This window comes from Candidatus Fukatsuia anoeciicola (assembly GCF_964059965.1).
In the GTDB taxonomy this organism is placed as follows: Bacteria; Pseudomonadota; Gammaproteobacteria; order Enterobacterales; family Enterobacteriaceae; genus Fukatsuia; species Fukatsuia anoeciicola.
Genome location: NZ_OZ060923.1, coordinates 692058 through 749728, shown reverse-complemented (window position 1 = coordinate 749728; position 57671 = coordinate 692058). Strand labels below are relative to the sequence as shown.

Sequence of the window (57671 nt, the reverse complement as noted above, 5' to 3'; positions counted from 1 at the left end):
AGCACTTATTATTGAGGCAATTTCTTCAGGAGCCCTACCTAAGCCAGACCATTTAAACGGGATAATAGCGATGGGTCGAGCTAAATTAACACCATGGGTAATTTCAATACGCACCTCTGCATGTAAAATGGTTACCCAAAACATTAAAAATCCGAGTATTACTCGAGATATTTGTTTCATTTTATATCCATTTCTAAAAAAATTTATATTGTAACAAGTTTGAATAATTAGTTAAATTATTACAATACATTAAATATTTTATTTAAAATGTAGAGAAATAATGTAATATAAAAATAATCTAATTAAAATTTTATGTATATTTATTACATCTATTACGGTTTAAATACAAGTATAGCATTCTTAAATACCTGGTAAATATTATCATTTGGTAATTTAGGTATTTTAGCTTGTTTAGCAGCTGCTATTGCCGCTTGACATAAGGCAAAATCGCCTCCTTCAGTAGTTATGTTAATTAACATAGCTTCTGGAGATAATTGAATTCTCAGATCACATTTATGCCCATGATAAAGATTTGCATCGTAAAATTTACTTTGAATAGCTGCGGTAATTTGTTCTAAATATTTATTAATTTCAGATTTTAAAACGTTATTGTTTCTGTTTTTATCTTGGTTAATCGTTACTATACTATCTTGAAGTATGTTTCTTTCTGCTGCTAAATTTTCTAATAGATTGTTTACTTCTATTGCTTTTATTCTCTCAGTAATAGCTTTTTTTTTGGCCTCAGATAAAATAGTAACTTTTTTAGTCTTAGTTATTATTTTTTGTTTTACTTTATTTTCTATTTTTTGCACTTCAGCCTGTTTTTTTACTATAGTAGTTACTTTTTTTACTGTTGCCATTGCTTTTTCTTTAACTATCGTAGTTACTTTCGGTATTTTTTTAGTTTCTACTTTCTCCTGAGAATCCTTTAGCTGTTTTTGTTTTATTTGCATTTTTTTTGTTGTCATTATAGTTATTTTTTGTTGCTCAGAAAGCTGTTTTTGACGCTCTTTAGTCACTTGTTTTTTATTTTTTTGTGTTTGTAGACGCTCTTTTTCTAAAGCTTTTAAACTCTGCTGTCCTATTATCTGTTTTTGTTTTATATTCTCAATTTGTTTCTCAGTTATTTTTTTATATTGTTGTATATGTTTGCTTTTAATATGTTGTTGTTTTTGGTGCTGATACTGTTGTGTAATAACACTAGGGTTAACCATTACTACGTCGATAACAGCGCTATTTGTATTAGAGGTACTAATATTGGTATTTTGTATAAAGGACCCCCAAATTAACAAGGTAATCAATAATAGGTGTAAAATAACCGAAATAATTATAGCTAGCTTCAGTTTATAATTTTGTTTAGTTCCTTTTGTCACATTTGATTTCCAGAAACAATATTTTAACAATAAACTTTTTATAAAGTTACAGTAAGTGTTGTAGATTTAAGATCTTATGCGTAGTAATTACATGGTATATAGAATATATAAAGATTACTAATACTAAGTAATAAAAAACTTACAACATAGTAGTAGATTTATAAAAATTCACGAAGTTATATCGTTTGTGTCATTAAACCTACAGCAGTAATGCCAGCCTGATGTAATATATTCAATACCTTAATAATCTCTTCATAAGGCACTTTTTTTGCACCACCAATTAAAAAGATAATTTTTGGATTAGCTTGTAAATGCGCTTGTGCCTCGGCAATAATTTGTTGTTTTGATAGTTGTTCTATGCGTTTATAGTTAATGACTAAGGTATATTGGTTTATTCCAGAAACTTCAATGATGATTGGTAGATTATCTTTATTAGATACTATTTTTGAATCTATTGTATTAGGTAAATTAACTTTAACACTTTGCATAATAATAGGAGCTGTCGCCATAAAAATTAGTAATAAGACCAATAAGACATCAAGTAAGGGAACAATATTAATTTCATAATTAAGCTTACGATTTTTACGGTTTAATGCTAGTCTCATATCCTTTACACCTTACTTACTAGAATCTACCAGGAATTCATTGTATAGTACGTGTAAAAACCTGGCGATACAGAATAGTAATAAATTCTCCCATAAAATTATCGTAATTCTGCTCAATTTTATTCATACATTGATTAAGGCTATTATATGCCATAATCGCAGGAATTGCTACAAATAAGCCAATAGATGTTGTAATCAAAGCCTCGGCAATACCAGGTGCAACCATCTGTAATGTTACTTGTTTTGCGGTGCCTAAAGTGATAAAAGTATGCATAATACCCCATACTGTACCAAACAAACCAATATATGGACTGATAGAGCCAATATTTCCAAGAAGTGAAATATGTGATTCTAAAGATTCTAATTCGCGATTCATTACAATACGCATTGCTCTTGATGAGCCATTAATAACTGCTTCTGGTGCTTGACTATTAGTACAATTTAAACAAGTAAATTCTTTAAAACCAAAATAAAAAATTTGTTCTAAACCGCTGATACTATCATTGCGTACTTGACTTTCCTGATATTGAATAGATAATTTACAATCCGACCAGAATTTATCTTCAAAAGCTTTAGCGTTATAGTAGGCAGTATTTAGAAGATACGTTTTTTGAAAAATAATCGTCCATGAAATAATAGAAAATATAATTAATATCAATATAATAAATTGTACTAAGAGGCCTGATTTCAAGAATAGATCTAAAATATTCATATTAATCATTGTATAATTCCATAATAATAATCTTAAGAAATCAAAAACTAACCATAACACGATACTTAAAAGTTTTAAACTTAGGAATAATTTTTCTAAAAAATAATTTTATTGCATGGATTTTATGATTTGATTTAAATGAGGTTATAAGAAAACAGAGAGATGATGTTATATTATTGTTTTTTTGTAAATTACTTTAACTTAAGTTTATGTATATTAGATATAATAGGTACTATATAAATTTATTATTTTATTAGTTACTAATTAATGCTAGTATCTTATTATTTATTTCATAATTATCTTATATGCTCTCTACTATAGATTAGCCTTATAGTTATTAGTTTTAATCATATTTATGCATACTTTATTAATTCTATTTTATTTTTATGTTAAAGTAAGAATAATATAAAGATATAGATTATTAATCTGTAAAAGATTTATATAAAAATATAAATAATTTATATTAATAAGTTTTATAAATAAAAATTTTTTAAAAAATTAGATATGTAATAATAATACTAAAAAATTACATATATACTAATAATAGGAATAAAGATTAATATTACTAGATTATTTTCTTAAAATTAGTAAGTTTGATGAATGTATTATATAGTATATAAATAACATTAGTATTAATATTTTATGATATAATATAGAAAATATAGTAATACCTATCTGTATAGTAATATAAGTAAGAATTAAAAAGATAATATAAGTACTAAGTATTTTATGTAAAATATAACATTAATAGAAAAATAGTAGCACATTTACATTAAACATGGATGATATTTATAAAATAAAATACTATTAAAATTTAGTAACTAAGCATTATAATATGTAATTTTAGTAGTATCTTATATTATTAATATAGTTAAACTTACCATTAAAACAAGTAAAATAAAAAATTAAGTAATTAGAAAAGTTATTACTATAGAATAAATATAGATAATAATCTATGTAAAATATCTTTTTTAAAGAATGTTAAAAATGACACTAAATGCTATAACTAGTATAAAACTACCAATAATATCTATATTCTACAGGTTATAACAATAATAATTATTTAATTTAACATTAATAGTCGTAATTAATTAGGAGAAGAATAACATAAATAATACTAATATAGTTATAATGTAAAAATCTAAAAGTGCAGTGATGCATATCATTAGTTAAATAGCAAATAATATATTAATGATAGTGTTGTTATTAACTAAACTTAGTTGCTTACCTAATATATAACAATAGTATTAATTAAAATAAGATGTTAAATCTTACTTTAACTTAATAATGTATTTAAAATTTCTATGCTAATATTTTAGTTATCAATAACCGTAAACCTATTCATGTTAAAATAATCAGTAATCACTAGATAAAATATAGTTCTTCATAATTGTATATAAATGATTCTCTTTACTAGACCTAATTATATTTTATTTAATATCTATTTAAAATTATAAAAACCTACTCTTAGTTACTTAGTTTGATACTAGTAAATTTTAATATTAAATGTATTTACATAATTAATAATAAAGTTTAATTTTAATAAATTAGCATCCTAGATAATATTCGAATTTTATTACTCTATTAGTAATAATATAATTTATTACTTACAGGGTAATAACCATATTTAGAAATAAATCACCTACTTCTATTAGTGAACTACATAATTATGATATAAAGTTATATTTCATATAATCTTTCATTTATCTAGCAACATTTAATAGCATAAAAACAGTTTATTATAAATAATATCAATAAGTTAAAAACACTATAATATATAATATAAAATAGAGAAATAGTATAAATAAAATAAATTTTATTGCTAACTAAATTATTCTTTAATTATTTAAATAATACTAAAGTATGCTATTTTAGCAATAAATCATAGCTTAAGTTTTATTTTTATTAAATGTTATATATACTGTATAATAAATATTATTAGAATATAATTATTCGAGTAATTGATAAATCTAGATATTATTATAAATATATTTTTATATTAAGACACTAATTTATATAATCTAATTTTTTCTGATTATGAATAATGCAAGAGACTTATTTTAATACCTCACTTTAATAGTTATTAATTTTATTTTTTTGTATACACCTAGAGATAAGATTAAATCTTATAATAAACTTTACTACAATTAAAAACTTTTACTAAAGATACATAAAGGTTTAATTAAATAATTTTATTATATTAAGTATGAATATTATTAATACTACTATTCTATAAGTTAGAATAAAACTATTGAAATAAAAAATTATATTTACTAGAGTAAATATAAATAAGGTTATTATTAATATGTAAAGATAAAAATATAAAGTTAGTTTTAAGATCTATTTTAATATAGTTTTACAAAAACTTACTGTATTATGCAAGTTAAGTAATAACTATATAATATATAGTATATAAAAATTATAAATATCAGATAACATAAAATTTATAGTGTATATTTATAAATATATGGTAATTTTGTAATAAATCTAGCAAGTGAGATAATCAATATACTGCTCATCTTATCTTAATGAATAAGGTAAATCTTGTATTTTTAGCATACTACTACTATCACCTTGTACCCGTAATACAGTATCTTTAGTTAAATTATTATTTAACACTGCCTGGATCCAAAGAGTATTATCATTTAGTTGTAGTGCTGATAATATAATGCCAGTTTTACGCCAATATAATCCTAATTGCCACTCTAGATTTTCTCCAGCAACAGGAACCCGATTAGCATTACCAGCTAACCAATATAGTGTTCGTTTGTTAGTGCCGTGGTATTTTGTTCTAGCTACTATCTCTTGACCAATATAACAACCTTTAGTAAAACTAATACCGCCTAAAGCTTGAATATTTGTTTCTTGAGGTATAAATAATGCACTAGTTTCAGTATCAATTAATGGAAATCCAGCTTCTATATCTAATGCTAGCCATTGTTTGCTATTATTAAACTGCGTCATTGGATTGAATTTCATGATTAACTGTTCTTTTTGTATAGTATCAGTAACTAGCAAAAAACGTTCTATAGGTTGAGCAAAATATAATATTGTAGTCATACCTTGCTGAATAACCGGATAATCTACTGTTGGTAATTCAGAAAAAATATCTGTTAACGCTTCTCTAGCAGTAAGTCCGGCAACGCCTAATAATTCAGCATTATTATCTATATCTAAAATTACTTTAGAAAAAATTGCATATTTTTTTAATTCTATTAATTGATTATTTAATACACTACGACGCTCAATAAATACTAATTCTTCTCTTCGATGAAACAAGCGTAAGCTACTCCACATTTTTCCTTTAGCATTACAATGAGCAGCGATTATATGTTGTTTAGCTGCCATAGCTGCTACATCAACAGTTATTTGCCCTTGAAGATATTTCACTCTATCAGGACCTTTTACTGTTATTAAGCCCCAATCATCAAGTGAAATTAGTGTTAAAGGTAATTGAGAAGAAATTTGAGGTTTTTGTGGAGAAAATAGAATTTTGTATGTCATATTAGTATATCCTATAATTATAGTATTTTAAATAAGAGTAAACTTATTTTACAAGCTATTATTTAATAGATTTTCGTTAGTAACATAAATAATTTTGAGGTAATTAAGATATGAGTATTAATAATAAAACGCGTATCTATTGGGCATGTCGTCGTGGGATGCATGAACTAGATTTTTCTATTATGTCATTTTTTAAATATGAATATGATACGCTCGATAATAATGATAAATTTTTATTTATTCGTTTACTAAGTAATGATGATTTAGACCTAGTCAATTGGTTAATAAATTATAGAGAATCACCAGATCATGAATTACAAAGAATGATTAAACTAATTCAAATAAGAAATAAAACCCGTAGTTTTATAGCAATTTAAATTACGAATCTTAGGAAGTGACTAATTATTTTATTATTATTGTTTGCTACACTAAGATTAAAATAAAACTGTATAAATTAACCATAAAGTAATTAATAAAATATTTTTAATTATTACTTTAGTAAAAGTAATTATATTATATAGTACTTGCTATGTCTACCTTAGCAATATTTATTAAATATTAAGCAAGGTTAGATTTATTTAGTCTAAAATATTAGATTTATATTTCTGTGATAAAGTATATTATTGTTACTTGTATAATAGAGTTTTTCTTTGAAAACTAATGTATATGATAAAATTTTTTATAGATAAATTATTTTTATGTTATATAATGATAAATTATTATTATATTAATATTCAGTTATAAAATCTAATATTATAATATTTTAATATTAACTTAATTCATAGGGTGTAAATCTTTTAATTTTTATTACTAGTAATAAATTATATTGAATTCTATTTCTAATAGAAAAGGAATTATTTTTTTTATAACTTATTTAAATTACTAATTACAACATACTATTTATGATAAAAACTAAATAGTAATAAATATGAAAGTTTATAGTTAATATCTATTGATATAATAATAAAGATATCGTGTAATTATTAATTACTTTAAAGGTATCAATTTCTATTAGAAAGATGATAAGTAGTTGCTACTAAAACTATTAATCTAATTTAACACCAATACGTCTAGCTACTTCTTTATAAGACTCAATAATATTACCTAGATTTTGACGAAAACGATCTTTATCCATTTTTGTTAAATTATTTTTATCCCATAAACGGCAATTATCAAGTGAAAATTCATCTCCTAATACTATATTACCTTTAAATAAACCAAACTCTAATTTAAAATCTATAAGAATAAAACCAGCATTATCAAATAATCTGCTAAGAATATTATTTACTTGGTAACTAAGTTTTTGCATATTCTCTATATGCTTCTTACTTGCCCAACCAAAAGCTATACAATAGGATTCATTAATCATTGGATCATGCATAGCATCATTTTTTAAAAAAAGATCAAATAATGCAGGTTTTATTTCTAACCCCTCTTTAAGACCTAATCGTTTAACTAAAGAGCCCGCTGCTCGATTACGTATAACGCATTCTACTGAAATCATATCTAGTTTTTTAACTAATACTTCATTATCTGAAAGTAATTTTTCAATCTGTGTTGGAATTTTTTCTATTTCAAGTTTTTTCATGATAAAATAACTAAATTTATTATTGATTATGCCTTTATGAGTAAATTGCTTAATACGCTGACCATCCATTGCTGATGTGTCATTACGAAATTCTAGCACTAATAGATTGGAATTTTTAGTACTATAAACAGTTTTAGCTTTTCCACGATATAACTCAGCTAATTTTTGCATTATATTAATTCCAGTAGTATTATTATTTTTGATAGAAAGACCGTAATTTTTTTATTTTACGTTAATATTTATTATTTTATACTAGTATGATTAGATTTTATCTAAAGCACTATAGTTATTAAGTTACTTTACTGTTAGTTTAATATATTCTTTTTATAATCAATATATTATAAACTACTATAGTTACTAAAATCATTTATTTTATACTAATAATTATTTATTATTAGTATAAATATTTTTCATATCTAATTAATTTAATAATTACTTATATAACTAGATACTCGATAATTTATTAAAATCATACTTTGTGAAAGATTATGATCTCTAGCTTTTATTTTTTCTTAGTTCTGCTGGTAAGCAGATACTTAATTAGTATGTAGTATTATATAATAACGATAAGTAAATTATTATCTTAACTACTACTCTATATATAAGCTACTTATAAATTAGTAATCTAGTTATTTTTAGTATTAGTACATACTTTGTATGAACTTTGAATTAAAGTATTTAATACTATGATATTACGCTTAACTTTATCAGTTATTAGATTTATATCTTAATATAAAACAAGTATTTTACTATTAATGCTAATTTATGTCTCTGCTATTAAACATTTATCTAATAATGCCTAACTATTTATTTTTATTAGTTATATTTTATTTAATCTTAAATTAGTATTTAATTTACGTCTTTGCAGCTAGCTGTTAGTAGGTAATTATTTTTAATAATAGATTTATTTTATATCTATAAATAAAGATTTCATTAGTAATTTTTTAATAAAAATTTACTAGTATACACAATAAATTATATTCAAGAATTACTTAATAATACTAAAAGTTATACTAGTAGATAAATATCTAGTATTTTCTAATAGTATCTTGTCATAATCTTAGTGGGGTATTATAGGTAGTATTTTATAATGATTAAATTATTTTAGTGAGTACCTTTATTAGTTATTATATAGTTATATCTAAATAAAATTAATACTACTAGCCTAATATTTATAGTATTCATTAATTAAATACGTATTAATAGCATAACTAATAAAACAATGATACCTCTTTATGTTATGTTCTTTATTCAGAATATATTTATTTATGATATAGTATTTACAATATAGTTATTAAAATTTTCTTAAGAGTTACAGACTAATGAAGTATTACGAGATGATGAATAAATTTTAAGTAGCTCTGTGCTTTGTAATGCCTTTTTTATTATCTGCTGATTAATATTAGTTAGTGATATTAGAGGTAAACGTAAAGTATCAGTAGCTATTAAACCAAGATATTGACAAACCCATTTTACTGGAATAGGATTTGATTCAATAAATAAATATTTATGTAATAATCTTAAATGCTTATTTAAATTTCTAGCAGAAACAAAATCACCTTGTATAGCATATGTACAGAGATCTGCCATTTCACGAGCAGCAATATTTGCTGTTACTGATACTATTCCTTTACCTCCTAATTGCATAAAATCTAGGCCACTTCTATCATCACCACTTAGTAAAATAAATTGTTTACTGACTAATTCTTGTATCTGACTTACACGAGTCAAATTTCCTGTTGCCTCTTTTAGTGCTACAATATTTTTAATTTTAGCTAATCGAGCAACTGTCTGTGGTAATAAATCACACCCAGTACGTGAAGGTACATTATATAAAATTTGCGGTAGATCTGTGCTTTCAGCAATTTTTTTAAAATGCTGATATAAGCCTTCTTGTGTAGGACAATTATAATATGGCGTAATTGTTAGGCAACCAGCAATATCTTTATTTTGAAACTGTTTAGTCAGTGATATCGCATCTTCTGTTACGTTAGAACCAGTACCTGCTATTACAGGAATGCGACCCATAGCTAACTCTATTGTTTTTAACACAACGTTGATATGCTCGTTACGTTTAAGTGTTGCGCATTCTCCAGTTGTGCCCATAGAAATAATTGCCTTAGTACCACTAGCTATATGGTAATTAACTAATTTTTCTAGACTCTTATAATCAACATTACCATTTTCACTCATAGGTGTTATTAACGCAACCATACTTCCCGCAAACATTTACTATCTCCTTTATAGATAGAGCAGATTGTATAATCTAACTTAAACCTAATAAGTTAGTACAAGCATTGAAATTAGCTTGTTTACCTATGCTATATAAGAAAAACGATCTAAGAATTTATTTTAAAATTTATTGTACTCGCTATATTTTTTAGTCAAGTAATTTTTAAAAAATATATTAAAATACTTATTTATTATCTTTTATTCTGTACAAAAAAATTTTGTTTTCAGTGCATTTTATTATTTAAAAATAGCGAAAAATTTATAATAAGCTACAAAAATAAATCATTTAAAATAAATAACTATACTAAATATACTAATAAATAGTAAATATAAAAATATGATTCTTCATAACTTATTAATAAGTTACATTTTTTTATTATCTTGTTTGTTTATTTTAAATAGATTATTTTATATAGGATAATTAGTTGTATTTTTATGTACTAAATTGTGATAATAAAAGTATGTACTATAAAGATAAATATTATGTAAAGACTTATTATTATTATATTATATTTTTTATAATAGTCATAAAAAACTGTAGTTAGTTAGTATAATTAGTATGTTGCTAACAATATTTTCTTGCTATTTTCTAGCAAACTAATTTTTAAAATTCATTACTTTTTACAATTTAGGCAAATTAAATAATTATGATATTATTATGTATGAATTTACACACAGATTTAATACCTTAAAATTATAATAAATTATAATTAATAGCATATTTAAATTAATTAAGAATATAATAGGAAACTTTAATCTAATGTTTTAATTATACTAATCAACTTTTATAGAGCTCCTTCGTATAAATATAGTAATAAAATAAATCCTATAACATCTCTAAGATTTTTAGTCTTAAATATGTTACTTTAAGATTAACTTTCTTTAATTCTACACTATTATTGGTCACCTACTTAACTCCCTATTACCTATTAAAATATAACTGTATATTATTATACAATTATATAACTTAAAATAAAAATAACGAGTAACTAGCATAGAAATTAATGGTATCCTATATCATTTAATCTTAGGCTAAGGTTATACAGAAACTTATTTATTCTTTAGGTTTAATTCTTTGCTAATTTGTTTTGCCCAAGTTTTAACACGCTCCTCAGTTAGTTCTGGCTGACGATCTTCATCAATAGCAAGACCAATAAAATTTTTATCATTGGCTAAGCCTTTAGAAGCTTCAAAATAATAACCTTTAATTGGCCAATGACCAATAATAGTTGCTCTACGAGACACAACAATATCATGTATAATACCCATAGCATCACAGAAATATTCTGAGTAATCTTCTTGATCACCACAACCAAATAGTGCAACGAATTTTCTACTAAAATCAATTTCTTTTAATGTTGAGAAAAAATCATCCCAATCACATTGGGCTTCGCCGTAATACCAAGTTGGTATTCCAAGCAAAAGAATATTAAATTTTTCTAAATCTTCTTTGCAGCTTTTAGCAATATCGTATACTTGAGTAATTTCTTGATTAAGTTGTTTTCGTAGCATTTTTGCGATATTTTCAGTATTACCAGTATCACTACCAAAAAAAATACCTATCATTACCTATACCTTTTAGTTTATATTAAATTAGTAATATACTATATTTTAAATTATCTTATTTATCATAGTTATAAGATTTCCACTTTATTTCAATTTGTTGTTGAATACCAGCAGCATCAAGGGCATATACAGAGCGCATTTCGTCTTGCTCACCTTGAGAAATAAATTTATCAGGTAAACCAATATTTAGTATTGGTAATAACTTTTGTTTAGCTATTAATAACTCATTAACTCCACTGCCAGCACCTCCGCTAATAGCATTCTCCTCTAAAGTCACTAATAATTGATGGCTAGTAGCCATATCTAATAATAACTCTTCATCTAAAGGCTTAATGAATCGCATATCAACTAGAGTAGCATTTAATTTATCAGCTACTTGTTGCGCTTGAGGCAATAAAGCACCAAAATTAAGAATAACAATTTTTTCCCCTATGCGTCGCACTATCGCTTTGCCAATAGGAAAAACTTGTAAAGATTGTAGTTCAGCTCCAGTACCACTACCTCTTGGATAGCGTACTGCTACTGGGGCATGATGTAAGTAACCAGTATGCAGCATTTGACGGCATTCATTTTCATCACTTGGTGCCATAATTACCATATTAGGAATACAGCGCATAAAAGATAGATCAAAGGCACCTTGATGTGTTTGACCATCAGCGCCAACTAAACCTGCTCGGTCTATAGCAAAAAGTACAGGTAATTTTTGCATTGCAATATCATGAATTAATTGATCATAAGCTCGCTGTAAAAAGGTGGAGTAAATGGCTACTACTGGTTTATAACCACCAATGGCAAGTCCAGCAGCAAAGGTTACTGCGTGTTGCTCGGCAATAGCAACATCAAAATATTGATGTGGATATTCACGTGAAAAACGAACCATACCTGAGCCTTCACACATGGCAGGTGTTATTGCCATTAATCGATTATCTTTTGCAGCGGTTTCACACAGCCAATCGCCAAAAATTTTAGCATAGGTAGGAAAACTACCATTACTTTTAGGTAAAGTACCTGCTTGTAAATTAAATTTAGGTACTGAATGCCAGCTAATAGGGTCTAATTCTGCTGGTGCATAACCTTTACCTTTTTGAGTCATAATATGTAAGAACTGTGGACCTTTCAGGGTGCGCATTTTTTTTAGAGTACTTATTAGTACAGGAAGATCATGTCCTTGAATAGGTCCAATATAGTTAAATCCTAACTCTTCAAATAGAGTTCCAGGTATTACTATTCCTTTTAAATGTTCCTTAGTTAATTTTAGTGATTCTTTAATTGGTGGTAGTCCTTCAAATACTTTTTTCCCATTATCTCTTAATGTTGCATAGCACTTACTTGATAATAATTTAACTAAATAGTTATTTAATCCACCAACATTTTCTGAAATTGACATTTTATTATCGTTAAGTATTACTAATATATTAGTATTTATTTCTCCAGCGTGATTCATTGCTTCAAAGGCCATACCTGCTGTGATAGCACCATCGCCAATAACACAAACGGTATGTCTCTCTTTGCCCTCTCGTTCTGCAGCTACTGCCATACCAAGACCAGCACTTATAGAAGTTGAAGAATGACCAACAGAAAGTACGTCATATTTACTCTCTTCACGACAAGGAAAAGGATGTAATCCCTCTTTTTGTCGGATTCTTGAGATCGCTTCACGGCGACCAGTTAGAATTTTATGTGGATAAGCTTGGTGCCCAACATCCCAAATCACATTATCGAAGGGGGTATTATATACATAGTGCAACACTACAGTCAGTTCAATGACACCTAATCCTGAAGCAAAATGACCGCTAGAAACACTAACGCAATCAAGTAAGTATTGCCGAAGTTCTTTGCATAATTGCGGAAGACAATCTTTAGGTAACAAGCGTAGTTCTGGTGGATTCACTGCTAGAGCTAATGTTGGATATTTAGCTGTATCAAAACTCATTGGCTGCTTCATATAAGGCTGTTATAGTTTTAACTAATTATTGCGTTTAATAATAAAATCTGTCATTATATACAATAATTTAGGGTTATAGGACTGCACTGATAGACTATCAAGAGCCAAGAGTGCTTCCCGATAAAGATCCTTAACTTTTATTCTCGCGGTGTCAAAGCCAAGTAGTGCTGGATAAGTATTTTTACTAAATTGTTGATCAAAACATTTCTGTTTATCAATTCTATTAGTCTCACCAATAATATCTAAAATATCATCTTGTACTTGAAAAGCTAAACCAATTGCTTCAGCATACTTATCTAATAGTAATAAGGCATTCTTTCTTCTTTTTCCTGCCGCTAATGCGCCAATACGTATGGCAGCACGAATTAAAGATCCAGTTTTATTACGATGAATTTGTTCTAACGATGCTAGTGAAATTTGACAATTTTTAGATATAATATCCAATGATTGTCCAGCACACATGCCTGCAGCGCCGCTCGATTGTGCAAGTTCAGATAACATGGCAAGACGATCCTTAAGAGTAACATTTGGCATTGGTTTATCAGTGAGGATAGAGAACGCCAGTGTTTGTAAGGCATCACCAGCTAAAATAGCATCAGCTTCACTAAATTTAATATGACAACTCTGCTGTCCACGACGATAATTATCATTATCCATTGCTGGTAAATCATCATGAATTAATGAATAGGCATGCATACATTCAATTGCGGCTGCTGCTGCATCTAAACTATTAAGAGGTAAGTTAAACATTTCACCAGTAGCGTATACTAAACAAGGACGTACTCTTTTGCCTCCAAGTAGAGTGCCATAACGTATTGCTTGTACTAGCTGACTATTTTGAAAAGGTAGTTCATTAATAAAATTTTTCAGTGTTTGATCAACACGTTGTTGATAAGTTATTAGCTGTGAGTTAAGGTTAGACATGGTATTTATTCTTAAATCTAGCTTATAGGAGAATTATAGTTCATAGCATGTCTTAATTTATGCGTTAATTATACAAAAATTACTAGTACTAAGCTTACAGTTAATCTACCGGGATTATTTAAAATTATCAACAAATAGAGTTAATGGTTCCTCTACATAATTATTAAAAACTTATGATCTTTACTTAATCTATAATAACTTTTACTAGTTTAATACAACTAATTTTAGTAAATATTTAAATTTATATATATTTTTAAAAAGAAGTTTATGCTTTAAATATATTATTATCTATTCTAATTTATAAAAGAGTATCTAATATTAATGACATTTTATATTTTTATATAAATCAAATTAAATTTCAAGAGTTGTATTATTTTAGTGGCAGTATTAGGTATATATTTAATAGGATAATTATCATTAATCTATAACTGTCTATATTTTATCTTTGCTTCTTTGTACCAATAAGCGAAATACACCTGATTATTGTAAGTTATTAACTAATCTATTTAGCCATGCATTTATTATTAAATTATTTACTAAACAACTATTATTATAATTAAAAGTTTCCGTTAAAATTACCTAGCTTAATATGTACTATTAGTAATAGATAGAATCTACGGTAGATACCATATAGATTAATTATAAAATAATTATTAAAATACTGATATTAGCTAATGTTCATTAGAATTAATGATTCTATCATATAATATCTTATGTATAAATCTATAGTTAGTTTTAACTGTGATTATATTCAAAAGTTTTTAACTTATTAGGTTTAAATAAAAATTTAATATTGTAGCTACAAAGAGTTTAATTTTTAATTAAAGTAATTTTTTATAGTCAATATTAATTGATATTAAAACAAATTCTAGTAGTTTTTATAAACTATGAACCATAAATTTTTATTTTATTTTGCTAAAAATACAAGATTATTTTGTATTTATGATTAAAATATATTGTTAACTAATAATTTTCTAGGGTATATTAAATACCTTGTAAATATTAATCATAAAGCATTAATTATAATTATTATGGTTAATATAAATAGATAATAGAACTAACTAATTGATACGTAAAGTATTAATAAATCCTTAACTATACAATACATTAGTTTTATTATAAAAATAAAACATATAAAATTAATATCATACTAAATATTTAATGCTTATCTTTAATTTGCCAAGTGTTACGCAAACTAACAGTACGATTAAATACATATTTTCCAGCTAGGAGATATTGACTATCAATACAAAAATAACCCTCACGTTCAAATTGGTAAGTTTGTTCAGGAATTGCATTTGCTAAATTTGGTTCAACAAAACCATGACGAATAATCAAAGATTTAGGATTAATTGTTGTTATAAAATTATCTACTAAATTAGGATTTGCTACATTAAAAAGATGATCATACAAATGAATGTCTGCTGGTAATGCATAGTCAGCAGCTACCCAATGAATGACACCTTTTACTTTACGACCATCTAATGGATCCTTATTTAATGTTTGCGCATCATAGCTACAGTAAACTATGATAATGTTACCTTTTTGATCTTTTTCAATATATTCTGCTTTAATGACATAAGCATGACGTAAACGTACTTCTTTACCTAGTACTAAGCGCTTATAATGTTTCTTAGCTTCTTCACGAAAATCTGCTCGATCAATATAAATAATATTATCAAAAGGTACTTGACGATTACCCATTTGTGGGTTATTAGGATGATTAGGCATGGTTAAATATTCTATCTTAGATGCCCGATTTTTAATAATAATTTTTATAGGATCTAAAACTGCCATTGTCCGTGGTGCATTTTTATTTAGTTCATCACGAATACAAGATTCTAATGTTACCATCTCTATATTATTATTTTGTTTGGTCATACCAATACGCCGACAAAATTCACGGATTGATGCTGCAGTATAGCCACGGCGACGTAGGCCTGAAATAGTTGGCATACGCGGATCATCCCAGCCTTTAACAATATTTTGAGTTATTAACATATTTAGTTTACGTTTCGACATTATGGTAAATGTAAGATTTAAACGAGAAAATTCATATTGACGCGGACGGCATTTAATATTAATATTATCTAATATCCAATCATATAAGCGGCGGTTATCTTGAAATTCAAGGGTACATAGCGAGTGCGTAATTCCTTCTAATGCATCAGAAATACAATGAGCAAAATCATACATTGGATAAATGCACCACTTATTGCCAGTTTGATGATGTTCGATAAATTTAATGCGATATAATACCGGATCACGCATTACCATAAAAGGTGATGCCATGTCAATTTTAGCTCGTAGACAAGCGCTTCCTTCAGTAAGATCACCTGCTTGCATTTTTTTAAATAACGTAATATTCTCTTTAATAGATCGATCACGAAATGGACTATTTTTACCTGGAGAAATTAAAGTACCACGATATTCACGTATTTGTTCACTATTTAATTGATCAACATAAGCTAGGCCTTTTTTAATTAATTCAAATGCATATTCGTATAATAAATCAAAATAATCAGACGAATAACATATTCTACCACTCCATTTAAAACCTAGCCATTGTAAATCATGTTTAATTGATTCGATATATTTAATATCTGCTTTTATTGGATTAGTATCATCAAAACGTAGATTACAATGTCCGTGATAGTCTTGAGCTATACCAAAGTTTAAACAAATAGACTTAGCGTGGCCAATATGTAGATAACCATTTGGTTCAGGTGGAAAGCGAGTATGTATTACAGCACATCTATTATTAGCTAAATCTTCATCAATAATCTGACGAATAAAATCATTGGAGTAAGCTTGAACCTTATTCATCATGTCATTCCTTAATATTTAAATAAAATCTACATCTGTTTCTAAAGAGTAAAAAGTAAAAATTAGATCTAATATATTTAGAAAATCAAAAATATAATTATATTAAAAAATAAATAAAAAATTAGAAAGAAATAATACTATTTTAATTATATTAAGAGTCTTGTAACTTATGTATAATAAAAAATAATTTATTTTTATATAAAATTAAGATAATTTTTCTATTAAATCTATTCAAAATTAGCACTTCTATATAAGCATTACTAATAATCCCTAAACAAGAAGATTTTCATGTAATATAAAGCAATAAATAAAGATACTACAATAAAAATTCGTGCTCAATTAGTTCTAAATATAGTTTAACTTAAAAAATAATAAAAATATTTAATATTAGATAAATATAAATAAATAATAATAATTAAAACTAAGATTATGTTTAGATAATTATTTATTAATAATCTTTAAATCTCTACGAGAGTATCGTAGAGATTTTTTTGTTAGCTAAAATTATAAGATAAGTAATAATTATATATTAAAAAGTATATACAGTATCAGTATATACTTATTAATGCCACTAAATACTATTTAAACTGACAAAAATATAAAGAGCTTTATTTATAAAAGATATACCTTAAGAATTAATTAGTCATTAATAAAAAAATTAATTAGTCATTAATAAAAAAGTAAAGCAATTATCTATATAATTTTTTATTAATAAAACACAATCTAATTTTAAATTACTTAAAGGTTTTATGTATAAATAAATCTTATAATTAAAATAATAACAGATATAAATATAGATCACTTAGAACTAGTAAAAATTAATTATTTATATTATCTATATCAATAAGTTGCAATTAGAAATAATATTAGTATCAATTTATCTTATTCATTAAAAATTTATAGCTCTATTACTATATTTAATTAAATATATTATAATTACTTTAACTTTAAATAGTTATTATTATTTATTGTTAATTATTAACTTAATATAGATCATGAAAAAATATTATAACCATCACTAACATTTTAGCAAAAATTCTATGTTAACAAAGATATCCAATTATTAATTCTAAATATTTATTTTAATTTATATAATACCATTGTTAATAATTAAATCAAAATAAAATAATTATTAGTTTATATTTTTAATAAAAGATCAAAAATTATGTTAATAATGTATTATATTTATTTCAGTAAGTAAGTAAAAAATTTTCCTTGATAGTTTTTAATAATCTAAGTATTTTGCTTAATTATAAAATAATATACGTATTATTAGTAAACAAATAGAATGTCAGAGACATACGTTAATTATATTAGCTATGCCTATCTAAGTATTTACTTACTTACTATATAGATATTTTTGCAGAGTTTAATGTTATCATCTTACAATAAAATACTAGATGTAAGAGTTTAACTATTATAGGTATACTAAGTTAAATACTATAGTTTTACAAGAAGTTTAATATAACACTAAACAGTATAGTAGCGTTTTATTATTTATCTATAATATAATATTTTTTATAAATATTAAATACCTATTAACTTTAAATGTTGGATTAGTAAAATTAATCGTTTAGTGTATTAATATTTAAGATCTTTAAGAATAACTATTGAATTATTTAATAGTCTTTATATCTGACTAATACTTAATTACACTATTTGCAGTAGAACTTAATAATGAATTTTATAACTAAGAAATAATTATTACTAACATTTAAGTTCTTAATTACCTTATTCTATTATAACGTCATAATTTATTATGCTTATATAAACCTGTTATTTTAATGTCTTTATTCATCCTTATTGTTAAGGAATATTTTACTAAATACCTATAAAATATCTAATAATATGTATAAACACCCACATACAAGAAAATTTATACAGACAAAAGTAATTTAGCTTTAGAATATTATGGAAGCTTGATTAGATAACATGATGAGTAGTATAAATATATCTTTGTGATATTTAGATAGGTACTTAAATGATATTTAATAGTAATTAGTTACTATTTTCTACTTTTATAAGGTTCTTTAAATACTAGTTAATATAACATTTATTACTATATTACTAGTAGATCTTAGTTGCTAATAAATAGTTAATTATAAGTTACTCAGCACAATCTATATTATGTGAGTAGTTTTTTTACCTATTTGAAATCATCTTTAATAAATTTAACTAATGTAGCTTATGCTCTTTTTTAGCGTAATGATGTCTATATTTTATAAACCAATTTTGAGTATATAATATGATATTAAAGATACGCTTTAAAATCCATTCGATAATTAGTAAGATTGCTAATAATAGCACCAACATAATAACTATACTAGTAATACTAGTTTCAATATTATAGTTATCTATCTGAATTAATACGTAACCCTGATGTTCAGTAAGAACAGAGCCAAACATTATCCCAGCAAACAAGATTAGAAATAATAATAAAATATATAACATGTTTAATACCCCTAAAATACATTAAACCTCTTTAAAAATTCTTGTATCTAATTTTCATGCTATAAATGATTGTAGTTATTGGATTATATCTTAATTTAAACCATTATTACCTATTTTAGTAATGATCTAACATAACTTGTAATTAAGTTATCTTTTAATACTAAAAAATTTTCTTTATTTTTTAAGTAGTATTAAATTTAAATGAATTTTACTAGTCTTAAGTAATCTATATCTGTTATTATTTTAATTATAAGATTTATTTATACATAAAACCTTTAAGTAATTTAAAATTAGATTGTGTTTTATTAATAAAAAATTATATAGATAATTGCTTTACTTTTTTATTAATGACTAATTAATTTTTTTATTAATGACTAATTAATTCTTAAGGTATATCTTTTATAAATAAAGCTCTTTATATTTTTGTCAGTTTAAATAGTATTTAGTGGCATTAATAAGTATATACTGATACTGTATATTACTTTTTAATAAATCTTTGTGTCTAGATAGATTAGTAGTATACTGCTTAATTAATGTATTCTTTATCTATTAAATAGCTTATATTAATAACTTTATAAAGTAGGAATTATACAAATATTTACAAAAATAAATAATATAATATTTATATTGCTTAATATTCATCAATAAAAGTAATTTTATTACATATTGTCTATTATATAATTAATAATATTGCTATTAGCAATCTACTATTTAGATGTAATAAAATATAATAATTTATTATTAGTTAATTTTACTTAAAAAATTATAAAATCTTAATATTCTTTAGATATTAATAAATAATATTAATACTATATTAGAAAATATAACGTATAAGATCTTATAATTGATTAATCTTTCACTTAACTAAATGCAATTATTACACTATAACTAAACACCTAGAATAAATTAAATTTTAATTATAGTTTATCACGACTAATCATAGTAATCATTACTAAAATAAATTAATAAGATCTTAGTTAGATTTATTATAAATTTATTACATATGTATAAATATATATACATATGTATTGTAAATTCTATATTATTTAATACTATAATACTCAGATATTTACCTATAGTATGTAGTTACTGTATTCTAAATACCTTAAATATATAGCGCTTATTATAACTTTATAAGAAATTAATTAAATGTTATATTCTAAGAATATTTTAAAAAGTAACGGCTAGTTAGCAATGAGTAATGATAAAAACTAGATTAAGCTAATTAAATCTTATAAAGAGTGTATGTATTTTATGATTGGGATATTTTATGTTAAAATATCCTGTATTTTTTAGTAGTTTAAAACTGTATAATTTTGCCTATAATTATAGCGTTTTATTCTTTCATTATTAGAGGTAAGTTATAATTTATAAATTTATTTTTACTTAAAAATATAATGTTATCTCTATTTTATACTTATTATATGTAAAAGTCTGGCAAAACTTTTGTTTATATTATTGACATTATTATTTTTTTAAATAGTCAACTTCTGTAGGGATCTTTCAGTGATAGATAAAACTTCTCTTAGCTATAAAGATGCCGGTGTTAATATCGATACTAGCAATAAACTCATTAATAGCATAAAAAATATAGCAAAACAAACTCTTCGTTCAGAAGTAATAGGAAGATTAGGAGGGTTTAGTGCATTATGTACATTACCACAAAAATATCGTGAACCAATTTTAGTTTCAGCTACTGATGGTGTTGGCACTAAGCTATGTTTAGCAATAGATTTAAAACGTCATAATACTATTGGTATTGATCTAGTAGCTATGTGTGTTAATGATTTAGTTGTTCATGGAGCAGAGCCATTGTTTTTTTTGGACTATTTCGCTACTAGTAAACTAGATGTCAATACTGCTACTGGTGTTATAACTGGAATAGCTGCTGGTTGTACAAAATCTGGTTGTGCTTTAGTAGGTGGTGAAACCGCAGAAATGCCAGGTATATATCATGGAAAGGATTATGATATCGCTGGTTTTTGTGTTGGTATAGTAGAAAAATCAGTGATTATTGATGGTAGTAAAGTAAAACCAGGTGATACATTACTTGCTTTAGCATCTAGTGGTACGCATTCTAATGGATATTCTCTAATACGAAAAATTTTACAAATTAATAAAATAAATATAACAAAAACCCAATTAGAGGGAATATCTCTCGCTGAACATTTATTACAACCTACTAGAATTTATGTTAAGTCAATACTTAACTTAATTAAAAAATTAGAAATTCATGCCATTATACACCTTACTGGAGGAGGTTTTTGGGAAAATATTCCACGTATGTTACCACAAGGTACGCAGGTAATAATTGATGAAACAAGTTGGCAATGGCCTTCTATCTTTAACTGGTTGCAACAGACTGGAAATGTAAGTCGTTATGAAATGTATCGTACTTTTAACTGTGGCGTTGGCATGATGATTGCTCTACCAGAGAAGCAAGTCAATCAAGCCATTAAATTATTGCGTGATTCAGGAGAGCAAGTATGGAAAATTGGGATTATCACTGCGTCCATGGATAATACTAAGAAAGTTATTATTAATTCATAATAAAAATAAATATATTATGAAAAAAATTGTTGTATTAATTTCTGGATATGGCAGTAATTTACAAGCATTGATCAAAGCCCAGCAACAAAAGCAAATTAATGGAATTATAAGTGCAGTATTTAGCAATAAATCTAATGCTTATGGTATAGTTCGTGCAACATTAGCAGCTATACCTACTCATGTATTAGATGCTAAAGATTATGCTAATCGCGTTAGTTTTGATCTTGTACTAGTAAAGGCTATAGATTATTACCAGCCAGATTTGATAGTACTTGCAGGTTATATGCGTATTCTTAGTCCTACTTTTGTGCAGCATTATGCTGGTCGCATAATAAACATACATCCCTCATTATTACCTAAATATCCAGGTTTGTATACCTATCATCAAGCATTAAAAAATGGTGACAAGCAGCATGGTACCTCTATACATTTTGTTACTGAAGAATTAGATAAAGGACCTCTTATTTTACAAGCTAAGGTACCAATCTTTCCTAGTGATAGTGAAGAAGATCTTGTTCGTCGTGTACAAATTCAAGAATATAATGTCTATCCACAGGTAGTTAACTGGTTTACTGAAGGAAGATTAGAAATGCGTAATAATGCGGCTTGGTTAGATGGTACGCAGTTATTTCCTAATTACTATTAAATCTTTTAAGGAATACTGCATATAAAGATATAGCTTACTTGTATTGCTTATAATTTTTTTATGTTAATATATTTTTTATTGCTATTAATTAATAATTATTATTATAGGTTAAAATAATTATTAGTAGTAATTATTTTAAGTAAATATTTGATATTTTTCTTGCTAATATAAGAAATAAAAAAATTAATAACATATATTATATTCTTGAATTAGTAAGTTGCCCACTCCTAATTTAGTTAATTGATAGCTATAGTAATAATCTTATTGTTTAATATTAAATATATAAATAATTTATTGGTACATAATATTAAGGTAATTATTTATCTTAAAATTTAATTTAAAATACATTAATATTAAAAATACTCTACAACATATACATAAATTACAATATTTTTAATATATGGAAAGAGCTATATAGTTATTTACAATAATATAAAATATATTAATTAATATATTTTAATAATAGTAATATGTTATAAGATATTATTATAGTATTTAGTGACTAATATATTAGCAATAAACTAAGAACTTAAATCTGCTATATATTTAACCTTTAATATCTTAGATATTATCTTTTAAAAATATTGTTACTTACTTTAATTTTTTTATTGACTTGGCCAAGAATGTTTTGCATTAAAAATAAAATACGAGTAGTTATTTTTACTAATAATGAATTTATAAAATACTAATAATATTTATATTAAATTATTAATATATTTAAATAGTTAACGATTACTGTAAACTTTATGAATATCATTTATATTTAAAATTTTAGATTATTAACTCTAAAGCTATAAATGATATATAGTTTTAGAGTTAATAATCATATTTTTCAAATAAAGCATGGTATGCTCTTACTTAATTATTATATATTAAATTACTTAACATTACGCTTAATAAGTTAGCATCAAAGATAAGATACTTAAGTACAATAATTAATTGTAAATATTTTTTAAACAGAAAACTATAATAATTACTAAAAATTATTTAATTTAAATTTTTAAAAGACATAAAAAATTGTTAATATCATACTTAATACATAGTCTATTATCTAAATAATTATTATATTATAAGTTATAATAGCTACATAAATTATTATAAGCTAAACAATATAATTATTTGGAAATATTTCTTTATTTTAATAAAATTTAATAGATATAAGATATATATTCAAGATATATAATTTGCTGTATTAATAATTATCTATCTAATAATTATTAGTTATCAACTATCAATTTAACTTTTAATAAAGTAATTAATTTTTTTAAAAATATTATTTAATAAATACTTTATTAATATATTTAAAAAATAAATAATGATTTAATACTTGCATTGATAATATTAAATATAAATTTTATATTATTACTAATAAAAAAATTAAAGCTATAAATATTTATTTTATATCAAATTTCAAAAAATAATTAAAGAAAAAATTACAAAAATTTTTTAATTAATAGCTAACACTATATAGTAATCCATATATTTTAATAAAATATTTTTGATAATATATATTATCTAAAAATATTATTTTATAGATCTTACTATAAGCAAGATTTTTTTACTTTAATATAATATTGACTTTTCAGATTATAGCAGCATTAGTACTTGAACTAATCCTAGTTATGCACTATCTACACATTACTAAAATTTATATACTTCTTAAATTTTTAGTATTTATTATTTTACTATAACTCCCCAATTAATTAATTGAAAATATATACCATAAGATTATTTCTTGATGGATGATAAAATATAAAGAAATAATACTTAACTTATAAAAAGAGCGAATTAACATAATCCTTACCTAATGCAATATCTTTATTTAACACTTTCAGCATTTTTTGTAATATTTCTTGTTCATAAGAACTTAAAATACCAAGATCTTTACGTTCAGCAATACCATCTTTGTCGAGCAAAATTGGTTGGGCAAAAAATGGAGCGTATTTGTATTTACCATCTTTTTCAGTGGCATCAACATAAGCATATTCAATAATATTACTTGCGCCTTGTAATGCATATACCAAAGAAAGTGTAAAACGTGCTGCTGCTTCTCCCATAGAAAGCGTAGCAGATCCACCACCTGCTTTAGCTTTTACCACTTCAGTTCCTGCATTTTGAATGCTTTTAGTTAAGTTAGTTATTTCTTCCTCAGTAAAAATAATATTTGGAATCTGTGATAACAAAGGTAGGATCGTTAATCCTGAGTGCCCACCAATAACTGGTACTGTAATATTCTGTGGTTGTTTATCTTTTAATTTAGCAACAAAAGTATTAGAGCGTATACTGTCTAAGGTAGTAATACCAAAAAGTTTATTTTTATTATAAACACCTGCTTTTTTTAATACTTCGGCAGCAATAGCAACAGTACTATTTATCGGGTTAGTAATGATAGCAATAAGTGTTTCTGGGCAAATTTTAATAATTTGCGTCACTAAATTGCATATAATACTTGCGTTAAATTTAAAGAGATCATTACGATCTAGGCCTGGTTTACGTGCTACGCCAGCAGCAATTAAAACAATATCAGAACCATATAATGTTGGCATTATATCCTTTCCAGTAAATCCTTTAACCTTAACAGATGTGGGTATATGGCTAAGATCAACAGCAATACCAGGGGTAATTGGTGCAATATCATAAAGTGAAAGTATTGAGTTAACAGGAAGTTGATTTTTAAGTAAAAGAGTAAGAGCCTGACCAATACCGCCGGCTGCGCCAAGAACTGTAACTTTCATTCTATATTCCTAATTTAAGGTTTATTAGTATTAGATTAATAATTTTATATAATTTAAGTGATCAAATTATTAAATGCAATTAATTTGTAGTTATGTTAAGAATATTAATCTTGAAATTAGGAATACATAAATACTATATAACATAAAATATATATCCTATTATAGTTTTTAAAGAAATCTATGATAAATAGTTCCTATCGATAGATATAAGAAACATTATAACTCTCCGTACTTAAATAAAAGCATAATTTAACTAATCTATACAAGACCTTATAAAAAATTTAAGATGCTATTAAAAAAGAAAAATCTTGCCTTTTAAGGTAAGATTTTCTAGTATTGTAGAACTCGAATTTAAAAATATTAACTGATCTAAGGTATTATAAATACTAATAAAAATTCAGTAATATTAAAATATATGATGCTAAACTAAAATAGTTTATTATTTATCTATAAGACGCTCTATACTTATTATTAGTGGCTTATTAAAAAAATTTAGTGCTGAATATTCATCATAATAATTTACTGATAGTAATTTGCACTAACCTAGTTTATGCTTAATTAATTATTTATTTATTGAATTTTTCAGTGAATACTGAAAGTATTTAGATAGCATTACTATAGATAATAGTATTTCATTATTCTAAGGTAAAGTGTTAACATTAAAATACTTTATAAATCAATCATAAGATCATTAGATAAAAATAATTATTCTCTCAAAAGATTTTAAATATATTTTAAAAGCTAACTTATATAATAATTTATTATGAATCTCAGTAATATTATCATTATTTATGAATGAAATATTACTGTTATTTTAAATAATTTGTGTAGTTATTAACTATTAAATTATTAGAATTATTAGAATTATTACACATAAATTTTTAAAATAAATATAGTATTATAAATTAAAACTAGTAGTACTGAATATATTAGAATTATAAGAACTAAAAATAAACAACGTAAACTATCTAATATTAAGACAAATTAAGTAATCTACTACTAGTAATTAACTCAGTGTATAAATTATTAACTATGATATTAATAAATAGTTTAGTTAGCATTATTAGAACTAATGATATGACTATATACAAGAAAAAATATAGATAAAATTAATCTATTTATTCCTAAGGAGTTAAATTTAATACTCTAAACTTATAGAGAGGTTAGAAAAATTATGTTAGAAGAAATAATATTCTCTTTAAAAATAAATATAGTAAGTATGTATTACGAATAAATACTTTGGATAATTCTTATAATATTAATATCTAAATTAGTACTATTCTCTATTTATAATCATATTATATTAATAGACATATCTTTCTTGCTAATTTTTATAAGTAAGCATTAACTAAGTAGTTGCCAGTTATCTACTTTACAATTAATTAATAATACTATTTTATATCGTTAACTATAGTATACTATTTTTATTTATAATTCTTAATTAATTATATTCTATTTATTTTATGGGAAACTAAGACTAAAGTATTCTTAGGAAATAGACACATTAGACTAATAAAAGCAATTATATTAAATCTTTGCTGAAAACAAAATATATTAAGTGTTTTTAAAAAGAAGATAAAGAAACATAATTCTCCTATAATTTATGTTATATTCATTTTTTATTTATAAGTTTATATCGTAATTTACTAAAAGGTGGTATTTATATTATTTAATTATTACTATTTATTTATTAGATAAGTTATATTTCCTATATAGATATAATCTAATATAATTTATACACAACTAGCATGGTATACAATCAAAATAACTTAAATATAAGGAAGTAAAAATGAGTCTAAAAGAAGTACCAGCAGGTAAAAGTTTGCCTGAAAATATTTATGTAGTAATTGAAATTTCTGCTAATGCAGATCCGATTAAATATGAAGTTGATAAAAAAAGTGGTGCTTTATTTGTTGATCGATTTATGTCTACTACTATGTTTTATCCTTGTAATTATGGTTATATTAATAATACATTATCATTAGATGGTGATCCAGTTGACGCATTAGTACCAACACCTTATCCATTACAACCAGGTTCAGTGATCCATTGTCGCCCAGTTGGTATGTTAAAAATGAGAGATGAATCAGGTGAAGATGCTAAGTTAGTGGCAGTTCCACATACAACACTAAGTACAGAGTATGATTTTATAAAAGATATAGAGGATCTACCTGGGTTATTAAAATTTCAAATTATACATTTTTTTGAGCATTATAAAGATTTAGAAATAGGAAAATGGGTTAAAATTGAAGGATGGCTAGATGTTGCTGTAGCTAAAACTGAAATTTGCACTTCTTATGAGCGTTATAATAAACTTAATAAAAAATAATTTTTTATTAATGGCGCCGACTTTTATACAGTAGTGTTATTTCTATATTTTAATAGCATTATAAATGAATATAATACATTTATAATATAATTAACTTTTATTTGTAAAAACTATTAGATCATGTTAAATAATATAGTTTATAGCTACCTATCTTATATTTTATTAATAATTATGCTACTTTTGGCTAATTGCTATTCTCTTATTTGTAATATAAATTTCTAATTAAAAATCAAACTGATAAATCATATCAAGTGCTTGATTGATACTAGATACCATTTCTAGGTATAATCTAGGTATTAATCGATAACGTAATCTCAAAGTTGCTAAAGAGTTAAATATACCAACGCCATACTTTACTTGTAGATCTCTAGTTAAGTCACCACTAACAACTACCTGAGAGCTATTACCTACACCCTCAGTATCTAATACTAAATTATTCACACCGAATACTTTACCAATTTTTCCGATAAGTTTATCACTTTTTGCTACCCCAAGACTAATTAACATTGAAGTCATCATATTACTATTTATACCTGAATGACTTAAGCTTTGGCCACGTAATAGATAAGACCATGCTTCTAGTTCTGGCTTAACTGGATCAGAAAATATTGTAACTAATAAGGCATTAGCCATACCTGTAACTCGTACGCCTACAGTTACATTATCTTCAGTTGCCTGTGGATTACGTATTGCTTCAATATTAAATAAAGGCTGATGAGCAGGGCCGGAAAATAATAATAACCCTTTTTTTACAATTAAATCTTGCCCATAGGTATGAAAATTACCTTCAGGAATAGTAAGTTGACCGTTTAATCCTAATCCTTGTTTATCCTGTGTTACTTTTAGCGCCCCTTGTACTTGGGCTTTTAAATTAAAAGCATCAAGACGTACATTAGAGCCTAAGCGAACATGTAGGTTACTATTAATAGTAATTGCTCTCTTTTTATCTTTTATTGATTGTAGCTGGTCATTTAACATAACTTCATCTGGAGAAATTGATATTATATTTTTTGGTATTTTTTGTATAAAAATACGAGCCCAAGGAATATCAATTAAGCCATCTAATATGAGCATTTTTGGCATAGCTGCAAATATTAAATCAGGTGAAACATTAAGCTGTAGCATTGGTGGTACTGCTACATGTATTTTTTTTCCTTTAGCTCTAATTCTAGCATGCCAGGAAGCTATATTCTGCCAATCTGCATTACCTACTAAATTAAGTTGACCCTTGGGTGTATGAATAAATCCATCTAAAGCTAACGTCGTACCATTAAAGCTTGCTGATAAGCGACTTTGACTAATTTTAAATGGTATCCAACTGCTATTTGAACCTATTTTATCTAAAGTTAGTTTGCCATAAAGCAGCGGATTCTTTTTATTACCTGCTAGGTGTAAATTAGCATTTAATACGCCTGTCACCTTTTCGTCTTTACTTAAAATCGGATTAATAGTTGCTAGTGTAATATTATTGATAGTAATATTACCTAATAATTTATGCTGCTCCTGTAACCGCATCATTTGCAGTTGTCCGCTCAATTGTCCATTATTAATTAATTTAATCAACCAATTTATTTGCGCGTGTTTTTTAGTTAAATCTATAGCTAAGTTTAGCTTATTAAAAGTAATTGGTATTAAATTACCCTGTATTTGTCGTTGTATTTTTACTTCTTTACCTGTTAGAGATATCGTAGCTTGTGGTAAAGCACTATTTATTTGCCAACTTATATTCCCTTGTCCGCTCAAGATACCTTGCATAATAGTTTGTGGGCTAAGAAAGGGAGTAAACATTTGTAAATTAAAGCGATGAAGAATAATTTTTATTTGATTCCTAGTACCTAACTTAATAAAACTTGGTATACAAATTTTTGCATAAGAATTTTGCCAGCAATGCTCACCAATAATTAATTTTTGTTTTTTATTAAAGTAATCAAATTTAATAGCACGATTTACATACCATTCACCAACTAAGGTTAAAAAATAGTTATTATTTAAACTCCCATGCCAATGTTGCTGATGTCGATTAAAATTGCCATTTAGTATCCATTGAATACTAAATGGTTTACCATTTAATTTTAAATATAACTGATGCTGTTTTTCAGTGCCTTTAGCTGTAAATATTAATGTTTTAATTAAAAGATTTTTCTGTTTAAGTTGATTAATATACATTGATAACTGTCCTTGTATAAATTTACCTAAACGTACATTGCTATGAATTTTAATTTGCTTAATATAAAGTTTTTGCCACTGTAAATTTTTTGCTGCAATATTAGCTAATAAATGAGGTACTTTTAAATTACCGCGTAATTTAAGCGTACCTTTTACTATTCCTGTTAATTCAGGCAAGGTACCGTCTAATTGGGGGGCATTAATAGTAGCATTTAATACCCACTTATCATTAAGATCACCTTTAATATTTAGTCGATTACATCCCAATACCATATTGATAGTAGGAATATGTAATTGTCCAGCAGAGTTAATATTCAAAGAACCATGTGTAATTAAGCGTTTTTGCTTTATATTACCATCTAATATTAATTTAGAAATTTGTAGTTGCCAGTTTCCTTGATGTATTTTACCATTAGTATGTATTGTGCCATTTAGTTTTGCTGGCCATTGTGGCCATTGTTTTTCTGTATTAACGTCATTTATAGTTAATAATGATTGCCAACTAATGCCATTTTGCCAGGTTATTCTGCCTGTTAAATCTGTGCTACCTTGTAAAGCAATCAAGTGTAATCTTGTCAGGCAGAATTGCTTTAGATCACCATTACCATCAAGCGTAAAATACGCTGGCAAGAAATTCATTGTTTGTAAATTACCATGTAATGATAATGTATAGTGAGTAGCTTTGCCATTAAAGTGCATTTTAAAATTATTCAGTTGATATTGCATGTTACCAGTTAATGGCCAATGCAATTGTGGGCTTTGTAATGTTATAGCGAGTGGTAATCCTGTTTGAGTAAGTATAGTCTTAGCATTTAATTGGGCATTAATCGAACCAGAAAGATTAAGTTTTAAATTTAGTTGTTCGTATAACCGACCATATAAATGTAATTTCATTTTTTCTTTTTGTAATGGTGTAATATTAAGTATATTCTCCACCATAATATCTAGTGGCCATTTATCTGATAAATTAGCAATACCTTTAACTAATAATTTACTTTGAGGTGTTTTAATTTTTAAGTTATCAAGTTGAATAATTTGATTATAAGTATGCCCTTGCAAGAATAAATTATTTATCATAAAATTATTTTTCCCATGCAAGCGTAATTGTTGCCCAGAAATTGCTGTTATATAAATATTAAGTGGTAAATGAAAATTTGGTAATGAAGGTAATAAGGGTTTATGAAATAAAGAGATTAAACTTTTATTTAACAATTTAGTCCATAATTTACTCTTTTTATCTGTATTTAATTTTTCTAGTAATAAATCAGTTGCTGGTGAAATTCCATTTACAATCAACTTATTAATTTTAGTAGGCATTAATAATAATGATTGCTGTCGCCAATTCATCCCAGTACGTAATTCTTCTAAAGAGATAGCTATTTTATCTATCTTAACTTTAACATTATTTAATGTTAATAACCTTAACTTTATAGGATATGGTATTTTGAGATTAGTTAATGATTTAGCATTAATTAAAATAGAGGTTGTCGGTAATGCTGCTGTTATAATCTGCACATTAATATTTTGTGCATTTAGCTTCTTAATACAGATTTTTCCCTTCTTTAAGCAAGAAAACTGGAACGAAAGATGTAACTTATCTATTTTAGTCTGTATTCCTGGTGTTTGATATTTAATACCTTCTAATGCAAGATTATGTAAACCACCTTTAACATTAATAATATCCAATCCTGGAGCCCAACGAGTTGCACTATTAACTAAAAAATGTATACCACTAGTTGTACCTAGTAGAATGATTAGAGTGGTGATTAGTAATGATAATATAAGTAGGATTAAAAGACTTAATTTTTTCATCCAACTCATAATTCAGATCCTAAACTAATATAAAATTGCATGTGTTTGATTTTTTTATTACTGATAGGTAAAGCAAAATCAAATCTTGCTGGACCAATAAGAGATATCCAGCGTATTCCTATACCAGCACCAGTTTTAAAATTATTACGGCGAATATTATTTACTGCTTCACCTGTATCGATAAAGGCCGCGCCCCACCATTTATTCATGATATTATATTGGTATTCAATAGACGTAGTAACTAATTTTGCCGCACCTATAAGTTTACCTTTATTATCACGTGGTGAGATACTATTATATTTATAACCACGTATACTACGGTCACCACCAGCAAAAAAACGTAGTGATAATGGCATTAAGTTAAAATTATTAGTTTCTATCCAGCCAAGATTACCCCGTATTATAAAGCGATTTTTTTTACCTACTGTCCGAATCCAAACATGTTGTGCTTGTATTATACTAAAATTAAGATCTGATCCCCATAATCTATTAGAAATATTAAAAGAATAACGTTGGCTATCCCCCCAAGTTGGCATTATACTATTGCGTTGACGAATACGATTGATATTTATTCCTGGACAAAGTAATATAGTAGTGTAGATAATTTGTCCCTCAGTATAACGTTCTAGGCTCCAGCCTAAGTTAATAGCGCGTTGCCAACCATTAGATGAGTTCCAAAATCGGGCCACATTTAGTGTACTAATATCTAACTTAGTATTATTTTGATTAATACGTTTAAAACCGCTTTGTAATAAATAATAGTGTTTTAGTAAATCTCTTAACAAGGGAATACGATAACTAAAATAAAGACTTTGTTTAGATGCAGAAATATTTATATTAGTAGTTAAACTATGACCACGGGAATTTACCCAAGGTTTATACCAACTAGTTTTTACTCGTGGCCCCATATTAGTCGCGTAACCCCCACCTATTTTAATAGTATTTTTAGTCTTGGGTGTCACTAAAATATTTAATGGTAAAATTTTACTAATATTGCTTTTAGTAAAATTAGGAGAGACTATTACAGAATTAAACCAATTAGTTGCAATAAGACGATGATTTAATTCAGCAAGATCATCTGAGTCATAATAATCTCCTTCATGAAATGGCATTAAATTTTGTAAATAATCTTTTCTAATTTGTGATCCTTGAAATAATAGATAACCAAAACGATAACGTTGTCTACTATTAAAGTCGATATCCCAAAAAGCTTGATACCGCTGCTGAGAAACTCCTAATTGTTTTTTAATTATATTAGCGTCAAAGTAACCTCTATGTAACGCTAACATAGAAAGTGAGTGAGTAAAATTATCAAATATACCATGATTTAATATTGAATTTATTTTAGGTGCTTCTTTACTAACTAATATTTGGTAAACAGAATCATCTTTAGCCATACCACGTAAGCGGATATTAATGCCAGCAATGCGTATTGGTGTGCCTGCTATTACATTAATAACTAATGTTAAACATTTAGGTTCTTGTTTAAGATTAAAATTAATTGTTGGATTATAATAACCTAATGCTCGTAGCCCTCGCCGAATAGCAGTTCGCATACGTGCCTGAAAACGTCCATCAAAGCTAATTTTATTGGTAGTAATAGTTGATAAACTTGCTTGTACGTTTTTTTTGAGCTCTCCGCTAAGCCCATTAATCTGTAGTTCTACAGTAGCATAAACAAATGGAGCAGTAAGTAATACACACAAAAAACAGAAAACAAAGTATCGCAGCACGTACATATTCCTTGTGATTGCTACGTATAAGGTATCTTAACTTCGCAGCACTCGCTATAATTTTATATCAATAGTATAACGCTCTTATAAAACTATAACATAGGTAGCGAGATGTTCGTAATCCTTGTATATTCATGTATACTTTTTAGAATAACGTGCCTTAAGCTTTAATTTTCTGCTACAAGTATGTTTTCATAAAAAGTCTTTATATTAAAGGCATATTTATTTTATTTCTAATCGTAATTAGTGTCTTTGTTATATAAATTAGTTCTAATATAATTAGTAATTCTTGCAATATTGTTAATATTACTTTTTTCATTTTTATTTAAGATTATTTTTAAATATCTTATTTTATGAATCTCGTCTAAATGGATTAATTCTATTTTTTTAATATTTTAGTGATGAACTTATTTATTTTATTTATTAATTTTACCTCGAAATACATTAGTACTATTACATAAGAAGCAATTACCTCCGTATTTATGCTAATATGTTTATAGTACATTAATTTAATTTGATACTTATTTAAACTGTTATTATTACATAATAATAACATTATCTTTAATAATACTCGTATTATAGTAGAAATTAGTGTATTAGATTATGATCTAATATTAATATCTTATTATTTATATTATATATGTGCTTCTAGATATAGTTTAACAATATTAGAAAATATTTAGAATATTATTTCTTACTACTTAATAAAGCTAGACTTATTATTAATAAATACTATATAATTATGACTTAGTTAGGCCCCTTAGCTCAGGTGGTTAGAGCGTACGACTCATAATCGTTTGGTCGCTGGTTCAAGTCCAGTAGGGGCCACCAACTTTTTTAATGAAACCTTTAAAGTTCTTACCTTTAAGTAAAAATACCTGATTCTTAATTATGTCTTATTTATCAGTATTTTTAGCTTTTTATTATTTTTATATTAAAAATATAACAAATTATTTATTTATTAATAAAAATTATTGACTTTTAAGTTACATTTAAAAAATATTTCTTCTAACTATGCGGTTAAAGAGCTAGAAATAATATAATTATTATACTTAAAAATTTTTAAAATTACACCTTTATAAATACTCGAGTACTCCATATTAAATATTAAGCATTCTATGTTAATAAGCAATAGAATAGCTCTCTATATTAAGTAATAACACATTATATCTATTTAATAGTAATTTTTATTAATTATTAAATATATTTAATTTATTTAACTTACTACTTTAGATTAGTATTTCTTATACCAAAGTATATTACTATCTATATATAGACTGGAGTCTATTTTTTAATAGCTAATACATGTTCATAAAATATGAATAAATAAGTAATTTTTGATATTATGTAGAAATAAATTATTTATATATTAAATATATATTGTAAAATTATTGCTGTATTAAAATATATTACTTATAATTATAGTTTATCCTAACTAAAAATCTGCTTAAAATTTATTTAATTTTTTTCCATATCGCCTTATTACGTAAGTAAATTGGCTCAGCTTGTTCAACTTTTATAATATCTCCATTATACCATGATTGTAACGCAAGCGGTAACATGTCTTCTGCCTGTGATAATATTACTTGCCCAGTTAATAAGATTGCTTTACTATTAGTAATTAAATCAGGATAAATTTGCCAACCAGTACCTACAGTAACCCAATGACCTACTAATGATTGCAAATATATTGAAGCTTGTTTAGGTGTAATAACTGCTTCACTATCTATTCCTAACCAGTAACCAGAGGTGTTTTGTGTAAATTGTCCCCAATAAATTTCACCCATACGAGCATCAATTGCTACTAATACTTGCTGTACTCCACTTTGTCGCCATCCTCCTTGGGCTAAAGTTTGTAAAGTTGAGACACTAATCATTGGTAAATTAGCGCCTAATGCTAATCCTTGTCCAATACTAATACCAATACGCACACCAGTAAAACTACCAGGACCACGTCCAAAAGCTAATGCATCTAATTGATGAAGAGAAAGTCCTGAATCAGCTAGAATTTTTTGTATCATAGGTAAAATATATCGTGTATGTTTACGAGGACAAACCTTAAATAATGTACAAATTTCACCGTTATTCCAAATAGCAACAGAACAAGCCTCCGTTGTTGTATCAATTGCTAAAATTCGTACCGACATATTAAACCTCGTAAGAAAAAAGAAGAAATTTATTTATAGTCTATGATACCTAATTAATTAGACTTTATTCTAACTATATAGTAATAGTCTACTTTTTATAAATTATTTATATAATCTCTAGTAAGATTTTTAAGTGTTAATATTACTATTTATGCGTAATAATAATATAGTGACATTATAATAATTTAGAGTTATTATTATGTTAATTATTTTTATATTATTCACCTAAATAGATAATTTAAAATATACTATATCTACTTATAGTTAAGGGATAATAATTTATTGATATTAATAAATAATGACATGATTTAAAAATATTTATGGGTAAAATTATAGTATTTTGCTATTATAATTAGATTTTTTATTTCCTGTATAACTATCATGAACATGATAGTTATATAAAACTAATTAAACTAGATTAACTAAGATTTACCATTAAAGTAGATAATAATCTATAAAGTAAAGATTATAATTATTTAGTATATGTATTACATTAATAGAAGATTTATCTGTAGAAAATAAGGACTGTATAAGTTATTTATAAAAATAAATAATGCTATATAATTATATTGCATAATACTTGCTATAAACTTATATATTTGTCTGTAATATTTTTTAAATTTTGGGTACTAAAATATTTTTATAGCAAAATCTAACATGTGTTAGTATATAATAAATACTCGAGTACTCCATATTAAATATTAAGCATTCTATGTTAATAAGCAATAGAATAGCTCTCTATATTAAGTAATAACACATTATATCTATTTAATAGTAATTTTTATTAATTATTAAATATGTTTAATTTATTTAACTTACTACTTTAGATTAGTATTTCTTATACCAAAGTATATTACTATTTATATATAGACTGGAGTTTATTTTTTAATAGCTAATACATGTTCATAAAATATGAATAAATAAGTAATTTTTGATATTATGTAGAAATAAATTATTTATATATTAAATATATATTGTAAAGTTATTGCTGTATATTTTTTATTCCGTTACTAATTCCATTCTTGTTATATACATTATTTTTACGTAGAATTTATATTCTATTATAGGTATTTGTGTATGCTCTGAATTTAATAAAATAGAACACACAAAAAGCGGAGCTTTATATGTATGCAGTTTTCCAGAGTGGTGGTAAACAATATCGGGTTAATGAAGGTGAAGTTGTTCGTTTAGAAAAACTAAATATTGCAACAGGTAAGATTGTTGAGTTTAATCAAATTTTAATGGTAGTTGATGGGGAAAATATAAAGATTGGTGCACCTCTTATAGATGGCGGCAAAATTAAAGCCGAAGTACTTTCTCATGGTCGTGGTACAAAAGTTAAGATTATTAAATTCCGACGACGTAAACACTATCGCAAGCAACAAGGGCATCGTCAATGGTTTACTGATATCAAAATTACTGATATTAGTACTTAGTTTTAAGGGATAAATTTATGGCACATAAAAAAGCTGGTGGTTCAACGCGTAATGGTCGAGACTCTGAAAGTAAACGTCTTGGTGTGAAGCGGTTTAGTGGTGAAATAATAACAGCTGGCAGTATTATAGTTCGTCAACGTGGTACTAAATTTCATGCAGGTACTAACGTTGGTTGCGGTAAGGATCATACCTTATTTGCTATAACAAGTGGTAAAGTTAAATTTAAGATTCAAGGCTTAAAAAGTCGTAAATTTGTCAGTGTTGAAACTGTAAATCAGCACTGACAAAGTCGTATAAATTTTTTATTGTACCAAGCTCAATATAAAGCCTCATAAAAACCACGAGGCTTTTTAACATTCTATGTCTCGAATAAGCTAATATCTTTATAGAATATAACGACTTAAATCTTCATCTATTATTAGTTTGTCTAGATACTTATGCACATAATCTTCATTAATAATAATAGATTGACCTTGGTTTTCACTGGCACTATAAGAAATATCTTCCATTAAACGTTCTAATACTGTATGTAAACGACGTGCTCCAATATTTTCAGTATTTTCGTTTACTAGCCAAGCTGCTTTAGCAATACTATTAATGCCATTTTCAGTAAATTTAATAGTTACACCTTCTGTTGCTATTAATGCTTTATATTGCTCTGTAAGAGAGGCATTTGGTTCAGTTAGAATACGTTTAAAATCTTCAGTGCTAAGCGCTTCTAATTCTACTTGAATAGGTAAGCGTCCTTGTAATTCAGGAATCAAATCATAAGGACTTGCCACCTGAAAGGCACCTGAGGCAATAAATAGAATATGATCTGTTTTTACCATACCATACTTAGTAGAAACCGTACAGCCTTCTACTAATGGAAGTAAATCCCTCTGTACACCTTGACGGGAGATATCTGCACTAGAAGCTTGTCCTCGTTTACAGATTTTATCTATTTCATCAATAAATACGATACCTTGCTGTTCAACAGCCTCAATAGCTTGTTTGTGTAGCTCTTCTGGATTCATTAACTTAGCCGCTTCTTCTTCAACTACTAATCTAAATGCTTCTCTTATTTTAAGTTTACGTGTTTTTTGCCTTTGACTATTCATCTGTTGGAATATAGACTGTAGATGGTTAGTTATTTCTTCCATACCAGGAGGTGTCATAATTTCTACTCCCAGTGATCCTACTGTTAAATCAATTTCAATTTCTTTATCATTAAGCTCGCCTTCACGTAGTTTTTTACGAAAAATAGCACGAGCGGCAGAAGGAAGTTCCAATTTTTCTTTAGATTCTGAATTATCTTTTGCTGGTGGTGTAACTAAAACATCTAGGATACGTTCTTCAGCTAATTCTTCAGCACGTGGACGCATTTTCTCGATAGATTGCTGACGCGCCATTTTTATTGCGGCATCAGTCAAATCACGTATAATAGAATCAACTTCCTTACCTACATAACCAACTTCGGTAAATTTTGTCGCTTCAACCTTAATAAAGGGCGCATTAACTAATTTAGCTAAACGACGAGCAATTTCTGTTTTACCTACACCTGTTGGACCAATCATTAAAATATTCTTTGGTGTTACTTCATAACGCAACTCTTTATTCAACTGCATACGCCGCCAACGATTACGTAAGGCGATAGCAACAGCACGTTTAGCTTTATTCTGACCAATAATATGGTTATTTAACTCATTAACTATCTGACTGGGGGTAAGTTCCTGTGGATCAATTGCAGACATATTCCTATTCCTTGCTCTTTAAAGGTAAATTCTTAATTTTTGCACTACGGGTATGAGCACGCACTTTAGTTTTAATCTTACTATTATCTATTAATGGTGTCTCTTTCTCAGTGTCTTCACAAATTAACTCTTCAAGAGTTTGGTTAAGGTTTGTGTAAATACAAATCATCCCCGCAATACTTAGCGATTTTTCTACAATTTCTCTAGCATTTAACTGAGAATTTTCAAGCAACGCCATTGCTGAAGACTGAGCATAAGGACCACCAGAACCAATGGCAATTAAATCTTTTGTAGGCCGTACGACATCTCCAGTACCTGTAATAATCAGGGATGATTTTTTATTTGCTACTGCTAATAAAGCCTCAAAACGACGTAGTGAGCGATCAGTACGCCATTCCTTTGCTAATTCAACAGCAGCTTTATCTAAATTTCCTTGATGCGTTTCTAGTTTACTTTCAAATAACTCGAATAAAGTAAAAGCATCAGCAGTACCACCAGCAAATCCTGCAAGCACCTGATTATGGTAAAGACGACGTACTTTACGAGCATTGCTTTTCATTACTGTATTGCCTAAAGTTACTTGACCATCACCACCAATTACTACCCTTCCATTAAGACGTACACTCACAATTGTTGTCACGAACAACCCCTTGTTGTAGACTGAATAAGCCTCGTGTTATACTAAAAAACGTTGTTTCTGACATAATGCTTTCTTAACAATAACACAGTATATTTAAAAATTATTTTTAAACTATGGATGGGGGAGAAATCATATTTTTCAACCCCTAATAGAGAGGGTAATACAATTTAATACTTTATTATCTTTGAGGTGTTTAAATATCTTATTTATACTAGTATAGTTGCTGTAAGGACCAAGCAAAACACGATACCAGCCATTACTAGAAGTAAGTTGGCTTTCAATGCCATCAAAAGCTAATTTAGCCTGAATTAATTTAGCCTGATCTATTATGCGGAAAGACCCACATTGTAGTACCCAGTTCTGTACTTTTTCTTTTCCTAGTTTAAGTTTTGGTGTTGTAACTAATAGTGGCTCCATTATTTGATAAGAGTAGTTATAGTTTAATGATGATAGTAAATGTGTTTTACTATTTGAAGAAAATTCTGTAGGTTTTGCAATCTCAATTTGGCGATTTTCTAATTCTTTAATATAGTGCCAACGCTCTTCTGGTAATGGAGGTAGTTTGGTAATAGTATGAATATTATGATTTGGCAATAATCGCAGTTTATCTACTTTATTATTGCTAATAAAATAAAATTCTGTAATAACTTTTATCAATAGCACGACAACTAAAACTAGTGTAATTATAGCCATACTATAATTATTAACTTTTTTTAAGCGCCTAGTTTTACTCCGAGATATTATTAAATGTTCTCGACTTACATAATCTTTTTGTGCCACTATTTTACGCCAAATTTTAAAAATAAAATAAATTTATTATTTTAATTAAGTCTCAAATATTTACCTAAACATGTCATTATTTAACTTTATTCTATTTTAGGTTAACATTTATTAATGACGTAAAATAAAGAAAAATATAATAATTAATATTCTAATAAAATATTTTTATAAAATATAATAAAATTATTAAATACTAATTAATTAGCTATAATATAAAAACTAATGTTAAAAAATTTATTTTATTGGAATATTAATTCTTATTTCCTAATAGGAATACTTTTTATAAGTTATGTTACAAGATATATAGCTAACTAATTAACCTTATTTTAATAGAATTTTAAAATTCTATTAAAATTTTTAAGTATTTATTTATCATTTGAGTAGTAAAAAGATAGCTTAACTATGCTCTATGATCTAATAATAATAAGTTTTAAAAATATAAGGGTAATTTCATAGTACTACCAAATATTAGAGTTTACTTAATATAGCATTTTTTTTGTAGTTAGAGCAAATAAACAGTAAAACAATGTAAGATTATAATAAATGAATAAAATAGCAACTAATTACGAACATATAAGCGTATTGTTAAATGAAGCAGTAGATACCCTTAATATTCGCGATAATGGTATTTACATCGATGCTACTTTTGGTTGTGGAGGTCATGCTCGCAAAATTCTCTCACAACTTAGTCGTGAAGGACATCTAATTGCTATCGATTGTGACTCACAAGCAATAGCAACCGCAAAATCTATCATTGATTCTCGTTTTACTATTATCCATGGCTCTTTTTCTAATTTAGTACAATATATGCGTCAACGAAATCTTATTGGACATATTGATGGTATATTATTTGATCTTGGCGTGTCATCCCCTCAACTTGATAATCCACAACGCGGTTTTTCTTTTATGCGCAATGGTCCACTTGATATGCGCATGGATCCTTCTCGTGGCATATCTGCAGCACAATGGCTGTTAAAAGCAGAAATAAATGAAATTACCTGGGTACTAAAAACCTTTGGTGAAGAACGTTTTGCAAAACAATTAGCTCACGCTATTGTTAAATGTAACCGACAACAACCAATAACAAAAACTTTTGAACTAGCTCACCTAATTACTAATACCATTCCTTGGTATAAAAAACATAAGCACCCAGCTACACTTAGTTTTCAGGCTATTCGTATCTACCTTAATAAGGAGTTGGAAGAAATTACTAAGGCATTAGAAGCAACACTTGAAATTTTAGCACCACAAGGACGATTATCAGTAATTAGTTTTCATTCATTAGAAGATCGTATTGTAAAAAATTTTATTCGTCAACATAGTCGTGGACAACAAATTCCTTCTGGTTTGCCATTAACTGAAATACAGTTACATAAATTATACAGGCGTGATTTGAAATCATTTAAAAAAATAATGCCTTCAAAAAAAGAGGTAAAAATAAACCCAAGAGCACGTAGTTCAGTACTTCGTTTTGCAGAAAAACTGTACTAAATTTTATGAAATTATAACGAAGCATACGAAGATAAAGGATGATACATGACAAGCCATGAACAACCAAGTTTAATTAAAGTAATAACAACAGATTTTATCTATAATGCTAAAATTCCATTAATATTATTAGTTATGGTATTGATATCAGCCATGCTTGTAGTTATAACAACTTATCGAACTCGTTTATTAACAGCAGAACGTGAGCGTCTTCTTCTTGAAAAAGAAGCTCTAGATATTGAATGGCGCAATCTTATTCTAGAAGAAAATGCATTAAGTACTCATAACCGTATTGAACGTATTGCTAGCGAAAAATTAAAAATGCAACCAGTTAATCCATTACAAGAAAACATTATAATAAAAAAATATTTTTAATATTAATCTTAATGTTAGTTTTAAACAGGTTATATAAAATGAAAATAGTACGCCATAAAAATAAATTAAAACATAAAGAACAACAAATTAATTTTATTAGTTGGCGATTTACTTTACTTTGCGGTTGCATTTTATTAGCAATGATAGTGTTAATGATACGTACAGCTTACTTGCAAGTAATTAGTCCAGAACAATTAGTACACGAAGGTAACATGCGTTCACTACGAATACAAATAATACCTACTACCCGCGGTATGATAAGCGATAGATCAGGGCGCCCCTTAGCTGTAAGTGTACCAGTAGACGCAATATGGATCGATCCAAAAGAATTACTTGAGCATGGAGGAATTACTCAAGATACATGTTGGCAAGCGCTATCTAATATCCTAGATATTTCACTTGATCAGATAACTAAACGCATCAACTTTAATCCTAAAGGACGCTTTATTTACCTAGCACGTCAGGTTACTCCTACTATCAGTAATTATATTAATAAGTTAAAATTACCTGGTGTCTATCTGCAAAAAGAATCACGTCGTTATTATCCTGCTGGTCAAGTAATGGCGCATATTATTGGCGTTACTAACATTGATAGCCAAGGTATTGAAGGAATAGAAAAAAGTTTTGATCATTGGCTTACGGGGCAACCTGGAGAACGTACTGTACGTAAAGATCGTTACGGAAGAGTTATAGAAGATGTCTCTTCTATTAATAGTAAGGCAGCTCATAATTTAATACTTAGTATCGATGAACGTTTACAAACATTAGTATATCAAGAATTAAGTAAAGCGGTATCTTTTAACAAAGCAGAATCCGGTACAGCTATCCTGATTGATGTTAATACTGGTGAAGTATTAGCTATGGCAAATAGCCCTTCTTACAATCCAAATAAACTAACAAGTACTAACAAGGATGCAATGCGTAATCTTGCAATAACCGATATTTTTGAACCAGGTTCAACAGTAAAACCTATGGTAGTGCTGGCAGCTTTACAGCGTGGTTTAATAAAAAAGGACAGTATATTAAACACATTACCATTCTACATTAATGGTCATGAAATTAAAGATGTTACGCGTTATTCTGAACTATCAGTTACCGGTATTTTACAAAAATCAAGTAATGTTGGTGTTTCTAGACTAGCATTAGCTATGCCTCCTTCATCATTAGTAGAAACTTATTCTCTTTTTGGTATTGGTAAGGCTACAAACTTAGGATTAGTTGGTGAAAGAAGCGGTTTGTATCCAAGTAGACAGCATTGGTCTGATCTAGATAGAACTACTTTTTCTTTTGGTTATGGTCTTATGGTAACCCCATTACAGTTAGTGCGCGCTTATGCAACTATTGGTAGTTTAGGAATTTATCGCCCTCTATCAATTATTAAAGTTGATTCACTTGTAATGGGCCAACGCGTCTTTCCAGAACCACTAGTACGTGCAGTAATCAATATGATGGAAAGCGTAGCTTTACCTGGTGGTGGTGGTGTTAAAGCTGCAATTAAGGGTTATCGTCTTGCGCTTAAAACAGGTACAGCTAAAAAAGTTGGCCCTGACGGTAAATATATTAAAAAATATATTGCTTATGCTGTAGGTGTAGCTCCAGCAAGCAATCCCCAGTTTGCTTTAATTATAGTAATTAATGATCCACAGGCAGGTAAATACTATGGAGGCACGGTTTCTGCTCCGGTATTTGGTGTTATTATGGGTGGAGTATTACGTACAATGAATATTGAACCAGATGCATTACCAATAAATAATCAAAATAAACTAGTTTTTAATAAAAAAGAGGTTTCAGGTGGCAAATCGTAATTTACGCAACTTATTTGCTCCCTGGAGACTTGATGCTCCTACATTTCCATTACGAGAAATGACATTAGATAGCCGTAATACTACTACAGGAGATGTTTTTATTGCTATTGTTGGTCAAAAAATAGACGCACGTTATTATATTCCACAAGCTATTGCTCGAGGTGCTACTGCTATTATTGCTGAGGCAAAAGGGATAGAAGCACACATAAAAAATAAAGAAGCTAATATTAATCCTTTAATAACTGAAATACAAGGTGTTCCTATAATCTATATTTATGATCTCACACGATATTTATCTCAGTTAGCTGGATTTTTTTATCCACAATCAGATACAACATTAGAATTAGTTGCCGTTACTGGAACTAATGGAAAAACGACAATTACACAATTATTAGCACAGTGGAGTTATGCTTTAGGAAAGACTAGCGCCGTATTAGGTACAATAGGTAGTGGACTACTAAACCAACAGTTAACACAAACAAAAAATACTACTGATTCTGCGGTTGCTATTCAAAAAATGCTACATTATTTATCGATGCAAGGGGCTAATTTTGCTGCGATAGAAGTTTCTTCTCATGGCTTAATACAACATCGAGTAGCAGCATTGTCTTTTGCTGCTGCCGTATTTGCTAATTTAAGTCACGACCATCTAGATTATCATGGTGATATGGTTAGTTATGAGGCAGCAAAATGGTTACTTTTTTCTACTCATAATGTTAAACAACAAATAATTAATGCTGATGATAAGGTCGGTTATCGTTGGCTAAATAAGCTACCTGATGCAGTAGCGGTAACAATGCAAAACAAAAACTTTATCAGCGGTAGAAAACGTTGGCTAGCAACTCAAAGTATTAATTATCAAGCTAAAGGAGTAGTTATTAATTTTGATTCAAGTTGGGGAACAGGTTATTTGCAAAGCCGCCTGCTAGGTAAATTTAATGTTTGCAATCTATTGATTGCTTTGGCGACACTATTAGCACTTGATTATCCGTTAACGCAACTAATTGCTACAGTATCACAATTAAAACCAATTTGTGGACGTATGGAAGTATTTAATACATTAGGCAAACCAAAGGTAATAGTAGATTACGCACATACTCCTGATGCATTAAAAAAAGCACTTATAGCTGCACGGTTACATTGTCAAGGAAAACTCTGGTGTATTTTTGGTTGCGGCGGGGGTAGAGATAAAAGTAAACGCCCGCTAATGGGAAATATTACAGAACAATTAGCTGATTATATCGTGTTGACAGATGATAATCCACGCAACGAAGAAGCACATACAATTATAGCAGATATTCGTAATGGGTTATTTAATGTTAACCATGCACTAGTAATTCATGATCGAACAGAAGCATTAACTAAAACTATTATGCAAGCAAAAGAACAAGATGTAATTTTAATTGCAGGCAAAGGACATGAGGATTATCAATTAGTGGGCAACCATCAATTTAAATATTCTGATCGTCTAACTATTGCTCGGCTATTAGAAATTAATATATGATCAAAATTTCTTTACAAAAATTAGTACAAGTGCTTGATGCTAAACTTATTGGCGCACAACTAACTAATAAAAAAATTGAAATCACACAAGTTGTCATTGATAACCATCAAGCCACGACAGGTTGTCTGTTCGTTGCTTTAAAAGGTAAGCGTTTTGATGGGCATAATTTCGCAATGAGTGCTGTTACTGCTGGTGCCATAGTCTTATTAGTTAGTAGACCATTAGATAATCACCTTTTATTATTCAAGATCCCACAATTAATTGTGGCAGATACCCGTATAGCACTAGGACAACTTGCTGCTTGGGTGCGCCAAAAATTACCAACTCGAGTTATAGCTATAACTGGTTCCTCTGGCAAGACATCAGTTAAAGAAATGGTTGTAGCAATTTTGTGTCAGCACCAAATTAATATAAAAAAAGATAACGCTATACTGCATACAATAGGCAATGAAAACAATGATATCGGTGTGCCACTAACATTATTACGTTTGATGCCAGAACATGAGTTTGCCGTTATTGAATTAGGTGCTAATCATTTAGGCGAGATTGCTTACGCTACCGCTTTAAGCCAACCTGAAAGTGTATTAGTAAATAATTTAGCCATTGCTCATTTAGAAGGATTTGGTTCTTTATCAGCTATTGCTCAAGCTAAAGGAGAAATTTTTACTAAATTACCACCAAAAGGCACTGCAATTATTAATGCAGATAGTCATGATTGGTTACATTGGCAACGATATTTATCGTATCAACAGCGTGTTTGGCGTTTTGCACTAAATACAAAGGAGGATGTTGATTTTTTTACTACTGATATCCATACTCAATCTCAGATAACGCATTTTATTCTACATTCACCGCAGGGTGTCACAGAGATTACGTTATCATTACTTGGCCAACATAACATTACTAATGCATTAGCAGCAGCGGCTCTAGCTATGTCAGTAGGAGCTGATTTATTAGCAATTCGTCAAGGGCTCGCGCAATTTCAAGCAATAACTGGACGATTATTTCCTATCTATCTTGCAGCGGGGAAATTATTACTAGATGATAGTTATAATGCTAATGTAAGTTCTATGATTATAGCAGCAAGGGTGCTTGCTGATATGCCAGGTTATCGAGTTATGGTTGTTGGTGATATGAAAGAATTAGGAAAAAAAACAGCAGATTATCACTATCAGGTTGGTAAAATTATTCAAAAATTAGGAGTAGATAAAGTTTTAAGTATCGGGGAATTTAGTCAGAAACTTAGCCTTGCTAGTGGCAATGGTGAACATTTTCAGAATCAACATGAATTAATAATGCATTTAGTCATGTTATTACTTGAACACCCGATTATCACTATATTAATCAAAGGTTCACGTAGTACTGCAATGGAAAAGATTGTACATACGCTTCAGGAGAAATATTGTGTTAGTTTGGCTAGCTGAATATTTAGTAAAATTTTATTCTGGTTTTAATGTCTTTTCTTATCTGACATTTCGTGCCATTGTTAGTTTACTTACTGCTTTATGCCTCTCTTTATGGATAGGGCAACACCTAATTGTTTTATTACAAAAACTACAAATTAGTCAGATTGTTCGAAGTGATGGACCAAAATCGCATTTTAATAAACGTGGTACCCCTACCATGGGAGGATTAATGATTCTGCTATCAATTATTATTTCAGTATTGATATGGACTTGTCCTATAAATCCTTATGTTTGGTGCGTACTATTTATTTTATTTTTTTATGGCATTATTGGATTTATTGATGACTATCGTAAAATAGTAAGCAAAAAACCTAATGGTTTAATTGCTTGTTGGAAATATTTTTGGCAATCAGTTATTGCATTAATAGCTGCCTTTGCTATGTATAGCATTGGTAAAGATACAGTAGCAACTCAACTGGTCGTGCCATTCTTTAAAGATATTATGCCACAATTAGGTTTTTTATACATTCTACTAGCTTATTTTGTTATTGTTGGTACTAGTAATGCAGTTAATCTTACGGATGGCCTTGATGGTTTAGCAATTACGCCAACAATATTTGTTGCTGCTAGTTTTGCTCTAGTGTCCTGGGCAACAGGTAATATAAATTTTGCCCATTATTTGCATATTCCTTATTTACGTCATGCTAGCGAATTAGTAATTGTTTGCACCTCTATTGTTGGTTCGGGCTTAGGCTTCTTGTGGTTTAATACTTATCCTGCTCAAGTATTTATGGGTGATGTTGGTTCATTAGCATTGGGTGGTGCGTTAGGTACTATTTCGGTACTACTACGGCAAGAATTTTTACTAGTTATTATGGGGGGAATATTTGTAATTGAGGCTTTATCAGTTATTTTACAAGTTGGATCTTTTAAATTACGTAGGCGACGTATTTTTCATATGGCGCCAATTCATCACCATTATGAACTTAAAGGTTGGCCAGAACCTCGGGTAATCGTGCGTTTTTGGATTGTTTCGCTAATATTAGTATTGATTGGTTTAGCAACGCTTAAGGTACGGTAATTATGGTAGATTATAGTGGCAAGAAAGTAGTTATTATTGGATTAGGATTAACTGGTATTTCCTGCATTGATTTTTTTATATCTCGCGGTATAACTCCATATGTTATGGATACCCGTACTAATCCGCCACAATTAAATCATAAATTAATTGCTAATATAACATATCATTGTGGCTCGCTTAATCGGGAAAAATTATTAGAAGCTGATTTAATTATTGCTAGTCCTGGTATTGCATTATTTAATCCAGTGCTTAATGAAGCAAGAATTGCCGGAGTAGAAGTTATAGGTGATATCGAATTATTTTGCCGTGAAAATCAAGTACCTATTATTGCTATTACTGGCTCTAATGGCAAGAGTACTGTTACTATGTTATTGAATGAAATGGCACAGGCAGCCGGTTGGCAAGTTGGTATTGGAGGCAATATAGGAATTCCTGCGTTAACACTATTAAAACAGGAATATCAGTTAATAGTGCTAGAATTATCTAGTTTTCAATTAGAGACTACATATAGTTTAAGTGCGTGCGCAGCTACCGTACTTAATATTACAGAAGATCACAATGATCGTTATCCTTTAGGAATAAAACAGTACCAAACAGCTAAACTACGTATTTATAAAAATGCAAAAACTTGTGTAGTAAATGCGAATGATACTAGTACTATTCCTAATTTTTCTATGTCAAAATGTACTATTACGCCGCAAGTTATGTTACGACAAGCCATGTCAAAACAAAAAAAGAATAAACAAAGAAGAAATAACTGTTGGATCAATTTTGGTATTGATGTTGGTTATTATAACTTAAATAAAAAAAACAAAACACTCTGGTTACAAGCAGGTAAAGAAAGAGTACTAGATACTAAAAAAATAAAACTTAATGGATATCATAATTATACTAATGCATTAGCAGCACTAGCATTAGCTGATGCTGCTGGTATTCCACGTTCATGCAGTCTAAAAGCGTTAACTACTTATCAGGGATTATCTCACCGTTTTCAATTAGTATTTGAAAATAGAGGAATACGATGGATTAATGATTCTAAAGCTACAAATGTGGGGAGTACTAAAGCTGCCATTAATAGTTTACAAGTATCTGGTACTTTGCATCTATTATTAGGAGGAGATGGTAAATCTGCTAACTTCTCTAGTTTAACTAAGTTTTTACAAGGGGATCGTATTCGTATTTACTGTTTTGGTTATGACGCACAACAATTAGCCCAGTTACGACCAAAAATATCACAATGTGCTAATAACTTACAGCAGGCTATGAAGTTAATTATTAGGAAAATTGTGAGTGGAGATGTAGTATTGCTATCACCTGCGTGTGCTAGTCTGGATCAATTCCATAATTTCGAACAACGTGGTGATGAGTTTTCTCGTCTTGCAAAGGAGTTAGGCTAATGAATATCTATAGTTTACCTAATAAATTAAAATATTGGATAATTTACTTACTAAAAGGTAATACTAATAACCATGAAAGCGTTAATCCTATTCTTTATGATAGAATTCTAGTATGGTTAAGTTTTGGTTTAGCGATTATTGGTTTAGTAATGGTAACCTCAGCTTCAATGCCAATTGGACAGAGGCTTGCTAATGATCCATTTATTTTTGCTAAACGTGATATATTTTATCTTATTTTAGCATTTGCTATGTCACTCTTAACCTTACGAATTCCACTGTTAATCTGGCAGCGTTATAGTAATATTATTTTACTTATTGCCATAATGTTATTAGTTATAGTTTTATTTATAGGAAATCCAATTAATGGTGCATCACGCTGGATTACTATAGGTCCATTATGTGCTCAACCAGCAGAACTTTCTAAATTAGCATTATTTTGCTATCTATGTAGCTATCTAGTACGTAAGGCGCCAGAAGTACGCCATAATTTTTGGGGTTTTTGTAAGCCTATGGGTATGATGACAGCTCTTGCTATGTTACTACTAGTTGAACCTGATTTAGGTACTATGGTTGTCTTATTTATTACTACGCTTGCAATGTTATTTTTAGCTGGTGCTAAATTATGGCAATTTTTAGCAATTATAAGTTGTGGTATTTTTGTAGTAGCTTTATTAATTATTATAGAACCTTATCGTATAAGCAGGGTCGCATCATTTTGGGATCCTTGGAGCGATCCATTTGGTAGTGGTTATCAATTAACTCAATCACTAATGGCATTTGGTCGTGGTGAGTTATGGGGGCAAGGATTAGGAAATTCAGTACAGAAAATGGCATATTTACCAGAAGCACATACTGATTTTATTTTTTCAATTTTAGCTGAAGAACTTGGTTATTCTGGTGTAGCTTTTACCTTATTAATGATATTTTTTATTGCTTTTCGTGCGATGTCTATTGGGTATCGTGCATTAAAACTTAATCAGAGATTTGCTGGTTTTTTAGCATGCTCAATTGGTATTTGGTTTAGTTTGCAAACATTAATTAATGTTGGTGCTGCTGTTGGAATGCTGCCTACTAAAGGCTTAACACTACCTTTAATTAGTTATGGCGGTTCGAGTCTGTTAATAATGTCAACTGCAATAGTATTATTACTACGTATTGATTTCGAAACACGCTTAGCAAATGCTCAAGCTTTTATTAGAATTTATTCAAAACAGATATGATGAGCACAATAAATTTTATATAGATTCTAATAACTTATTAAAAATCTTTTTCGTTGTGCTAGATAACGAAAATAAAAAAATAATTTTTGTATAGAATAAAAAGAAAAATAAACAAATATTTTAAGTTTATGTTAATAAATTATTTAACTAAATATGTTAAATAAAAGAGATTTTAAATAGGTTTTAAGGAATTAAGTGACTAATATTAACACTAGACGTTTAATGATAATGGCAGGTGGTACAGGTGGTCATGTTTTTCCTGGCCTAGCAGTAGCTCAGTATTTACAAACACAAAACTGGCAGGTACGTTGGTTAGGAACGGCAGATAAAATAGAAGCTAATTTAGTCCCTAAACATAATATTCAAATAGATTTTATTCAGATCTCAGGTTTACGAGGTAAAAGATTACGCACTCAGTTATTAGCACCGCTATATATTTGTAGGGCAGTATACCAGGCAAAAAAAATTTTTTATAATTACCAACCGGATGTAGCATTAGGAATGGGAGGTTATGTTTCAGGTCCTGGTGGGCTAGCAGCTTGGTTATGTGGAGTACCATTAGTACTACATGAACAAAATAGTATCGCTGGTCTAACTAATCGTATTTTAGCAAAAATTGCTAAAAAAGTATTACAAGCCTTCCCAAGCGCATTTTTGCATGCTGATGTGGTTGGTAATCCGTTGCGAAGTAATTTACTTACATTCCCGCCACCAACACAACGTTTAGCTACACGCACAGGAGCAATACGAATATTAGTTATAGGAGGTAGCCAAGGCGCACAGATATTAAATCAGGTTTTACCAGGTGTTGCCAGTCAATTTAGCGAACAAATAATAATATGGCATCAAGTAGGCAAAGGATCATTCACAGCAGTACAGCAAGCTTATCAAAAATATAATCAGCAACATAAAGTTATAGAGTTTATTGATGATATGGCTGCAGCTTATTCGTGGGCTGATGTAGTAATATGTCGTAGCGGAGCTTTGACAGTTAGTGAAATAGCTGCGGTTGGATTACCAGCAATATTTGTTCCATTTGAACATAAAGATTATCAGCAATATTGGAATGCACTTCTACTAAAAGAAGCAGGTGCTGGTATAATTATTGAGCAATCACAATTTACTGTATCAGCAGTAAGCAATTTACTAGCACGCTGGGATCGCGCAACATTAATAGACATGGCAGAGAAAGCTAGAGCGATCGCTATTCCTAATGCGACTAAACACGTTGCTAATGCAATAATAGCAACTGAAATAAGTCATAGAAATATATAAATAGGCAATATTTATAATAAATAATATTTTTAATCCTATAATAAGTAATGGGATAAAGTAAAATACGTGAATATACAAAAACTAGCGAAATTACGTACTATTGTGCCTGAAATGCGACGCATTCGATGCATTCACTTTGTTGGTATTGGTGGTGCAGGCATGGGAGGTATAGCTGAAGTGCTAGTAAATGAAGGTTATCAAATTAGTGGGTCTGATCTAATATCTAATTCAGTAACTCAAATATTAAGTAAATTAGGTGTACAGATTAATTATTATCATCATGCAAAAAATATACTTGGTGCTAATGTAGTAGTTACTTCTAGTGCGATCCTTAATGATAATCCAGAGGTTATTGCAGCGATAAAAGCTCGTATTCCGGTGATTCGTCGTGCAGAAATGCTAGCTGAACTAATGCGTTATCGTTATGGTATTGCTATTGCTGGCACTCATGGCAAGACTACTACTACTGCAATGGTTGCTTGTATTTATGCTGAAGCAGGTTTAGATCCAACTTTTATTAATGGTGGATTAGTAAAAGCTGCAGGTGTTCGTGCACGTTTGGGTGTTAGTCGTTATCTAATTGTCGAAGCAGATGAAAGTGATGCATCTTTTCTCTATCTGCAACCTATGATGGCAATAGTAACTAATATTGAAGCCGATCATATGGAAGCCTATCAAGGTAATTTTGAGAATTTAAAACAGACTTTTATTAATTTTTTGCATAATTTACCATTTTATGGTCAATCTATAATGTGTATTGATGATCCCGTAGTATTAGAAATATTACCGCGTATAGGGCGTCATGTTATAACTTATGGTTTTACAAAAAATGCTGACATACAAATTGTTAACTATCAGCAGAAAAAGGCACAAAGTTATTTTATTTTAGAACGACGAGATAAAGCAGCAATGAAAGTAATGTTGAATGCACCAGGTCGTTATAACGCACTTAATGCAGCAGCTGCAGTAACGGTAGCAATGGAAGAAGGAATTACAGATGATTGTATTTTAAGAGCGTTAAAAAATTTTCAAGGAACTAGTCGTCGTTTTGATATTCTTGGTAGCTTTTCATTAAAAAAGATAAATGGCAAAGAAGGTAACGTTATGGTAGTTGATGATTATGGACATCATCCTACTGAAGTTAATGTTACAATCAAAGCTGCACGTGTTGGTTGGCCAGATAAACGTATTGTAATGATTTTTCAACCACATCGCTATTCACGTACACATGATCTATATGACGATTTTGTTAGTGTACTATCTCAAGTAGATCTCTTACTAATGCTTGATGTTTATTCTGCAGGCGAATCAGTTATCCCGGGTGCTGACAGTCGTTCTTTATGTCGTGCTATTCGTAACCGTGGTTATATCGATCCAATCTTAATTGAAAAAAATGAAGATATACTAAAGATTTTAACCTCTATGCTCAATGGAAATGATCTACTATTAGTTCAAGGTGCAGGCACAGTTAGTAAAATTGCGCTACGCCTAACAGAATTAGAATTCTAGTCATGGTAATAACTGTTATTAAATTACTATTTAAATAGCTAATAAAATAATAACAATTAAAATAATAGTCACTTAAATAATATCTATTAGATAAGAATGAGGCAAGTCATGACTGAAAAGGTTGCGGTATTGCTGGGCGGAGTTTCCTCTGAACGTGAAATTTCAGTGTTATCAGGTAAAGCTATATTAGCAAGTTTACGTCAAGGGGGCATTAATGCGCATGCAGTAGATAGTAAAGAAGTTACAGTCATGAAATTAAAACAACTAGAATTTGATAAAGTTTTTATTGCACTTCATGGACGTGCCGGCGAAGATGGCAGCTTACAAGGAGTATTAGAATTCTTAGGGTTGCCTTATACTGGTAGTGGTGTATTAGCTTGTGCTCTAGCAATAGATAAATTACGCAGTAAATTAATATGGCAAGCATTAGGTTTACCTATAGCACCTTATATTTCATTAAATCGTCAACAATTTACAACTATTTTACTTAATGATATAAAACTACTTACTAAACATCTTGATTTTCCATTAATTATTAAGCCAAATCGCGAAGGTTCTAGTATAGGAATAAGTAAAGTTACGCAGGATAATGAATTACTACCTGCGTTAAAAGAAGCTTTCTACTATGATGATGAAATCTTAATTGAAAAATGGCTTAGTGGATCAGAATTTACTATTGCAATACTAGGTAACGAAATTTTACCATCAATTCGTATTCAGACATCTGCTATGTTTTATGATTATAATGCTAAATATATCTCAAATAATACAGAATATTTTTGCCCAAGTGGTTTAGACCAAGATGAAGAGCAACAATTAGCACGATTAGCAAAACAAGCTTATCAGGCGCTAGGTTGTAGTGGTTGGGGTAGAATTGATATAATGCGGGATAGCGATGGTACTTTCTATTTATTAGAAGTAAATACTTCGCCAGGAATGACTAATCATAGTTTAGTACCAATAGCAGCACGCCAGTATGGACTTAATTTTACTCAGCTTGTAATGCGTATTCTAATGTTGGCTAATTAATATGTTACAAGCTACTAGAAAAATACAGGAACAGATGGTGATAAATAATATTACTAAGCAAGCTACACAACAAAATTATAAAAAAGATCAATTAGCTGGATTAATTTTTCTTCTAATAATTTTAGTAACACTGCTATGGATGATTTGGATAATTATTAGTTGTATAAAAGATAAGCGCCATTTACCATCATCAAAATTAGTAGTGACAGGAGAACGTTACTTCACTACTAATGATGATATCCGCCAAGTATTTCTATCATTAGGAGCGTCTACTTCCTTTATAAAACAAGATATAAATATTTTTCAACAGCATATTGAATATTTTCCTTGGATAAAGCAAGGTAGCGTGCGTAAGCAATGGCCAAATAAATTAAGAATTCACTTAGTAGAATATGTACCGGTAGCACGTTGGAACGATTTATATTTACTTAGCAGCGAAGGAAAGCCATTTATTGTGCCATTAGAACGTATTCGTAATCAGAAACTAGTATTACTTTACGGCTCTGAAGGTAGTGAGTATGATGTATTGAATGGTTATCAAACAATTAATAAAATATTAGCTGCTAATAAATTTAAAATAAAAAAGGTTACAATGAGCGCACGTCATTCTTGGCAGTTAACTTTAGATAATGATGTACGACTTGAATTAGGGCGAGATGACCTTATTGGACGCTTAAAACGTTTTATTGAATTATATCAATTACTGAAAAAAGAACCTGACAAACAATTTAATTACATTGATTTACGTTATGATAGCGGGGCTGCAGTAGGTTAGTTATCTATTTTTTAAGTGATTAATTAATTATTAAAATAATAGTAGTAGCAATAACATTAGAAGACAGGCAAATAACGATGATCAAGTCAACGGACAGAAAGTTAGTAGTAGGTCTTGAGATCGGCGCTACAAAAGTATCGACATTAGTTGGCGAAATTCTGCCCGATGGCATGGTTAATATTATTGGCGTAGGTAGCTGTCCTTCACGTGGCATGAATAAAGGTGGAGTTAATAATCTTGAATCAGTAATAAAATGCGTACATCATGCCATTAATCAGGCTGAGTTAATGGCAGATTGTCAAATCTCTTCCGTTTATTTAGCTCTATCAGGAAAGCATATTAGTTGTCAAAATGAAATAGGGATGGTACCTATACTTGAAGAGGAAGTCACTCAAGAAGATGTTGAAAATGTAGTTCATACCGCAAAGTCAGTACGTGTACGTGATGAACATCGTATATTACATATTATTCCTCAAGAATATGCTATTGATTACCAAGAAGGTATTAAGAATCCAGTTGGACTTTGTGGCGTACGAATGCATGCTAAAGTACATTTAATTACATGTCATAATGATATAGCAAAAAATATTATTAAAGCAGTTGAGCATTGTAGTCTAAAAGTTGATCAATTAATTTTTTCTGGATTAGCTGCTAGTTATGCAGTATTAACTGAAGATGAGCGTGAGTTAGGTGTTTGTATGATAGATATTGGTGGTAGCACAATGGATATTGTTATTTATACTAGTGGAGCTTTGCGCCATAGTAAAGTTATTCCTTATGCTGGCAATGTAGTTACTAACGATATTGCTTATGCTTTTGGCATGTTACCAGGTAATGCAGAAAAAATTAAAGTTCAATATGGATGTGCACTTAGTTTAATTGTTAATAAGAATGAGACTATAGAAGTACCTAGTGTAGGTAGGTATCCTTCTCGTAGCTTGCAAAGACAGGCTCTAGCCGAAGTAATTGAACCGCGTTATACCGAGTTACTTAACTTAGTTAATAAGGAGATATTACAGTTACAAGAGCGATTACGTCAGCAGAAGATAAACCATTACTTGGCAGCAGGAATTGTGCTAACAGGAGGAGCGTCTCAAATTGAGGGGCTAGTAGCCTGCGCGCAACAAGTGTTTCATACTCAAGTTCGTATTGGTCAATCTCTTAATATTACTGGGCTTACAGACTGTGCTCAGGCACCTTATTATTCTACTGCTATTGGATTATTGCAGTATGGTAAAGAGAATTATCTTAATAGTGAATTAGATAAAAGAAAACATGCTTCAGTCTATGGTTGGTTTAAACGTATTAATAACTGGTTAAGAAAAGAGTTTTAACCTGATATTATAACAAAAAAATCATCATAAAAAACAGGGGTATGATCTCAAAGTTATAAGCATAAAGCGGAGAGAAGCTATGTTTGAACCAACGGAATTAACTAATGACGCGGTAATTAAAGTTATCGGAGTTGGTGGTGGTGGTAGTAATGCTGTTGAATATATGGTACGTGAAAATATAGAAGGTGTTGAATTTTTTGCTATAAATACAGATGCTCAGGCATTAAGTAAAACAATAGTGGAGCAGACGATACAGATTGGTAATACTATTACTAAAGGTTTAGGTGCCGGTGCTAACCCTGATGTAGGGCATCATTCTGCAGAGGAGGATCGTGAAGTACTATGTACTGCGCTTAATGGTGCTGATATGGTTTTTATAGCCGCAGGTATGGGTGGAGGAACTGGAACAGGAGCTGCTCCTGTAGTAGCCAAGATAGCAAAAGAATTAAATATTCTAACCGTTGCTGTAGTAACTAAACCTTTTCAGTTTGAAGGCAAGAAACGTATGGCATTTGCTGAACAAGGTATTACTGAGTTATCTAAATATGTTGATTCTTTAATTACTATTCCTAATGATAAATTACTTAAAGTACTTGGTCGAGGTATTTCATTACTCGATGCATTCAGTGCAGCTAACAATGTTTTAAAAGGTGCAGTACAAGGGATTGCAGAGCTAATTACTCGTCCTGGTTTAATGAACGTTGATTTTGCAGATGTACGTACTGTAATGTCAGAAATGGGTTATGCAATGATGGGATCTGGCGTTTCACAAGGAGAGGATCGTGCAGAAGAAGCAGCAGAAATGGCTATTTCTAGCCCATTACTAGAAGATATTGATTTATCTGGTGCACGAGGAGTATTAGTTAACATTACTGCTGGCTTAGATCTGCGATTAGATGAATTTGAAACTGTTGGCAACACGATCCGCGCTTTTGCTTCTGATAATGCTACTGTTGTTATTGGTACTTCGCTAGATCCAGAAATGAATGATACATTACGCGTTACTGTAGTAGCAACAGGCATTGGCATAGATAAACAAA

General features: G+C 28.3%; 38 protein-coding genes, 1 tRNA gene and 1 pseudogene (2 of these 40 cut by a window edge). 21 read left to right on the top strand and 19 right to left on the bottom strand.

Annotated elements, in window-relative coordinates; all coding sequences use genetic code 11:
• The 5 genes from tolB to ygfZ form a co-directional block, all read right to left on the bottom strand.
• A protein-coding gene (gene tolB / locus AB4W73_RS02400; protein ID WP_367680257.1) for a Tol-Pal system beta propeller repeat protein TolB crosses the window boundary here: on the bottom strand, positions 1-180 show its 5' end (the start). The gene continues 1119 nt to the left of window position 1, outside the view; the window shows 180 of its 1299 coding nt (coding positions 1-180); it begins with the start codon at positions 178-180; its stop codon lies beyond the left edge, outside the window.
• Positions 181-332: 152 nt separating this feature from the next.
• Positions 333-1373: a cell envelope integrity protein TolA gene (tolA, locus tag AB4W73_RS02395; RefSeq protein ID WP_367680256.1), complete on the bottom strand. Its 1041-nt coding sequence runs from the start codon at positions 1371-1373 to the stop codon at positions 333-335.
• A 176-nt stretch (positions 1374-1549) separates the two neighbouring features.
• Complete coding sequence (tolR, locus tag AB4W73_RS02390; protein WP_367680255.1) at positions 1550-1978, bottom strand: colicin uptake protein TolR; 429 nt, start codon at positions 1976-1978, stop codon at positions 1550-1552.
• Positions 1979-2015: 37 nt separating this feature from the next.
• Positions 2016-2699 carry a protein TolQ gene (gene tolQ, locus AB4W73_RS02385; RefSeq protein WP_367680254.1) on the bottom strand — a complete coding sequence of 228 codons (684 nt, stop codon included), beginning with the start codon at positions 2697-2699 and terminating at the stop codon, positions 2016-2018.
• A 2511-nt stretch (positions 2700-5210) separates the two neighbouring features.
• Entirely contained in the window at positions 5211-6194 is a 984-nt protein-coding gene (ygfZ, locus tag AB4W73_RS02380; RefSeq protein WP_367680253.1) for a tRNA-modifying protein YgfZ, read from the bottom strand.
• A gap of 110 nt (positions 6195-6304) precedes the next feature.
• Here ygfZ and sdhE point away from each other — a divergent pair, with 110 nt between their 5' ends.
• Positions 6305-6571: an FAD assembly factor SdhE gene (gene sdhE / locus AB4W73_RS02375; RefSeq protein WP_367680252.1), complete on the top strand. Its 267-nt coding sequence runs from the start codon at positions 6305-6307 to the stop codon at positions 6569-6571.
• Between the two features lie 668 nt (positions 6572-7239).
• Here the strand turns inward: sdhE and purC are convergent.
• The 7 genes from purC to AB4W73_RS02340 all read right to left on the bottom strand — a co-directional run bounded on the left by purC (position 7240) and on the right by AB4W73_RS02340 (position 19726).
• Positions 7240-7953 (bottom strand): phosphoribosylaminoimidazolesuccinocarboxamide synthase, encoded by a 714-nt coding sequence (purC, locus tag AB4W73_RS02370; RefSeq protein WP_367680251.1) that lies wholly within the window; start codon positions 7951-7953, stop codon positions 7240-7242.
• Positions 7954-9087: 1134 nt separating this feature from the next.
• The gene (dapA, locus tag AB4W73_RS02365; RefSeq protein ID WP_367680250.1) at positions 9088-10011 is read right to left on the bottom strand and encodes a 4-hydroxy-tetrahydrodipicolinate synthase; all 924 of its coding nucleotides are present in this window, start codon (positions 10009-10011) and stop codon (positions 9088-9090) included.
• 1053 nt (positions 10012-11064) lie between these two features.
• Positions 11065-11580, bottom strand: a complete 516-nt coding sequence (fldA, locus tag AB4W73_RS02360; protein WP_367680249.1) for a flavodoxin FldA — start codon at positions 11578-11580, stop codon at positions 11065-11067.
• 55 nt (positions 11581-11635) lie between these two features.
• Positions 11636-13513 (bottom strand): 1-deoxy-D-xylulose-5-phosphate synthase, encoded by a 1878-nt coding sequence (dxs, locus tag AB4W73_RS02355; protein ID WP_367680762.1) that lies wholly within the window; start codon positions 13511-13513, stop codon positions 11636-11638.
• 33 nt (positions 13514-13546) lie between these two features.
• Positions 13547-14449, bottom strand: a complete 903-nt coding sequence (gene ispA / locus AB4W73_RS02350) for a (2E,6E)-farnesyl diphosphate synthase (protein WP_367680248.1) — start codon at positions 14447-14449, stop codon at positions 13547-13549.
• Between the two features lie 1158 nt (positions 14450-15607).
• On the bottom strand, positions 15608-17275 hold the full coding sequence (glnS, locus tag AB4W73_RS02345; protein WP_367680761.1) for a glutamine--tRNA ligase: 1668 nt from the start codon (positions 17273-17275) through the stop codon (positions 15608-15610).
• Between the two features lie 2175 nt (positions 17276-19450).
• Positions 19451-19726 carry a heme biosynthesis HemY N-terminal domain-containing protein gene (locus AB4W73_RS02340; protein WP_367680247.1) on the bottom strand — a complete coding sequence of 92 codons (276 nt, stop codon included), beginning with the start codon at positions 19724-19726 and terminating at the stop codon, positions 19451-19453.
• Between the two features lie 1506 nt (positions 19727-21232).
• Here AB4W73_RS02340 and purM point away from each other — a divergent pair.
• Both purM and purN read left to right on the top strand, forming a co-directional pair.
• Positions 21233-22276 carry a phosphoribosylformylglycinamidine cyclo-ligase gene (gene purM / locus AB4W73_RS02335; protein ID WP_367680246.1) on the top strand — a complete coding sequence of 348 codons (1044 nt, stop codon included), beginning with the start codon at positions 21233-21235 and terminating at the stop codon, positions 22274-22276.
• A gap of 16 nt (positions 22277-22292) precedes the next feature.
• Positions 22293-22922 carry a phosphoribosylglycinamide formyltransferase gene (purN, locus tag AB4W73_RS02330; protein WP_367680245.1) on the top strand — a complete coding sequence of 210 codons (630 nt, stop codon included), beginning with the start codon at positions 22293-22295 and terminating at the stop codon, positions 22920-22922.
• A 1772-nt stretch (positions 22923-24694) separates the two neighbouring features.
• Here purN and mdh read toward each other — a convergent pair.
• Positions 24695-25657: a malate dehydrogenase gene (gene mdh, locus AB4W73_RS02325; protein ID WP_367680244.1), complete on the bottom strand. Its 963-nt coding sequence runs from the start codon at positions 25655-25657 to the stop codon at positions 24695-24697.
• 1789 nt (positions 25658-27446) lie between these two features.
• On the opposite strand from mdh, the gene ppa reads away from it, so the two are divergent.
• Positions 27447-27986 (top strand): inorganic diphosphatase, encoded by a 540-nt coding sequence (ppa, locus tag AB4W73_RS02320; RefSeq protein ID WP_367680243.1) that lies wholly within the window; start codon positions 27447-27449, stop codon positions 27984-27986.
• Between the two features lie 222 nt (positions 27987-28208).
• Here the strand turns inward: ppa and AB4W73_RS02315 are convergent, their stop codons facing one another.
• Positions 28209-31973, bottom strand: a complete 3765-nt coding sequence (locus AB4W73_RS02315) for a translocation/assembly module TamB domain-containing protein (RefSeq protein WP_367680242.1) — start codon at positions 31971-31973, stop codon at positions 28209-28211.
• Positions 31970-33697, bottom strand: a complete 1728-nt coding sequence (locus AB4W73_RS02310) for an autotransporter assembly complex family protein (RefSeq protein WP_367680241.1) — start codon at positions 33695-33697, stop codon at positions 31970-31972. The genes AB4W73_RS02315 and AB4W73_RS02310 overlap by 4 nt, the downstream gene beginning before the upstream one ends.
• A 754-nt stretch (positions 33698-34451) precedes the next feature.
• On the opposite strand from AB4W73_RS02310, the gene AB4W73_RS02305 reads away from it, so the two are divergent.
• Positions 34452-34528: transfer RNA gene (locus AB4W73_RS02305), tRNA-Ile, on the top strand.
• A 623-nt stretch (positions 34529-35151) separates the two neighbouring features.
• On the opposite strand, the gene tsaB is transcribed toward AB4W73_RS02305, so the two are convergent.
• Complete coding sequence (gene tsaB / locus AB4W73_RS02300; RefSeq protein ID WP_367680240.1) at positions 35152-35844, bottom strand: tRNA (adenosine(37)-N6)-threonylcarbamoyltransferase complex dimerization subunit type 1 TsaB; 693 nt, start codon at positions 35842-35844, stop codon at positions 35152-35154.
• A 1124-nt stretch (positions 35845-36968) separates the two neighbouring features.
• Between tsaB and rplU the strand changes: the two genes are divergently transcribed.
• Positions 36969-37280, top strand: a complete 312-nt coding sequence (gene rplU, locus AB4W73_RS02295; RefSeq protein ID WP_367680239.1) for a 50S ribosomal protein L21 — start codon at positions 36969-36971, stop codon at positions 37278-37280.
• Positions 37281-37297: 17 nt separating this feature from the next.
• On the top strand, positions 37298-37564 hold the full coding sequence (gene rpmA / locus AB4W73_RS02290) for a 50S ribosomal protein L27 (protein ID WP_367680238.1): 267 nt from the start codon (positions 37298-37300) through the stop codon (positions 37562-37564).
• A gap of 99 nt (positions 37565-37663) precedes the next feature.
• Here the strand turns inward: rpmA and hslU are convergent, their stop codons facing one another.
• From hslU to AB4W73_RS02275, 3 genes and pseudogenes are all read right to left on the bottom strand, one after another.
• Positions 37664-39013: an HslU--HslV peptidase ATPase subunit gene (gene hslU, locus AB4W73_RS02285; RefSeq protein WP_367680237.1), complete on the bottom strand. Its 1350-nt coding sequence runs from the start codon at positions 39011-39013 to the stop codon at positions 37664-37666.
• A 124-nt stretch (positions 39014-39137) separates the two neighbouring features.
• Positions 39138-39653 (bottom strand): annotated as a pseudogene (gene hslV, locus AB4W73_RS02280) (ATP-dependent protease subunit HslV); the annotation flags it as partial.
• 138 nt (positions 39654-39791) lie between these two features.
• Entirely contained in the window at positions 39792-40433 is a 642-nt protein-coding gene (locus AB4W73_RS02275) for an SPOR domain-containing protein (protein ID WP_367680236.1), read from the bottom strand.
• Between the two features lie 543 nt (positions 40434-40976).
• Here AB4W73_RS02275 and rsmH point away from each other — a divergent pair.
• The 14 genes from rsmH to ftsZ form a co-directional block, all read left to right on the top strand.
• The gene (gene rsmH, locus AB4W73_RS02270) at positions 40977-41924 is read left to right on the top strand and encodes a 16S rRNA (cytosine(1402)-N(4))-methyltransferase RsmH (RefSeq protein WP_367680235.1); all 948 of its coding nucleotides are present in this window, start codon (positions 40977-40979) and stop codon (positions 41922-41924) included.
• Positions 41925-41969: 45 nt separating this feature from the next.
• Positions 41970-42296 carry a cell division protein FtsL gene (gene ftsL, locus AB4W73_RS02265; protein ID WP_367680234.1) on the top strand — a complete coding sequence of 109 codons (327 nt, stop codon included), beginning with the start codon at positions 41970-41972 and terminating at the stop codon, positions 42294-42296.
• A gap of 38 nt (positions 42297-42334) precedes the next feature.
• Positions 42335-44101, top strand: coding sequence for a peptidoglycan glycosyltransferase FtsI (gene ftsI / locus AB4W73_RS02260; RefSeq protein WP_367680233.1), 1767 nt, complete (start codon positions 42335-42337; stop codon positions 44099-44101).
• On the top strand, positions 44088-45605 hold the full coding sequence (gene murE / locus AB4W73_RS02255; protein ID WP_367680232.1) for a UDP-N-acetylmuramoyl-L-alanyl-D-glutamate--2,6-diaminopimelate ligase: 1518 nt from the start codon (positions 44088-44090) through the stop codon (positions 45603-45605). Before ftsI ends, murE begins: the two co-directional genes overlap by 14 nt.
• A complete protein-coding gene (murF, locus tag AB4W73_RS02250; protein ID WP_367680231.1) occupies positions 45602-47029 on the top strand; it encodes a UDP-N-acetylmuramoyl-tripeptide--D-alanyl-D-alanine ligase in 1428 nt (475 codons plus the stop codon). The genes murE and murF overlap by 4 nt, the downstream gene beginning before the upstream one ends.
• Positions 47010-48092: a phospho-N-acetylmuramoyl-pentapeptide-transferase gene (gene mraY, locus AB4W73_RS02245; protein ID WP_367680230.1), complete on the top strand. Its 1083-nt coding sequence runs from the start codon at positions 47010-47012 to the stop codon at positions 48090-48092. Before murF ends, mraY begins: the two co-directional genes overlap by 20 nt.
• 2 nt (positions 48093-48094) lie before the next feature.
• A complete protein-coding gene (gene murD / locus AB4W73_RS02240; RefSeq protein ID WP_367680229.1) occupies positions 48095-49489 on the top strand; it encodes a UDP-N-acetylmuramoyl-L-alanine--D-glutamate ligase in 1395 nt (464 codons plus the stop codon).
• Positions 49489-50709: a cell division protein FtsW gene (ftsW, locus tag AB4W73_RS02235; RefSeq protein WP_367680228.1), complete on the top strand. Its 1221-nt coding sequence runs from the start codon at positions 49489-49491 to the stop codon at positions 50707-50709. The genes murD and ftsW overlap by 1 nt, the downstream gene beginning before the upstream one ends.
• Positions 50710-50931: 222 nt before the next feature.
• Positions 50932-51984 (top strand): undecaprenyldiphospho-muramoylpentapeptide beta-N-acetylglucosaminyltransferase, encoded by a 1053-nt coding sequence (murG, locus tag AB4W73_RS02230; protein WP_367680760.1) that lies wholly within the window; start codon positions 50932-50934, stop codon positions 51982-51984.
• Between the two features lie 66 nt (positions 51985-52050).
• Positions 52051-53493, top strand: a complete 1443-nt coding sequence (gene murC, locus AB4W73_RS02225; protein ID WP_367680227.1) for a UDP-N-acetylmuramate--L-alanine ligase — start codon at positions 52051-52053, stop codon at positions 53491-53493.
• 108 nt (positions 53494-53601) lie between these two features.
• The gene (locus AB4W73_RS02220; RefSeq protein ID WP_367680226.1) at positions 53602-54522 is read left to right on the top strand and encodes a D-alanine--D-alanine ligase; all 921 of its coding nucleotides are present in this window, start codon (positions 53602-53604) and stop codon (positions 54520-54522) included.
• 34 nt (positions 54523-54556) lie between these two features.
• Positions 54557-55297: a cell division protein FtsQ/DivIB gene (locus AB4W73_RS02215; protein ID WP_367680759.1), complete on the top strand. Its 741-nt coding sequence runs from the start codon at positions 54557-54559 to the stop codon at positions 55295-55297.
• Positions 55298-55374: 77 nt separating this feature from the next.
• Positions 55375-56631: a cell division protein FtsA gene (gene ftsA / locus AB4W73_RS02210; protein WP_367680225.1), complete on the top strand. Its 1257-nt coding sequence runs from the start codon at positions 55375-55377 to the stop codon at positions 56629-56631.
• A 79-nt stretch (positions 56632-56710) separates the two neighbouring features.
• Positions 56711-57671: the 5' portion of a cell division protein FtsZ gene (gene ftsZ, locus AB4W73_RS02205; RefSeq protein ID WP_367680224.1), read on the top strand. The gene runs 194 nt beyond the window's last position; only the first 961 of its 1155 coding nucleotides appear in the window; it begins with the start codon at positions 56711-56713; its stop codon lies off the right edge, out of view.

What these genes read in the sequence shown, in the direction of transcription:
- tolR (WP_367680255.1), bottom strand. Translation starts at nt 1,978, where the DNA reads ATGAGACTAGCATTAAACCGTAAAAATCGTAAGCTTAATTATGAAATT.
- tolQ (WP_367680254.1), bottom strand. Translation starts at nt 2,699, where the DNA reads ATGATTAATATGAATATTTTAGATCTATTCTTGAAATCAGGCCTCTTA.
- ygfZ (WP_367680253.1), bottom strand. Translation starts at nt 6,194, where the DNA reads ATGACATACAAAATTCTATTTTCTCCACAAAAACCTCAAATTTCTTCT.
- sdhE (WP_367680252.1), top strand. Translation starts at nt 6,305, where the DNA reads ATGAGTATTAATAATAAAACGCGTATCTATTGGGCATGTCGTCGTGGG.
- purC (WP_367680251.1), bottom strand. Translation starts at nt 7,953, where the DNA reads ATGCAAAAATTAGCTGAGTTATATCGTGGAAAAGCTAAAACTGTTTAT.
- dapA (WP_367680250.1), bottom strand. Translation starts at nt 10,011, where the DNA reads ATGTTTGCGGGAAGTATGGTTGCGTTAATAACACCTATGAGTGAAAAT.
- fldA (WP_367680249.1), bottom strand. Translation starts at nt 11,580, where the DNA reads ATGATAGGTATTTTTTTTGGTAGTGATACTGGTAATACTGAAAATATC.
- dxs (WP_367680762.1), bottom strand. Translation starts at nt 13,513, where the DNA reads ATGAGTTTTGATACAGCTAAATATCCAACATTAGCTCTAGCAGTGAAT.
- ispA (WP_367680248.1), bottom strand. Translation starts at nt 14,449, where the DNA reads ATGTCTAACCTTAACTCACAGCTAATAACTTATCAACAACGTGTTGAT.
- glnS (WP_367680761.1), bottom strand. Translation starts at nt 17,275, where the DNA reads ATGAATAAGGTTCAAGCTTACTCCAATGATTTTATTCGTCAGATTATT.
- AB4W73_RS02340 (WP_367680247.1), bottom strand. Translation starts at nt 19,726, where the DNA reads ATGTTATATATTTTATTATTATTTCTAATCTTGTTTGCTGGGATAATG.
- purN (WP_367680245.1), top strand. Translation starts at nt 22,293, where the DNA reads ATGAAAAAAATTGTTGTATTAATTTCTGGATATGGCAGTAATTTACAA.
- mdh (WP_367680244.1), bottom strand. Translation starts at nt 25,657, where the DNA reads ATGAAAGTTACAGTTCTTGGCGCAGCCGGCGGTATTGGTCAGGCTCTT.
- ppa (WP_367680243.1), top strand. Translation starts at nt 27,447, where the DNA reads ATGAGTCTAAAAGAAGTACCAGCAGGTAAAAGTTTGCCTGAAAATATT.
- AB4W73_RS02315 (WP_367680242.1), bottom strand. Translation starts at nt 31,973, where the DNA reads ATGAGTTGGATGAAAAAATTAAGTCTTTTAATCCTACTTATATTATCA.
- tsaB (WP_367680240.1), bottom strand. Translation starts at nt 35,844, where the DNA reads ATGTCGGTACGAATTTTAGCAATTGATACAACAACGGAGGCTTGTTCT.
- rplU (WP_367680239.1), top strand. Translation starts at nt 36,969, where the DNA reads ATGTATGCAGTTTTCCAGAGTGGTGGTAAACAATATCGGGTTAATGAA.
- rpmA (WP_367680238.1), top strand. Translation starts at nt 37,298, where the DNA reads ATGGCACATAAAAAAGCTGGTGGTTCAACGCGTAATGGTCGAGACTCT.
- hslU (WP_367680237.1), bottom strand. Translation starts at nt 39,013, where the DNA reads ATGTCTGCAATTGATCCACAGGAACTTACCCCCAGTCAGATAGTTAAT.
- rsmH (WP_367680235.1), top strand. Translation starts at nt 40,977, where the DNA reads ATGAATAAAATAGCAACTAATTACGAACATATAAGCGTATTGTTAAAT.
- ftsL (WP_367680234.1), top strand. Translation starts at nt 41,970, where the DNA reads ATGACAAGCCATGAACAACCAAGTTTAATTAAAGTAATAACAACAGAT.
- ftsI (WP_367680233.1), top strand. Translation starts at nt 42,335, where the DNA reads ATGAAAATAGTACGCCATAAAAATAAATTAAAACATAAAGAACAACAA.
- murF (WP_367680231.1), top strand. Translation starts at nt 45,602, where the DNA reads ATGATCAAAATTTCTTTACAAAAATTAGTACAAGTGCTTGATGCTAAA.
- murD (WP_367680229.1), top strand. Translation starts at nt 48,095, where the DNA reads ATGGTAGATTATAGTGGCAAGAAAGTAGTTATTATTGGATTAGGATTA.
- ftsW (WP_367680228.1), top strand. Translation starts at nt 49,489, where the DNA reads ATGAATATCTATAGTTTACCTAATAAATTAAAATATTGGATAATTTAC.
- murG (WP_367680760.1), top strand. Translation starts at nt 50,932, where the DNA reads ATGATAATGGCAGGTGGTACAGGTGGTCATGTTTTTCCTGGCCTAGCA.
- AB4W73_RS02220 (WP_367680226.1), top strand. Translation starts at nt 53,602, where the DNA reads ATGACTGAAAAGGTTGCGGTATTGCTGGGCGGAGTTTCCTCTGAACGT.
- AB4W73_RS02215 (WP_367680759.1), top strand. Translation starts at nt 54,557, where the DNA reads ATGGTGATAAATAATATTACTAAGCAAGCTACACAACAAAATTATAAA.
- ftsA (WP_367680225.1), top strand. Translation starts at nt 55,375, where the DNA reads ATGATCAAGTCAACGGACAGAAAGTTAGTAGTAGGTCTTGAGATCGGC.